Here is a 46384-nt window from a genome sequence, read left to right as displayed (position 1 = left end):
TAATAACTATTGGGAAGGGCCTGGAGGCGGAGGGACTGAAATCATGCGTATTCTAGGAGGGGGGAATGTCGGCATAGGCACTTCGAATCCTACCGTAAGACTAGATGTAAGAGATGATAACACAAATAATCGCAACATAAAACTTGCCCTAAAAAGAACAAACTCTGGAGATGTAGGTTTAAGTTTTCAACAAAATGGGCAAGCCGCATTTGGAATTATTAACCGCGCGGGAACAGTAGCAACAGGCTCGGACTTGGCATTTGTGCATGACTATTGGGAAGGAAGCTTTGGAACTGAGCGCATGCGTATTGTGGGTAACAGTGGGAATGTTGGCATCGGAACCACAAATCCTCAAACCAGATTAGATGTTAATGGAACAATAAGAATTGGTAATAGCGGCCAAGGCTGTAGCGCAACCACTGCAGGATCCGTAGTGTATTCAAGCAACAAACTATACTATTGCAATGGAACCCAATGGGTTGAAGCTGGTGGCTATCAACAAGGGGGATTTTACGGTTTTGCCAAAACAGAAATCAATGCTATTCATACAGACTGCAAATTTATTCAAGGCCCAATATATCCTATACAAAATATCAATTGTTGGAATTTGAAGTGCGCTGACGGATTTACATTTGTCAACTGGTATACTCGTCCGGATCACCTTGATACGCGTGAACACTGGGAATCCACCTGTATAAAAAATTAGTAAATTATTTTGCTTAAATAATCCATAAAAAATGACCGGGATTAATCCCGGTCATTTTTCTAAACAACTTATATTTAGCTTATTGGTTTTGACTTTAATAATTTTCGTGATATAATAGTTGCATGGAGAAGCAAAAAGAGGAAAAAAGACGGTTCCAGAGGATTGGTTTACACGCTCCTTTACGCTATCAAATCCGCGGTTCAACACATTTTGATAACGCCATAAGCGACAATATCAGCCTTGGAGGAATTGGTTTTATTAACAATTTGTTTATCGCTCCTTCAAACCTGATAATGTTAGAAATTGAAATTGCTGCTAAAATATTAAGACCTGTGGGTCGTGTAGTTTTTTCTTCCCCTATGCCTCATTCAAACAGAAACAGGCTGGGTATAGAATTTATTGAGATTGACCCAGCTGAGAAGAATTATTTATCGGAATACATAAACCTAAAATTAGGCAAAATCTAACGAAAGGAAAACAAAGAAATGGCTGAAACACCAACTAACGCACCAGCACAAGAAGAAAAACCAAAAGCAGAGAAGCAGACTAATTGCTTAAGCTGCAACAAACCGATTAAAAAAACAAAAAGATATTATCGTAACGGCAAATACTACTGCAGCAAAAAATGCTGGAGCGCTTTCCTGAAAAAAGGAAAAGAAGAGAAGAAATAAAAATGACAAAGATAAGAAAATCAGAACGAAGGGAACATCCTCGTTTATCGCACCGCTTGCCGATTAATCTAGCGGTTAATGGCTATGATTTTACAACTGACACTCAAAATGTCAGCTGTGTAGGCGCATATTGCCATATTAATAAATATATTCCTCCATTTACTAAAGTGGCTATTAAACTAACGCTCCCAGTCTCAACTGGTAAAGGCAGTAAGAGCTATTCGGTTGAATGCAAAGGTGTTTTAGTAAGAACCGAGGATAACTCAACCGGCGGATTTAACATAGCAATATTTTTTAACGAAATAAAAGAAGCACAAAAAAAGAAGATTTCGCAGTATATCAATCAATTCATTCCAAGTAATTAACAGTGTGAAGAACATAGGATATGGGGCCAGAATTATTCTAAATAAAAAATAATTCTGGCCCCGTTTTTTCGTATGGGTGAAATTAAAAAAATTACGCCGGTAAAATTAATATCCGGTTTCATCTTTAAAGACCTATCGCAGCTAACAAAGGCTGAAAAGATCTTAGAGAAGAAATTCGGCAGGATTGATTTTGAAAGTAAAGTCTTGCCTTTCAACTATACAAATTATTATGAAGAAGAATTCGGAAAACCCCTAAACAGAAAGTTTGTCAGTTTTAAAAAATTAATCCTTCCTAATGAGCTGCCTCAGATAAAAATCTACACTAATACAATAGAAGAGAAACTCTCTGAAAAAAACAAACGGTTAATTAATATTGACCCCGGATACCTTGACCTGCCTAAGCTTGTTTTAGCCACCACAAAAGATTATGCCCACCGCATCTACTTATCAAAGGGGATCTTTGCAGAAATAACTCTCTCCTATAAGAATGGCTCTTTTATCCCTTTAAAATGGACTTATGCAGACTACAGAACAAAAGAATACATTAATATCTTTAATCAAATAAGGGAAATTTATGCTGGCCAAATCAGCGTTTGATAACGGTTTATTGCAAAATATAACTGACAAGCTTTTTAACTCATTAAAATCCTGCAGTATCTGCCCGCGCAAATGTAAAGTTAATCGTTTAAAAAATGAAACTGGATTTTGTAAAACCGGGATTTTCCCAAGAGTATACAGCTTTATGGCTCATCACGGGGAAGAGCCGCCAATCTCAGGGACAAATGGCTCAGGAACAATCTTTTTTTCCGGATGCAATATGAATTGCGTGTATTGCCAAAATTATAAATTTAGCCAATCAGAACAAGGAAAAGAAACAAATTTTGAAGACCTAGCGCAAATCATGCTCCATTTACAAGAATTAAATTGCCACAACATTAATCTAGTAACCCCCACACATATTCTTCCACAAATTCTAAAGTCACTCATAATTGCGATAGATAAGGGACTAAAATTACCGATTGTTTACAACACTAGCGGATATGAATCTGTTAAAACAATAAAAGCGCTTAATGGAATTATTGATATTTATCTTGCGGACATGCGCTATCATGATCCTCAAATGTCTCTTAAATATTCTAACGCACCAGAATATCCAAAGCATAATCAGGAAGCAATAAAAGAAATGCACAACCAAGTAGGTGTTGCAAAATTTAACCAAGATGGAATAATGGAGAGGGGATTAATTATCCGGCATTTAGTCCTGCCTAATAATATTTCCGGGACAGAAGATATTATGAAATTTATCGCAAGTGAAATTTCTCCCGAAACTTACATAAGCCTCATGAGCCAATATACGCCTTATTACAAATCAAATGAATTTAAGGAGATTTCCCGGAAGATAACTTTAGAAGAATATAAAGAAGCTGAAATTTCAATGGAGAGATACGGCTTACATAATGGCTGGACCCAAGATTCCCATGGGTTAGAAAGTCTTGCCGGAGTAAATATCAAACCAAAAACTCTTAACAATAAAAAACCTTAAAGGAAGAAGATGCCAGAAAAAAATAAAATAAAAGTTTTCTTTAAAAAAGTTTATGAAAAATTATTTTTAATTAATGATACGCCTCAAAGAATAGCGCTTGGGTTTGGAATTGGAATCTTCGCGGGAATCCTTCCAGGCACAGGGCCTGTTGCTGCAATTTTTTTAGCATTAGCATTAAAAGCAAACAGGGCAAGTGCATTAATTGGAAGCCTGCTTACAAATACCTGGCTAAGCTTCGTAACTTTTTTGTCTGCAATAAAAGTAGGTTCATTTATTTTTAATACTGAATGGCACAAAATAAAAGAAGAGTGGTTTATCTTTTTAAAAGACTTCCACTGGGCAAACTTGTTTAAAATATCTCTATTAAAGATTGGCCTTCCTGTAATAGTAGGTTACGTCGTAATTGCTCTAGTCCTTGGCATAGCAAGCTACCTTGTCATCTTCCTAATTCTCTCCATATTCAGGCGCAAAAGATAAATAATTTCAATAGGTTACGATATTATTAGCATCTAATTAGAAAATGTTAATTTTTCTCTTGATGCCTTGTCTTGTTTCTCACTTAAAAGCTGTGTTTGTTTTATAGTTTTTGCTGAAGGCACATTAGAAGATTTTTGGCACAGCTATTAACATTAGTGCGCAAGAATTTACGAGGAGCGAAGGACGGCTCCCAAGAGAACGCTAAGCCGAAGCGACGTGGTAAATCGCAGCGCACGGCAAAAATATTCAGTGCCTGAAGCAAAAACTATAGAACAAGAGACTAATTTAGTAAACGACAAATAGAATATAATATAAATTAAATTATTAATAAAACTTCTTGCTAATTGTGATTCTTTTTACTATAATTAATTCAAGTTTAGAAGTGTCGTAATACTTTACGAATAAAGAGAATGCGACATAAAATAAATCTTACCCAAATAAAGGTTTCTTCTTCAAAAGATGAGCTACTTTAAAATACTCGGATTAGATAAAGAACCCTTCTCCACAAGCCCGGACCCAAATTTCTTTTATGAATCAAAAGAACATAAAGCCGCATTGATGCGCCTCATGATTGAGATACGTTTAAAGCGCGGGCTTAATGTTATCTTAGGTGATGTAGGAACCGGCAAGACTACGCTTTCAAGAAAAGTATTTCAAATGTTAAAAGAAAGAGAAGACATAATCTTTCACATGGTGCTTGATCCAACATTTGACACTGAACAAATTTTCCTTGATTCATTAATCAGGACTTTCAAGATTGACATCCTTTCACCAAATCCCACAATCCTTGATTACAAGGAAGCAATCAAAAAATATCTTTTCCAAAAAGGCGTTGAAGAAAAAAAGACAGTTGTCTTATTAATTGATGAAGCGCAGAAATTAAATACCGTTTCATTAGAAGCGCTGAGAGTCCTTTTAAATTATGAAACCAATGAATACAAATTACTCCAAGTAGTTTTACTTGCTCAAATGGAATTACTTCCCAGTATCCGCTCAATAAAAAATCTCTGGGACCGCATAAGCCTTAAATATGTTTTAAATCCACTTGATGAAGAAGAAACAAAAGAGATGATTGAGTTTCGCCTTAAAGCAGCAGGGGACACTCAGCCAGTTCCTTTGTTTACTGATGAGGCAATTTCAGAAATATTTTCTTATACCCAAGGTTACCCGCGCAGAATCGGAATGCTTTGTCACAACGCGCTTAAAACTCTTGTCATGGAAAATAAGCCGGTAGTTGATGCAGGGATAATCCAGGATTTAATTTCAAAAGAAGTTAAAGTAACCGCTTAAAAAATGCCAATAGAAAAAGACAATTCAACACCCGAAGAAAAACTTTTAAAAATAATTGAAAATCCTCAATCGACAGAAAAGAACATGGAGGTGCCACCTGAACGAGCAAAGAAACAATTTAACTTAAAAGACTTTGTTGCCGGATTAAAAACGCTTCAAGGCAACAAAAACCTATCTCAATTTATTAACTTAAGGACTGCGAATAAGATAATTATTGTTTTCTGCGGTATCCTGACAATATTCTTTATTCTGGATTTCATAAAGCTTGGGGCGAATTCAAAAAAGAGGCTTGAGCAAGTAAAAGCAGAAGCAGCGATTTACGAAACAAAAGATGATATGCTTAAAAAACAAGAAGCAAACATAACAGACACGATTGCCTTGGCAAAAAAACACAACATTTTTACTTATACGCCTTCTGCTCCTGTAGGCACTCCTCCAAAAATTGCTCCTGAAATGGGAGAAATAGTAAGTAGCCTTAAATTGGTAGGAATTCTTTGGTCAGATAAACCTCAAGCAATGATTGAAGATTCTAAAGACCAAAAAACATACCTTTTAAGCACAGGAGACCAGCTTAAGCAACTTTTTATAAAAAAGATTCTTAAGGAAAAGGTTATTTTAGGAAAAGACCAGTTAGAATGGGAGTTAAGATAAACATATGAACTTATTTAATAAAAAAACTACTGTATTAATTTTCATTTTATTACTGGGCTTAATTTCTTTAAAAAATGCTTTTACTCAGGATAATGCACAACAGGCTCAATCTGGCAGTACACAGCAACCAAGCAATCCTACAGCAAATACACCTCTCCCCAACAACTCTCCAATTCCTCAAACGAGTGAACAACAAAAAGACACCAGGGATCCTACTGATAACCCTTCAACAAATCCAGCTTTGCTGCCAATTTCTTCTTCTAGTACTACCAAAGTCGCTTCAGAAGAAGAAATTACAAAAGGCGTAAAAGTTGATGGAGAAGAAAGACTCTCTCTTGACTTAAAAGGGATTGATATCAACGAGCTTTTTAGGATTCTTTCTTTAAAAATGGGAGTCACAATTGTCCCAACTAAGAGTGTCGCTGGGAGAGTAAACATCTTCTTAAATAACCTTTCTTTTGAAGACGCTCTTGACGTAGTCTTAGTAAGCCAAGATTTAGCCGCGGATAGAAATAATGAAATAATAAACATAATGACTTCCTCCGAATACGAACGACTATATGGAAAAAAATACAATGAAAAAAGAAAATACAGAAGCCTTAAATTGAATTTTGCAAAGCCGGCAACCATATTTAATGCGCTTGGCCAAATTAAATCTGACATTGGTAAGATTATCGTTGACGAAGCAACCGGCACAATAATTATGTTGGATATCCCAGAAAAATTAGATCAGATGGAGAAAACTGTCAAAGACCTGGATCGATCTCCTCAAACCGAAATATTTGATATTAAATACGCAAAACCCGCTGATATAAAAACTCAAATAGCAAGCGCAATAACTACCGGCCCGGGTGAAGTTTTTGTTGATGAACGCTCAGGAAAACTTATCATTAGTGACCTGCCGGATAAAATGAAGAAATTAAAGCGCATGGTTAAGGCTATTGATGAAGAATCCCGACAGGTATTTATTGAAGCGGAAATCGTGCAAATCACCTTAAAAGATGAATACCAAAGAGGAATCAGCTGGGAAAAACTAATTCAAGATAAAAATATACACGGCATTGACTTAAAAGGTACGCTTCCTGCTTCGCCTTCATTTACACCTTCGCCATTATTAACAGCTGCAAATTATACCTTTACTTTCGGAACGCTTGCCGCAGACAGATTCACAACCACACTGCAATTCCTTAATACAATAGGAGCCACAAAAATACTTTCCAGGCCCCGCATTGCTGCAATTAATAACCAAGAGGCAAAAATTATGGTTGGCTCCCGCGAAGCCTATATTTCACAATCCCAAAGCCAATCTGACGTTACTACAATCACCTCAGAAAACGTCCAATTCATAGACGTCGGTGTTAAATTGAGCGTTGTTCCTACGATTAATAAAGATGGCTATATTACAATGAAAATCAAACCCGAAGTCAGTTCAGTCAGGGAAACAATTACTACTGCGCTAAAAAGCACTATCCCAATCGTAGAAACTTCTGAAGCTGAAACTGTAGTAAAAGTAAAAGACGGTACCATGATTATGATTGCAGGCTTAATGAAAAATGAAAGCAGAAGAGATAGGGTAGGACTTCCGTGGTTTTCAAAAATACCGCTTATTGGAGCTGCTTTTGGCTCTGACGCCCAGCAAAAAAAGAGAACAGAATTAATAGTATTTCTTACTCCACATCTAATCTCCGGAGAGAATTTATTCCAAGGCACCGAACCTGAAAGAATGATTCCCTATGATATCGTCGCAGAAGATACTAAAGAGGATATTATTGAAAGAAAGGTTGGAGAAATTAAGATGTCGCCAAAGAAAGAAGAGGCCGTCTTAGAAGCATTGCAAACTCCAAAAACTTCCGGTAGTTCAATTAAACCGGATACGAAACAAACTGAAGTGCAAGAGAAACTTAAAGGAATTAAAGAATTTTAATAAGGAAAGGGAAAATGAGAGAAAACGAAAAGAAAGCCTGGGTCACAATATTAGCAATATTGATAGCCTTAGGACTTCAAAGAGTTGCTTTTGCCCAAGCCAAAGAATCTCAACAGATTAATCCCGTATCCCAAAAAGATACCATCAACCTTATAAATGATGTTATAAAAGATAAGAATAAAGATAAAGTTAAAATATCCGTAAAAGAAAACAAACTACCGCAACAACCAACTCAGGTAAAAGTTGATAATCCTGGTATAAAAGCGGAAAGCAAAATTAAATCAATACAAACAAATGAAGAACGCTTAAGGAATCAACTTGAGGAGATAATCAAAGAATTGAACCTAAAAACCGATGAACTTAAGCAAAAGCAGGCGGAACTGACTAATTTTGAGAAACTTTCCAAAAATATGAATGACGAACGGCTGATTTTAAAGAAAACTCTAGAGAAAGAAAGAGAAAAGTCAAAAGAATCAATAGAAAAGTTACAAGATAAAGTTTATACATTATCTAACAAAAGAGACCTTGAAATGGCTCAATTATATGAAAAATTAGGGACTGCTTATGTTCAAGCTAAACTCTATGAAGATGCAATAACCGCCTACACTAAATCATTAAAAATCAACCGTAAAAACGCGCAAGTCCACTACGATTTAGGATTATTATACAAACATTCACTAAATAACAACTCTAAAGCGATCTATCATTTTAAACAATACTTATGGATTAAGCCTGATGCACCTAACAGGAAAGACATTGAATACCTGATAAATATGCTTGAATCAAGCAATCCTATATTACAAGAGCCATTCAGGTAAATATTTAAGGAGAATTTATATGGCAGAGAAGAAAAACTCCAAAAAAGTGCTTACAATAATTTTAGTTTTATTTGTAATTAGCTGGGTCGCTTTGGCAATATCTAGCATGCTTTTTATTAGCGTATTTATACAAAATCAAAAACTAAAAAATTCCGCTTCCATTCTGCAAAACCAAGTAAATTCATTGATAAAATCTCAATCTATTGAGCAGAAACTGTTTGAAGAAAGCTACCAAATAAAAAGAAGAGTAGCTAATTATTTAGAGTGGCAATATATCCTTAAAGATCAAGTGGCTAAAGCTAACCGGCTACTTAAGGAAAGAATATCAAAAGCTAAAGAGTTAAAGAATGACAAGGCTACTTTAAACCTGCTTTATTATAACCTTGGACTGAGCGAAACCCTTGCGGTCAATTTTGACCAAGCTAAAAAAGCTTTTGAAGAAGCCTTACAATACGTTCCTGATGACGCTGAAAGCTCTTATTTACTAGGAATGATCTGTTCAATAGACAAAAATGAAAGAACCAAAGCTATTAATTATTACAAGCAATCTCTTGGAATATCACCCAAAGGGACAAGAGCAGAACAAGCAAAACAAAGAATTAAAGAACTAGAAAGAATAAAATAATGTTTGATAAATTAATCCGCACGAAACCATTCATTTTTTCTCTAATTGGGCTAAGCATTATTGCCATTGCCTCAAGCATAGCATTACTCTTAAATAGTAAATCACTCAAAGGGCAATTAGATCAAACAAAACAACTTCTTGTAAAAGTTAACGAAGAAAAACAGCGCGTTGAAACTGAAAAAGAGGCTACCACAAAAGAAAACGAGAAACTGCAAGCCGACACATTAAATTATGTAAAATTAAATAACGATTTTCAAAAAGAAAAGGAAGCTCTGCAAAAAAAATTGGATGATGCCCAAAAAGTTTTAGAAAATAAAGAAGCTGAATTAGAACGGCAAAAAACTCAGTTAGCTCAAGATGAAAAAAAGTTAACCAAAGACCAGGCTGTGCTTCAGAGAAAATTATCTGATGAAAAGAAATCGCTTGAAAACAAATTAAAAGACCTTGAAACTACGCTAAAAAAAGAAAGAGCTTTATTCCATTACAATCTAGCTATAAGCTATTCAAAAGCTGGGATGAATGATGAGGCTATTGAAGAATACCGGAAATCTCTTACTTTTGATGAAAAGAACGCTGATGCTTATTACAACTTAGCTGTTCTTTACAAAGACATAAAAACAGACAACGCGAACGCTGTTTTTAATTACGAGAAATACCTTGAATTAAAGCCGGATGCGGATGATGCAGAAGAAGTAAAGAACACGATAAGCATTATAAAATCCAACTAAAACGTCCAATCTGGTTCCAATTGAGATTAAAATGTCCAATCTAAATATGCCAAAGCTAAAGTTTCTGCACTATTTTTATCTGATTTTATTCGTTGTATTTCTAATAATTGTAGCTATTTTTGTTATTGAAATGGCGCGTATCAAGGTGGAAATCAAGTCAGCTAGCTTAATAATAGAGAATGACTTCAAAGTAGCGCTTAATCAAGAAAAAGAGATCTTAACCAAGAAATTATCGGAAAAATACAATAATAGTAAACCTTCTTTAGAAAATACATATAAAGAGCTGGAAATTGAAAAAAAACGTATGGAAGAGCTAACAGAAAAAGCTAAAATCATACAACAAAAAAAAGCAAATTAACCCCTCAAAAAGATAAAATGCCACGCACCTTGAAAAGAAATCAAGCGTATGGTATACTTAATGTAGAAATTAATGCTCTTTATCCGAAAAGGCAAACCTTGAGTAATCAAGGGACGCAAAGTCGTGCATCCCGGGAAAATTCCGGGACAGGCAGATTACCGAAGATTGAAACTTAAGACAACCAATCCCAGGTAAAATGCCTGGGATTTTTTTTTAAAATTATTGCAAAGTACCACGCAATAAACCAACGTTGCAATAAAAATGCAACGCATTAAAAAGAAAAGGTGGCTTAAAATGATTAAAGTCCCTAAAAAATTTATTGAAGGCGCACTATACTACGTAACAAGCCGCGGTGATAATAATGAAGAAATTTTTAGAGATGTCCAAGATTATAAAACCTACGCTGAATTATTAAAGAAATATAAAGAACAATATGGTTTTAAATTATTCGCCTTCTGCCTGATCCCAAGCCATCTACATTTATTGATTGAATTAAAAGCTGGACTAACAATTTCTGATATTATGCATGACCTAAATGCAAACTATACAAAATATTTCAATTCAAAATATGAAAGAAAAGGCCATCTTTTCCAAGAAAGGTTTAAACTGGTTTTAGTTGAAAAAGAAACTCATCTTTTAGAGGTTGCTTCCTATATTCATCTTAATCCTAAAATCCTAAATATTGTTAAAGAGCCGGAACTTTATCCTTATTGTAGTTTCGCTAATTATTTAGGTAAACCAAGTTTAGACATTAATATCTCAAGTGAAATTGAAGAAACTAAAAAATATCTAAAAAATAAAGATCATCAAGAATTTATCAAAGAATTTTCTTTAGATAGAAGTGGTTTTATTAATAAAGAGCTCAATAAAAAGACAGTACTTGGCACAAACGGTTTTATAGAAAAAGTTGAACTTGAAGTTGAAAAATATAAATCTGAAATTGATAGCTCTATACCTGATGCGGAATTTAAAAGAAAAAAAAGGTTCTTTCTTGTTACTGGGGCTTTATCAGTAATAGCACTGATCTTTATATCTGTATACTTTTCTCAAGTCACTTTTAATCTTAAAAGAAATCTTCAAAAAGAGATGCTTAAGAAACAAGGTGAAATTAACCTTAAACTAGCACATGAAAACTCAGTTATAATAAAGAATTTGGATGAGAAATACCGCGCTGATAAAGTTTCTTTGGAAGCCATGCAAAGAAGGCTTGCGATTGAAAAAGAAAAAACAAAACAGCTTGAGGAAAAACTTAATGTGCCAAATAAATAATAGCGTGCTATTTACCTATATATTAACAGTAGTAGGGAGGACCTATTAAATGTTCAATAAAATCTTAAGAATAATTCTTGCAGAAGCTTTGATTTTTGGCCAAATCGGTATTTTCTCAGATGTCAAAGCTGCCACTGTAACACAATCATCCTGGCCTGCTGGAAGCTATTCTTCTAAAACCAGCAATATCTCAACAGGAAACAATGTTTCCCTTTTAGCTGACACATTTACTAAAACCGATACGAGCTCTGCTGATTTTAATGGAACTCTTAATAACGTTGAAAAGAATGGCGCAACCGGTTTAAAGCTTAAAATTGAGACTAAAGATGCATTTACGAATCTTGGAGACTGGTCAGCACTTCATTCTTTACCTCAACCGGGGCTGTATTCAGCTTATGTAAAACTTAACGAATACGTATATTGCATATTCGGAGAAAGTGATGGTAGATACTTTGGCAGATACAATATTGTTAACGGGAAATGGGAGATGCTTGAGCCTTTACCAGCTGCTGCGGGGCTTGGAGTAAGTATGGCCACTGATGGAACTAAAATTTTTGCCATCCGCGGAGGTGGTACATTTGAAACATATACCTATACACTACCAAATGGCGAACACCCCTTAGGCGAGTGGGTATTGTTAGCAAAATTATTAGCGCCTGCCGGCTGGGGGGCGAGTATTGTTTATGTTGAACAAAACCAATTCAATCCCACTCCTAAGCTATTTGCAACTATAGGTGGAGAAACCATTAAATTTATGAAATACGACCTCTCAGTAGGAGGCACTAACTGGTCCACCTCAACCTCACTTGATCTTAATGTAAATTACGGAGGAACATTATTATATCCTCAAGGAAGCCAGTATATTTACTGCACTCCAGGAAACGCAAATAAATCTATATATAAATTTAATTTAGTAGATAACTCATGGGGAACAGGAAAGACGCTGCCTTATCAAAATAACACTTTTGACAACGTAATATCAAGCTACTCTGGTTTCTATTATCCCGGCAGAGGAAAATATATCTATGTTAACAGCGCCTATAGAACTGCTACCCTCAGAGGGGACGGTGGTTATGATTACAATGTCACGAATTACAGAACCTTCTACAGGCTGGATTACACAAACAGCTCTGCTGATTGGGAACAGCTTCCAGAGCTTCCTGCAGATAAAAGCAATTATAAAGCAATCATGTACTATGCGGATACCTCAAATCAATCCGACTCAACAGGAGATGCTTTTTTCTTTTCCGGTTATAACTATATAAAACCATGGAGTTTTAATACTGCAACGGGTAGATGGAATACGCTCTGCGCGCCACCATATAAAACAGATTCAAGAAACCTAAACATGTTTTACCCGGGTTTTGGCGACTATATTTATTATGCCCCATCCGGAAATCAACGTAAATTTTATCGCTACAGCCTGTCTAATAATAAATGGGAAAATTTGGCCTCTACTCCTGCTACAGTAGCCGAATCAGGCAATAAAATGGCTTATTTAAGAGATAACAACACTGATTATATTTATCTTTTCCCGGGAAATAGTTCAAATGGTTTTTATCGTTATGCAATCGGACAAACACCGGGATCTGACGTATGGAATACTTTAGCCAATTTTCCTGAAGCACAAAGGCCTAATTATTCTGCAAGCGATGGCATAGATCCTGATATATTTTATGAAGAAGCGGGTTCTTGTATTGTTGGCGTTCCTGCATCTGTAGGCACACCAAATATGGATATTCCTTATATATATGCAACCCGAGGTACAAACTGGAGCACTCAATGGAGCTCTAATTCCCGAACAAGAGACTTTTATCGCTTTGATACTACTAATGGATGGGTTAACTTAGCACCGGCGAGCCCTCCAACAACTTGGCCGTATTTTACCCCGGGGACAAACTTAGTTTACCCGGGTAGTGGACAATATATTTACGCTACAAATGGAGATAGTTACATACTCTATAGATATGACATTACCACTAATACTTGGGAGAGATTGGCAGATTCTCCGGTTTATTTGGCCTGTTACTCAGGAGGAAACAGTTTAACCTACGTTGATTTAGGAACCAAAGGAAAATACATCTATGCTTTCTCCGGACATGCCGACGAACAACACGGCTTTACCTGGGCTAGATATTGCCTGGAAGCCGGCTCTCTTGGGGACATTCAAGGAACATGGAACGAACTAATCAAGACCTCTGCCGGGGCTACTCCATTTTCCCAATATCGCATGGGACTTTGCCATGTAGCAACAGGTGATTACAAAGGTTTGTATACACTTCCATACCCAGACCCATCATTCTATAAGTTTGATTTTGATTTTGTAAATTCCGGTGATCTATTCGCTTCTGCATGGAGCGACCCATTAATGGATTATACACCTATGGGAGGATATCGCACGGGGAATACAGCAATTGATAGCCAAAAAAATATTTATGTTTGTTATGGCCCTTACGCAACTAATACTCTTACAGATATAATTTGGGTGTATTCTGTTGCTAAGGGGCGCTGGGCAGATATTATCCGCACTCCTTTTAAAATTAATGGCTCCAAAATAGAGTATGTACCAAGCAGTACACAAGGAGATTTAGGCACAATCTATGCAACTGGAGGCAGGATCACAAATAAATTATATAAATATAATTTAAACACTAAAACATGGAGCCTTACTGCAAACAGCTGCCCGGAAACTTTTGCCCTTGGAACTCAAATTATATATTGCCCCGAAAGAAAATCATTGTTCTTTGCCGGAGTGGGCAACTTTAAAACAAATAGAAATAAATTCTACGAATTTGATACTGTTTCCGGAAACTGGTCTGAAATCATGACCTTACCTTTTACTCAAAATTTCTACAGAAGCAATGTTTTAACATATGGCCTTAACAAAGATGGTTTACCAAGGCTCTTCTTCGTTAACCCAGATAAAACTGACACAAATTTCTTTGAAATGAGTATGCCTAACCCAACTTCAAACATTTCTTCCCAGAGTATGATTTCCGTAGACAATGAAGCTGTGGTAGCAAACACTGGCGCAGTTCTCTTTTACTCAACATCGCCAGATGATGGACGATATCTTTATTGTATCCCAAGAGACCCTGCGTCTTATTTAATGCGTTATAACTTTAATGAAGCAGACACTTCAAAACAATGGGAAAACATAGCTAAACTACCCTTTAACAATACTGACTCTAATGGTTCAGCCCATTCAATCGTATCAGCAACAGTAGATGACGGACAGGGAGGAACAAAAGAAATGCTTTATGTTTACAATCCTCAATATGACCGTTTTTACTGCTATTCTCCAAATGATAACAAATGGAACGAACCTCAAGGGATTCCAGAACTATTAAGCTACAGAAGCGCTGCAATTGGTTACAAAGGATACGTCTTTGTATTAAACTATACAGGCTCGGGAACAAAACTTTTACGCTATAATACAGAAACGGATATATGGGATAATTTGGAAACCCCGAATTTTGACTTAAGCAACTGGTCACCTGTTATGACAATAGCAGAATTCCAAGGAAACGCTTATATATATGTTGCACAAGGAGTCAGTTCAACTGGTTTTTACCGTTATTCAATAGCAGATAATACATGGGAAAGCAAAAGATCTTCTCCGGTATCATGGAGTTATGGCGCTTCCTTAGTATGGAAAGACGACTCTATTTATGCATTGCCCAGCGGTAATACAACGGTATTAAAATACAACTTGATAAATGACAGCTGGCAGACATTATTTAGCACAACCCCAGATACAATAGGCTGGGGAGCTAGTATGGTTTATCCGGGCTCTGGTAATTACATATGGGTAATGCGAGGCGCAAATTCTCCAACGATATATAAATTTGACACTACAAAAGATAATCTTGCCGGGCCCGCTGCCTGGGGAGAATTCGCACTTGCTCCTGCGGTATTTTATAATAACAACAGTAAATTAATTTATCCGGGATTTGGAAATTACTTTTATGTCTTACAAGGCACAAACTATAACCAAGATTATTCTTCTTCTGTTGTATTAAGATACGATTTCGTGAATAATACCTGGTCAGAATTCTCTAATTTACCGGTTGGAATAAAAGCTCCCGGAACCCTGGCCTGCCCTGGAGGAAAATATTTCTATGCATTAAGAGGGCAAAGCAGATATGATTTCTTAAAACTATACGCCTTTTCATTTGGTGATTATATATCAAGCGTAAAAGAAATTGGAAAACATGCGGACTGGGGGCAATTTAGATGGTTTACAAATGGCCTGCAATCAATAAGCCCATCCATAAGGACAAGCGATAAATCTAACATGAGTAACGCGACTGCCTGGAGTAAAACTATAGACCTTAGGCAGATTTCGGCACCCCAAGTAGTTGATGGCATGACTAAATATACAGCTAATATAAATAGCGCTGCTTCTGCAAAATCAAAAGATAAATACGTCCAATATAAATTCAACTTTAGCAGCAACAACAGTACCGAAGTACCAATCTTGCACAAACTTGAACTAGACTACACACGATACCCGGTTGCCCAACAAGAGATTACTTCAAACACTTATAACTTAGGCTCAGATAATAGCAGAGCCTTAAAGGTAAACTGGGGCGAAAGCTTATTGCCCGGAACCGATGTTAGATTCCAATTAAGATCTTCTACTGATGGCATAAGCTGGGGAGAATGGAAAGGACCATCACTAACCAGCCAAATATTTAATTACGATTTTACTAATGTAGTTGACTATGCAATGGACAAAAACATCAATCTGGCCCCAACTGGAGGAGCAGTAATAACAAAACCTGCTTTTTACTGGAAGAATATTCAGATAAATAATACAGGAGATGAACTGGATAGTTATCAAGTCCGTGTAAATATCAACAGTTCTTTGTATAATTACTGGGATTACGCTCAGATCAAAGGAGATGACATCAAGTTTGTTGATGCAAACGGAGAAAGATTAGAATATTACATTGAATCATTTACATATGGAGGATATAGGCACCCTTCCAATAACGCAGTAATCTGGGTAAATATGCCGACGCTGCCTACAGGCATAACCAACATAAAAATGTATTATGGAAATAAAATTATAGACGCAGAAAGCAACTTTAGCCGCACAATGGATGTTCACAAAGATAGCGCTAATTTAATTGCTTATTGGGATTTTGAAGAAGGTGCGGGAAATACAATCATAGATGTAACAGGGAAGAATTCTGGAAGATTATATAATAACTCTCCTTGGGTTACGGGAAAAATTGGAAAAGCCTTAAGCTTTAATGGGATAAATCAATATGTTGATTGCGAAGGGTATGGAACAATTCTAAACCGCGATTGGGAAGACTTTGATTTTAACCAAAGCTTTAGCCTTGAAGCTTGGATCCAAACCTCTGCATTATATGGAACAATTGCAAGAAAATACGATTCAACCAAAGGATTTGTATTTGGTGTTGAACAAGGTAGGCCCGCACTTAAAATGTATGACGGAACTAATATAATCTCATCTATCGGCCCAAACAACATAAATGATGGCAATATGCATCACATCGCATTGGTAATCACAAGAGATGGCAGCACTAATACAGGAAGATTTTTCGTTGATGGCTTGCCAAACGGAGCTGCATTTAATTTAGTAAGCGGCAGCAACCCATTAGGAGATATTTCAAATAGTACCAATTTCTGGCTAAGCGCAGATACGGCGGGCAACCTCTGTTTTAACGGTATAATGGATGAAGTTCGGCTTTACGATAAAGCCTTAACTCAAATTGAAATTCAAGCTCACAAAGAATTCCATAAATATGTTTCACCAAACCCTACTTCCACAGTAGATACAAACTCTAATCAGATTTCCTTATTTACCAGCGGCTGGTCATACAGGCAACCGATTGAAATCTCATATTCATGTTTACAGGATAGAAAAGATTGGGTAGGATTAGTGAAAATGGACCTTTCAAGCAATCCGACTTTTTGGCAACGCGTTACTAATAATCAGGCTCGCCCGGATGGAGCAGACTTAAGATTTTCTGACGGATATCAAGAACTTAAATATAAGGTTATCAGTTTTGATTCCGTAAATAAAACCGCTTCTTTCTATCTCAAAATACCTTATTTGCTTTCTTTTAAGAATACACAACGAATATATCTTTATTATGGTAACCTTAGCGCTGCTTCACCTAATTTTTCATTGAATAACTTTATTAATGCTACTAATTTAATTGGATATTGGTCTTTTGAAGACGGACAGGGGAATTCAACATTAGTAAAAGATTCTTCTGAAGATACTCTAAATAACGGTAAAATATACACCGGCTCAACCGAAGGAATAGTAAATGGCTCATGGCTGCCGGGCAAGGTTGGCAACTGTTTAAACCTTAATGGAATCAATACGTATGGCTCAATACCCCAAGCAGATAACTTCGGTTCAATAGTATCTCCTCCAAACAGTGAACAAAACTTTAACACAGACTTTACAGTTGATTTATGGTTCTTGTTAAAAAGCAATAAACCGGGAGTTCTAATTGGAAAAGCCGATTATTATAACGACTTAAACGGCAGATACTGGGGATTCTTTGTAAGAAGCGCATATGGCTATTTATATTTCTACTTAGGTTGTAAAGATGGCACTGAATACACGATTAGCACAACTTTGCCTTCCTTAAACACTTGGCACCATTTGTCAGTGATTTATAACGGAAACACAGCCCAGGCTTTCCAACGCAATTCTAAAATGTATTTAGACGGCAGACTGGTTAATTCAAGATCTGGAGCAAAATACGCATTAAATACTAATGCTCCTCTAGGCCTGGGCTTTGCTAACGGCTACACTTCTGGTAATACTTTTGGCAGTTCGTGGGGCTATTTAAACGGAAGGCTTGATGAAGTTCGTTTTTATAACAGAGCTTTAACACAAGAGGAAGTCAGAAGTAATTATAACTTTGGAACTGCTACAGACATAATCCAATCTTTAACCTATATGAGCGAACAAGACTACTCAAATGTTAACTATGGATATTCCACTGATAACCCATGCATTCAACCGGTAATGGGCGTATACTACAATTATGATTTCAACTTAAATAAGGGAGTCAAGATTGATTCGTTTAATCCGGTAAAAGACATACCTTCGGGAACAGGCGATGAACTTGAAATTAAATACCAGATTTCCCGCGACGGATGGCAGTGGTATTACTGGACAGGGGCAGCTTGGCAATTAGCCACAACTGGCGGATATGCCCAAGCCAATCTCGCCACAGAAATCACTCCTGCAAGATTAACCGTATTCCAACGAGATATTGCGGGTTTTAATTCCGGAGATTTTTATTACCGCGCATTTTTACATTCTAGAGACGGAAAAGCTACTCCAAGATTAGCTTCAGCTAGTGTAACTCTCGGAGGAGACTTAACCTTCTATACCGATCAAACCGGCTCTACCCCAGTTAACCCAGCATACTCTAAGCTACCGGATTATTATACAATTATTAATTCAGCCCATACAGAAGCGCATAACACCAGATACCTTCAATACAAAGCAATACTGTATTCTGACGGCCAGGAAAAACCTGTATTAAATAACTTAGTTATTGAATATGTGAACCCTTATCTTACAGTTAATGCTGTAAAATTAAACTCTACCGGAGCAGCTGTATCTATTTTAAATATTGGCTCTACTTATGATCTAACCTGGAATTCTGATGGAATTAATGGAGCAACTAACACGGTTAAAATTCAACTTCATCGTCTAGATAAAAATGATTACTATACAATCGCCGAAAACGCACCCAACAATGGTTTATTGACATGGACAGTGCCTTCGGATGCGACAACTATTCCTTTAATTCTTTCAGAGCAATCTCGCATAAGAATAACTTCTAATGATTTTGACCACATTGTCGCGGATTCTCCAACAGACTTAAGAGTCCTGTCATTAAAATTAACCTCTCCGATAAACGGCGATATCTGGGAAGCAGGGAAAGAAAACTTCATTCTCTGGGATGTTTATGGATTACCGCCTTTACCTCCGGGAAAAGAAATACATCCTCTTTCAATATATTATAGATATAAAAACGCTCAAAACGTCTTTTCTACCTGGACATTTATTGGTGCAAACTTAGACGCTGCCAGCGGAAACAAAAGCTGGGCTATACCTGCAACAATATCCAATGAATGCCAGATTAAAATATTCTCACCTGTAGACGCGGGGAAATATTGGGATAGCGTAGGAGCAACCATAATTGATACCCTAAACGGATCATTTGCCATTGTTCCAGCCCCTAATATTACCGTAACTCTTCCGCAAGGCTTAACAGCAATAAGAGCAGGAGAGCCATTAGTAATTAACTGGGCAACGAACCAAAAAATGTTTGGGCCTAATGTTACTCTAAAATATCTAAAATATAACGCAGCTGAAGAAACCTCTTATGGAGATATTACTCCTACTCCTATTCCTATAGGTACTGTCGGACCTACTCCAAATTCTTCTACGATTGGAAGCTATACATGGACTGTTCCTTTAGATGCAATTCCTCCAAGAATAGACTTACCTGTCAGAGTTCAGGTTATTGGCACGGCATTGTCTAATAGAGTTGCTCAAAATGGGGCAAGAACAATTGAAAGTAATCCTTGTACCGGAGAATCTATTGATTTCTATGTAAACAAACCTACAATAAGCATAAGCTCACCATCTCCTTTTATTACAAAATGGGTTAAGGGAGACACCAATATTATTGAATGGAGCACAAGCGGAACAATAAGTAACTATCTAAAAATTGACTATTCTATTGATTCAACTAATGGAATTAACGGCACCTGGACAACTATCGATAGCGATGTTTCAAATGTAGAGCGAAAATATACATGGACAAATATTCCTCTTGAAGCTGTTGGTGAAAATGTTTGGTTAAGAATAACAGATGAAGGAGAAAACGGGAGCACAACCACCCTACAAGGAAAGCCTCAAACTTCTGTAGGGCCATTTGAAATCCTTAATCTGCCAAAATTAAACATCATTAGCCCGCCTGACCAAACTGACGGCGCAACCTTAACTATGGGTAAAATATATGAAATCAAATGGGAAACTTTCGGTAATAACTTTATTAAGATTGGAGGTACACCCGGGCCTGATTATTCAGGTAAAACATACATTTATTATTCAACAGCCGGAGAGAATGGGCCTTGGACTTGTCCTCTAGCAGCAATAGATAATACTGGTTCAACATATCTCCAAATTCCAACAACACAAACTTTTAATGCCTATATAAAAGTCGAAATTAAAGATTCTCCTACTTCTACACCAAAAGTATCTGGTTTATCCGGAAAACTAAGCTTCGGTACTCCACACATAGCTTTACAAGTTCCAAATGGCACAGAAACTTGGTATGCTCATGGAACCCATAATATTGTATGGCGCAATATCGGAGCCATCAAAAATGACTCTTTGGAATTCTATTACTCAACTAACGGTGGAGCCGCAGGCTCATGGATAAAAATAACTAACCTTAATAATGGGGATATTGTAAAAGTAGATGAGGTTGGTTATTCACAATGCACGCTTCCATGGCAAGTTCCAAGAGATATCGTTCCTGAAGGACAAAACTCCTTGCAGCAAGTTAAACTAAAAATTGTTGATACTTCTTGGCTACCCGAGGATGTATCCGATCCATCAAATAGCAACTTTACAATTACAAAACCAACGATAACTATTGTTTCTCCGACTACAAACGACTCATGGGTCGTCGGAACAACAGGCCATCCAATATCTTGGCAAACAACTGGAGGAGCACAAAAAGCAATTAAGAAACTGGTTTTTGAATGGAGAAATAGAACGAACAACGAATTCACTGCTATTCACAACCCCATTACAAGCTCCAGCATTCTAGATACAGACCAGGGGAGTTTTGACTGGATGGTCCCAACTGATGCTTTACCTAACGATCCTGATGATCAAAATGATAAAGCAACTATCAGAATTTATGACCCAATAGCAGATGGAGGTTCAGGCGCATCTAAAGAAATTAATTTCAGAGTTGGTAAGCCTGTGCTTGTTTTTATTAAACCGAATCCGGATGCTGCTTCTGAAACTCTATACATGGGTGATACTTACACAATTCAATGGACTACAGCAGGTTACATTCCAGATGGAGTTGTGCTAACTTATACTGATGGAACAAATTGGCATAACATTGATACTGGCGGGCCATTGAATTCTGAAGGTTCTTTTGACTGGACAGTAGGTGACACCTATTCTCCAGGAACCGCCTATATAGTAATTAAAAGGCCTATAGAATTGCCAAGCATACCAACGGAATACAAAAGAGAATCAAAGCTATTCTCTATCCTATACCCTGTAATAACAGTCTCCAGAATTGATGGCAACCAGCCATGGACAGTAACAGAAACTAGAACTATCAATTGGACTTCGCTTGGTAAATTAAGAGGACCTTTCATAGTCCAATGGTCAAAAGATAATTTTATAACTAGTCAAACTATTAATCCACCAGTCCCATATGATCCAGGTCATCCTGAATATTGGGGGCCAACAACTACCTCGATAAATTGGACTTTGCCACTTGAAGCTCAAGGGTTAGTAAAAGTAAGAGTTAACGATATTTATTGGGGATTAGGAGCAGGCACAAACTACAAAGTATTTGGAGACACTGAACAACCATTTATTGTGCTTCCTAAACCACAGTTATTCATAGACTCACCAAACCATGTACAAAGAGGCACAAACTGCCTACGCATAGGAAAACAATACCCTATTCTTTGGCATGATAATGGAGGAGTTACACACAACGACTTAAGAATTCAATATTCAGTTAATGGAGGGCCTTATGAAGATATTCTTAATAAAGACGGTTCACCTGTTGCTCTTCATTTAAGCAACACAGGGACTTTCCTTTGGGATATTCAGAAGAATACCATTCCATCTAATAATTGTAAAATCTTGATAACTGATAACGTTAAGTGGAAATCCGATGAACCTAACGCCTTTGGGGAAACAAGCAACGAAGAAATCTTTGAAATAGGTATTCCGCTTATAAATCTTACATATCCTTCTGGCACAGGAGTATATTGGGCAGTTGGAGAGAAGCCAACAATAACATGGACTACTGAAGGTTACATCAACCCTGACAGTATTGCTTTGCAATATACCGTTGATACTTCAGCGACCCCGCCGGACGGCTCATTTACTTCTATTGCCTTTGGTTTACCTAATGACAATGTGGCTGGTATGGGTTCATACACATGGGCCGGACCTGGAGGAACAGGAATACCTGATTTATTCTCTTTATTAGGCAGACAAGGCCAACCAGAAATTCCAATTCAGCTAATAGCTAAGGACGGCTTATCAAATTATGGCCCTCTAAACTTAAAGGTCAAGTCTGAACTAAAGAGCGTAATTATTCTTCCTAAGCCAGCTCTTGAACTAATTGCTCCTTTAGGAACAGAAGCAAAAACAGAATATGAGGTTGGAGAAATACTTCCTATTCAGTGGAGAACAAAAGGCTTATCCTTGAATAAAGTACGCCTTTCATATTTTGAATCAGATACTCCTGCAATCACATATCCTATTGCTACTATTGACTGTGCACCTAACCAAACTAATAGTTTCTCTTGGACGATTCCAAATGATGTATTAATTAGCCGCAAAATACGCATCAAAGTAACAATGATTGACCAAAATAACAACGAAAGGGCCGATATTACTGCTAGCTCAACAAATGATATAAGGTTTAAAGGTGCTTTCGTAATCACTAACTTAGATACCGAAGCTCAAAAGAGAAAGATCGTAGGAAAAACAGAGACGTTTACTTGGACTACAAAAGGCAGTATCTCACAGGTTATATTTGAATATTTTAATGGTACCTCATGGGATAATACTAAAACCGTAACAATCAATAATACTGGCGCTACAGCAGGCCAATGCAATATGACAATTCCGGAACCAAGGAGTGAACACTGTAGATTTAAAATAACCAATGCAAATGATCCTACAGTTTTTATTGAATCTCCTGAATTCAAAGCAGACTATTACCATATCACTTGGGACGTTGTTGACTACGATACACATGGACATTTGGACGAATTAGGAGTAAAAGAAGACCAAACCGGATGGTTAGTTGATATTACGAACATTAACGCTGTTCTTTTATCTTCACCTCAAACTAGGGACTACCCAGCTGGAAATTATATTACCAGATGGTCCAAAAAAGGCTACATTGCACGCGCAGCTGATTGGCGCGCTGATGGTGATACAATACAAACAGTTCTTCTTGAAAATGAAATAAGCGCTCAGGTTGAATGGCACGTTTTATTATCAACCAGCTATAATCCAGCTACAGACACACTAAGAGCTTCCACATGGTTAGAGAGAAGAGGAAAATTAATGGGGCCATCTGATTCTGACAGTGATACAATCAAACAACAAATTTTAAACGACCTCAAATCAGCTACCTTGGAAATCTATGATAATGGAACCTTAGTAAAAACATTATCTACTACTGAACCTGGAATGGGAAGCTTATATTATCGTGACAATAAAGGCATATTCTGGTTTAATTGGCAAGCTACCGGTTTAGCCACAGGAAAACATTATTTCGTAAAAGCAATTATTAACTACAGTGCAGGACAATATACTTCAGGAGCCTCAATAGATATTTCACAGGCTGTTGAACAAGCACAGCAAACTTCACAACTAACAAGCTTACAACAGTCAGCAACAACAATTGAAACAAAGGTTGATGACATTGCGGATAAAGTAGGTAAAGCTAAGAAGTCAATTGAAGATAAAATAGATACTCAAGTTGCCTCTGTCAAGAGTGATACTTCACAGATATTATCTACGACTACGAGCACAATCGTTCCAGCAGTACAAACGATTCAAAAAGAAGTAACTACAATTAAAAAATCTGAAATTCTTAATAGAGATAACACTATTCGTTCAACAAAAGATTTGGTTATCCGCTTCCGTTCATATACCGGCGTTCAGCCAACTATTCAAGTCTATGATGCAGAAAACAAATTAGTTTTAACCGGAAATATGAAACCGATAACTAGCAGTTCTACTTCTGAAGTAGCTATATACGAGTTCCCTGTCTTATTCGATGGTGGATGGGGCAAAGGAGACTTTACAATAGTTTGCTCTGAGGCTACTTACGGAACGGTGGATGCTATGATCATCTCAGTAATCAAAGCTGACCTTGAACAAATAGCCGGAAACGTTGCATCGGTCATGGGGGCTACTTCAAGCATCTCAACCTTAAGAGATGTTGCAGACAACTTAAAAACTCAGTTCTCCTTAATTGAAACAGCGCTCTCACAATTAGGCAAGAGCCTAGTAAAAGATGTTAAAGATGCAGCTGCATCTGCTAACGTGTTAGACTCAATTTACAGCCAGTTAAAGAGCGTATCAAAAGAAATCAAGCAGATTTCCGGAGATGCAGGAGTTAATCTAGAAAAACTATATCAGGTCACTGCTGAGAAAAAGAATGATATTGATTATTTAAAGAATAAGTCTCAAGAATTAAAAGCAACGCTTGAATTAAATAAGAAAATGGTGGATAATATTGCCAATAAACCAGTCACGCAGACTTGGTATGAGTATAAATAAAGAGGAGCAAAATGAGAAGATTTAAATTTTATATGGTAGGAGTTTTTTTATGCCTTTTTATTTCACTTTCTACCCAAGCTTATGCCAACATCGTTTTAAAGGTAATCGCTGTTAACCCATCCAAAGAACAAGTCCAAAGAGTCCCTGTAAAAGCATACCTGCCCAAAGAAGCTAAGCCTGAGAACGTAGTTGATAAAGGAGACCTTGAGATTGCCTACGACACTCAACAAGGCTCCTACTACATCTATGGTGAATATGAATTAAAACCGGGAGAAATTGTTGAAAGGGATATTGAAATCCGCGACATCTGGACTATTCCCGAAACTGAAATTACCCCTCTAAAGACAGAAATTAACAAACTTTATGATTTACTAAAAAATACTGAATTTTCCGATAGAATCTCTTTCCTAAAAAACAACATTGAATCAAAATTAAACCAAGTCCAGGAAAACCAACTAAGCTCTCCAGCTAATCCTGAACGCCATATCTCAGACTTTAGAGAAAACTTAAAAATCCTTGATTCGGTAAAATCCGACTTAGTCTTAGCGCGCAGCTTCATGAATCAAGTTAAGCTCTTTCCTTCATCTACAGTTTGGAAAATTATTATTATTATTGTTTTATTCTTAGGCATCCTAGGAGGGAGCTTCTACATGATCTGGCAGAAACAAATCAAAACCATTAAAGAAGAAGATACTTTCTTTAAACCTGCCAAAGAAGGAGAGGAAACTCCTGGAGAGCCCCTCGAGAAAGAAGAAGAGGGAGAGAAGGAATTTGAAGCGAAAGATATTGATAAGATATTAAACGAAGAAGAGAAGCCAAAAGAAGAACCAAAATCATAAATTCTCTTTTAGCCAACCAAAAGTGAAATCCATAGATTATAGTCTTAGATTACTTCGTCGTTCGCTTCGCTCACTTCTCGCAATGACTATAATTTTTCTCATCTCTTACTCCACCTGCCAGGCTGAAATCAAAACCTCTTTTTGGGAAACCAAAAAAAGCGAACATTTTGTTTTATACTTTCAGAATGCTTCATTAACATATGTTAATGAAATTCTTGACCACGCCGAAAACTATTATAAAAATATCGCTGAAGAACTAGGGTTCATCCGTTACAGTAAATTTTGGACTTGGGATAGCCGCGCTAAGATTTATTTATACAAAGATAAGGAAACCTATCAAAATGAAACGAATTACCCGGAATGGTCCACCGGTGGAGTGCACGCAACGAAACGTGAAATTTATTCCTATATGAATATGCAAGATTTCCTTGATACAATCCTGCCTCACGAATTAGGCCATATCATTTTCCGTGAATTTGTCGGATACAAAAAGAAAATACCCCTTTGGCTCGACGAGGGAGTTGCCTGTTTTTTAGAAAAGAAAAATAGACCAGACAGGCTTCTTGTCGCAAAATGGCTTATCAACAAAACCGGATTTTTGCCTTTGGAAGACCTTGGGAAAATGTCCCGCGGAGGAGTTTTAATGCCGGATATTTTTTATGCCGAATCAACTAGCATTATAGACTTTCTCATCAAAGTATACGGAAAAGATAAATTTGGCGATTGCTGCCGGGCGCTAAGAGAATTAGGGATTAACCAAGACTGGTTTAGCGCATTCAAGAAAACCTATGGCTTTAAATCTTTAGAAGAATTCAATTCTACCTGGAAAGACTATTTATCTGCTACCCTCTGGCATTAATAGATTTATAAATTTATCTTTACTCGCCCAACAAACAATATTATAATATAAAAAATGAATGTTTCGTTAATGGATACAAGAAAAATCATTTTTGAGGGAAATATAAAAGAAGCTGTCTTGCCCGGAGAAGACGGAGAGCTTACAGTTTTAGATTTCCATCAGCCTTTTTTATGCCGTCTAAGAAGCGGGTTTGTTACGCTAAGACTAGATCCTCTTAAAGAAAATCGTATAATGATAAAATATGGCGTTGCTAAAATGTCAAGAAACGATTTAACAATACTTGTGGAGGAATATGCGTAATTTCACGATTGCCTTAATCATGTTTTTAAGCACACTTGGGCCCGCGGCTGTAATTGGCATTATCGGTTATGCTGCAGTAAAAGCTGTAGGGAGAAACCCCTCAGCAGCCCCAAAAATCCTCATCTCAATGATTATCGCGTTTATTTTTGCTGAAGCAATTGCTATTATTGCACTTTTGGTTGTTTTTAACCTATTTAAATAACTATGATTATCCAATTAATTATCCTGCAAGTAGCTGCTGTTTTCGGATTGCTATTCTTACTTAGGATCCTCTATAAAAAACATCTTGGCTACGCGGAAACCCGGCTTAAAGAACTACAGGCTGAGCTATCGGCAAGAGAAGCTCAAGTAAAAAAAGAACTTGAAGAAGCAAGAAAATTAAAATTAGCGGAATTTGATAAAGCAAGGGCTGATTCCAAAAAAATCGTTGATGAAGCAAGGTTGCTTTGTGATTCTTTGCGCCAGAAAGCAGAAGAAGATGCAAAGCTTGAAAAACAAAAGTTACTTACTCAAGGGAATGATGAGATAGAACGAATCCGCAAAAATATAGCTTCCGACGTAAAGAACAAGGCCTTAGAGCTTTCAATGGAAATGTTAAAGCTTGCTTTTACCGGAAAAAATAATGAGCAATTGCAATATCAGCTAATTGATGAACTTATCCAAGAAGTAGAAAACCTTGACAAAACAAGAATAACCGTAAAATCAAATAAAATTAAAATCGTTTCATGTTTTAAATTAAACGAAAAGGAAATATCGCGTTTAAAAAATACCCTCTCAATTAAATTAGGCCAGGACATTACCATGGAAGAAAGTATAAATCCTGATTTGATTGCAGGGATTATCATCCAGATAGGCGAATTCATTATTGATGGCAGCCTTAAGAACAAATTACAAAAAACAATACCATACCTAAAAGGCTGTTAAACCTCTAATTATGAGTATAAACATACCAACATTAGACATAAAAGAGGTAGGAACAGTCAAAGAAGTAAAAAACGGCATCATAAAGATTGATGGTTTACCCTCCTGCGTCTACGGTCAATTAATTCAATTCCCCCAAGGCATCAAAGGAATGGTTATCGGCTTTACCCAAGAAGATGTTAATGTAATTATTTTTGGGCAAGAAAACAAAGTTTCAGTAGGAGAAATTGTTAGCTCGCTTGCCGAGATCATTAATGTCCCTGTTGGAGAAAAGTTTATCGGAAGGATTGTTAACAGCCTTTGCGAACCGATAGATAATAAAGGTGAAATTGCAGCAAGCGATTTTTACCCTGTTTTTAGGCAAGCTCCCGGAGTAATGGAAAGAGAACCGGTTACCGAATCTATGCTTACCGGAGTTAAAATTGTTGATTTCATCATCCCTGTTGGAAAAGGCCAAAGAGAGCTTATTATCGGGGATAGACAAAGCGGTAAATCAAGCATTGGGATAGACTCTATCATCAACCAGAAAGATAAAGATGTTATTTGTATTTATTGCTGGATAGGCGGTCCGGAGACAGCGTTAAAAAAAGTTATTTACTCTCTCTTGGATAAAGACGCTTTAAAATATACGATTGTCGTTTCTGCTTCCGCAGACACTCCTGCAGCCGAACAATACCTTGCCCCATACGTTGCATCCGCCTTGGGAGAATACTTTATGTATGCGGGAAAAAGTGTACTCGTTGTATTTGATGATCTAACAAAACATGCATGGATCTATCGGCAAATGTCATTACTCCTTGAGCGCTCACCCGGAAGAGAAGCTTACCCGGGAGATATTTTCTATCTGCATTCCCAGCTTCTTGAACGAGCGGCCAAGCTGAGAAAAGAATTAGGTGGCGGCTCAATGACATTCCTGCCTATTGCTGAAACATTACAAGGAGATATTACCGGGTACATTCAGACTAATCTTATCTCAATTACTGATGGCCAAATTTATATCAGCACCCCGCTATTCCGGGAAGGATTTAAGCCCGCAATTGACGTCGGGCTTTCAGTTTCCCGTATTGGAAGCAAAGTCCAGTATCCAGCGATTAAAGAGCTTGGAAGCGGGCTTAGGCTTGAGTATACCCAATACAGAGAAATGCTGCGCTTAACAAAACTTAGAACCCGGCTTTCTAAAGAAGCTTCGGAGAAACTACAACGCGGAGAAACCCTGCGGCAGATATTAATGCAGTCTAATAACAATCCTATCCCGTTAGAAGAAGAGATTGTGCTTTTTTACGCTTTTAAAAGAAAAATCCTAGAAGCAGTTCCTGTTGAGTTCTTGAAAAAGTATATAGAAGGCTTCTGTCCATATTTATACAAAGAAAGTCCGGAACTTATTAAACAAATTAAAGATAAAAAACAGCTTACCCCTGAAATAAAAATGGAGCTGGATAAAAAGATCGCCGATTTCTTTAAAGCTGTAAAAACGGAATTGTTAAATAAAAACACTTAAAAAAAATAAATGAGACCTTTAGTACAATTAAGGCAAGATTTTGAAGTTTCACGCACGCTAGGCGACATTATTGATGTCTTAAAGACTGCCGCAACTATACAATTCCGGACGCTTCAGCAAAAAGAAAAATTTAATGAAACATTCTCCAAAGAAATAAATCTTTGCATAAAAATTCTTCTGGAAAAGAAAGTAAAGCACCCGTATCTGCTTGAACGAAAAGAGTTAAAAAGCACAATCGTGGTAGTTACAAGTGATGAAGGATTTTTAGGAGGGCTTAATACCTTACTTATCAATAAAACAATGGATCAAAAACATTCTCCGAATGATGAGATAGTTGTGCTTGGGGAAAGAGGCGCCAGATACCTAGAAGACTTAAATCAAAAATTTATATTCTTCCCCGGAGTAACTGATCAGGTCAGATATGAAGAAGTTACTAAGGTTAGAGATTACCTATTAAATGGTTATCGGAAAAACATTGGCAGAATTATTATTGTCTATCCGGAATTCGTCAGCTTGACGCTACAAAGAGTAACAGCCATGAAATTCCTGCCCTGGACTCCCGAAGTACATTTAAATAATGACGATGTAGCACTGAAAGCGCAGTTTTCAAAAATATTTCTTGATGAAGTCTTAATTGAGCCTGATAATAGATGGGTATTGGAAGCTGTAATTGATTTATGGAGCGGATACAAGCTACAGGATATTTTCTGGTCGGCAAAACAATCGGAATTTGCCGCAAGAATCATGCATCTTGAAGGCAGTACTCAGGAATTAAACTTTTTAACGCATAAGCTTTCTTTAGAATATTTTCGCCAGATTCACGCATTAAAAGATAAGATTATCAGAGAGATTTCCGCCTCCAAAATTCTACTTGGAAGGCAAAAGGCAGAATGAGCGAAAAAAAAGGGAAAATAATCTCGGTTTCCGGTTCAGTTGTAGACGTACAATTTGATAAAGAATCTCTTCCTGCAATTTACGAAGTAATTAAAACAAAAACTTTTGATGATAAAGAAATTGTTTTAGAGGTAGTAGAACACAGGCAAGGGAATATCTGCAGATGTATTGCGCTTAATCCTACTTATGGCATCAAAAGAAACTCCGCGGGTATTGCTTCGGGTAAAAACCTAACTGTCCCTGTTGGAGACAGCCTTTATGGGAGAGTTTTAAATGTCTTAGGCCAGCCAATAGACAGGAAAGGGCCTCTTGAATGCAAAGACTTTATCGCAACTCATAACTTTAAAGATTCAAAAAGAAACATCGAGATTGACGAAAACAGCAAACTGGAATTTGAAATCATGGAAACCGGCATTAAAGCTATTGACTTGCTAACTCCTCTTGTCAAAGGTTCTAAAACCGGGATCTTAGGAGGTGCCGGCCTTGGCAAAACAATCCTGATTCTTGAAATTATCCATAATGTTATCACCAAACGCGAAGGAACCTGCGTTTTTAGCGGAGTTGGAGAACGTATCAGGGAAGGTAACGAGCTTTATTATGAATTTGAAAGGACAGAACTTCTTAGGCGTTCAATAATGGTTTTTGGCCAGATGGATGAATCTCCCGGCGCTCGTTTTGAAGCAGCGCATACCGGAGTTGCCATAGCAGAACACTATCTTGAAAAAGGAAATGAAGTTTTGTTTTTTATTGATAATGTCTTTCGTTTCGCACAGGCAGGAGCTGAGCTTTCAGCGCTCTTAGGAAGAATTCCCTCAGAAACAGGCTATCAACCAACGCTAACCAGCGAAATCAGTGAATTCCATGAAAGAATCAGATCTCAAGCAGGAGGCGCTTCCATTACTTCTGTTGAAGCAATCTATGTACCGGCAGATGACCTTACTGACCCTGCTGTTGTAGCAATCTTCTCCCACTTAGGTTCAACTGTTGTTCTTTCAAGAGATTATGTCCAACGCGGGCTTTATCCGGCAATTGACCCATTGCAGTCATCAAGCGGTTTTATTGATCCTGCTGTTGTAGGAAAAAGGCACTTTGAACTTGCTCAAGAAATAATGCGGCATTTCCAAAAATACCAGGACCTGCAAAGGATTGTTTCAATCATCGGCAAAGAAGAATTATCAAAGAACGAACGTATTATTTTTGACCGTGCCGGGAAGCTTCAAAATTTCCTTACTCAGCCGTTTTTTACAGGAGAATTATACACCGGCCAAAAAGGAGTTTATGTTACCCTGGAAGAAGCAATTAACGGGTGTGAACAGATAATCTCGGGAAGGGTAGACACAGTCCCAGATGATAAATTTTATATGATTGGCTCCATCGAAGATGCGAGGAAAGAAAAATGAAGATAGGAGAAATCTTAGTCCAAAAAGGATTAATTACAAAAGAACAGCTTGACTCAGCGCTTAAAGAAAGCAAGCGTAGCGGAGAAATTATTGGAAAAACGCTTATCCGTTTAAGCTACATAAGCCAGTCTCAATTATTAGAAGCACTCGCAGAACAACTTGGGCTAATCTTTTATCCAACATTAAAAGATACCAAAGTTCCTCCTGAAGTAATAAAAGCCGTTCCCGTTAAATTCGTTTGGCATTACAAATTTATGCCGCTTAAATTAAAAAATAATCTTCTAACTATAGCAATTTCTGATCCTTTGGCAGTCTGGCCAATGGAAGATTTAAAACTTCATCTTGGCTTTGACATAGAAAGAGTCCTTGTTTCAGAAAAAGAAATCCTTGATTCAATAAGGCGCTATTATGGATTGGGTGCTGAGACTATTGAAGAAATCTTGACTCAAGACAAGAGCGCAATGCAAGAGCAAAAAACCGCACAAGCAAAAGAAGAAGCTGTTGAAGAACTCGAAAAAACCGCACAGGACGCTTCAGTAATTAAACTTGTAAACCAAATATTATCTGAATCAATCTCAGCCCGCGCAAGCGACATTCATATTGAGCCTTTCCGCGATAAAGTAAGAGTTAGATACCGCATTGACGGCGTTCTTTACGATATGCGCATACCGGAACAACTAAAATACTTACAGACAGCGGTAGTCTCACGCATAAAGATACTTTCAAACTTAAATGTAGTAGAAAAAAGGCTTCCCCAAGACGGCCGGGCAATCGTAAAAGTCCAAGATAAACAGGTTGATTTAAGAATATCTATTATCCCTTCACTATACGGAGAAAATGTCGTCATAAGAATACTACCGGTGCATTTACTATTCAATATGGACGATCTTGGCCTTGAGCCAGAAGATCAAAATAAATTTGACATTTTGATGAAAAAACCGCATGGAATCATTTTTCTAACTGGGCCTACGGGAAGCGGAAAGACTACAACGCTCTACACCTGCCTTAGTAAACTTAACAAAGATGCCGTAAAAATTATTACTATTGAAGATCCTATTGAATACGAGCTTCCGGGAGTTATGCAGATTCAAGTCAGGCCAGAGATTGGCTTAACATTCGCAACCGCATTACGCAGTATCCTGCGGCATGACCCCGACATAATGATGGTTGGAGAGGTAAGAGACCTTGAAACAGCTGAGCTTTCAATCAGGACCTCTTTAACGGGGCATCTTATTTTCTCAACCCTGCATACCAATGATTCTGCAAGCGGGGCAACAAGGCTTTTGGACATTGGAATTGAACCTTACTTAGTAGCTTCATCAGTAAATGCTTTCATATCACAAAGGCTTGTACGAATTATTTGCCCATCCTGTAAAGAAGAATTCAAAGACCCCGGACCATTGCCTGATTTCTTAAAAGGAATTAAAATATTCCACGGAAAGGGATGTGAAAATTGCAATTTTATTGGGTTTAAAGGCAGGACAGCTATATATGAAATTTTTATGATGACTAACGAAATCCAGGAATTAATCATTAATAAAGCATCGGCTGCCCAGATTAAAAAGAAAGCAAAAGAGCTTGGGTTTAGAACCCTGCTTGATGCTGGTATTGAAAAAATTAAACAAGGGGTTACTACTCCTGAAGAAGTCTTAAGAATTGTAGAATCATAGAATAATGCCAAAATTTATCTATAAAGCAAAAAAGGGATTGCATCAAACTGTTGATGGACATATTGAAGCAATAAACAGGGATGATGCCGTAAATAAATTAACCTCCCAAGGGCTTTTCCCTATTTCAATTTCAGAACATACTACAGCAGCTGATGCAGGAACTTCAAAAACAAAAAAAGCGAAAGTCATCATCAACAAGAAAATTTCTTCTAAAGAAATCCTGCAATTTACCCTGAAGCTAACTACCCTGATAAGAGCCCGTGTTGAGTTACTTTCCAGCTTAAGGATTATTTATGAGCAAGCCGACAACCAACGTTTTAGAGAAGTAATCCATGAAATCTATAACGCAACAAAAGAAGGCAAAACTTTCTCCGATTCACTTGCAAAATTCCCCAATATATTTTCAACTCTTTTTATCAATCTAATAAGAGCAGGGGAGGCAAGTGGAAAGCTTGATTTCGCCCTTGAACAGATAAGCGATTTTCTAACAAGAGAGGACAACCTAAGGACTAAAATAAGAGTAGCTTTAGCGTATCCAATACTATTAATGCTGGTTGGGCTTTCCAGTATATTTATCCTTATAAACTTTGTCATACCAAAACTTAAACCGCTTTTTGAAGGGCTTGGGAAAGACCTGCCGCTCATTACAAAAATAATCCTTCAAATAAGCGCCTTCTCTAATAAAACCTGGTATATTATTGCCGGCATAATAGCCGCTGTAATATTGTATATCTATTTTAAAAAAGGAACTTCTACTTTTATTAACATATTAGTAAAGATAAGGACTAAGTTACCTATCATTAAAAGATTAAGCAGGAACCAAGACCTTGCATATTTTTCGCGTGCTTTCGGATTATTAATTAAAAGCGGAGTCCCTGCACTTAAATCATTAGAAGTATCAATCCCTACAATTTCAGACCCAGCCTTAAAGGATGAGCTTAAAAAAGTCTGTAAAGAGGTGGCTTCCGGACAAACGATTTCTAAAAGTGCCGAGAACTACACCAGCTTACCGAAATTCTTTACAAAGATGATTGCAGTAGGAGAAGAATCAGGGACGCTAAGTGACGTGCTTGATGAAATTTATAATTCCTATAATCGGGAAATTGAAGCCGATATCGCGCTTATTACTTCTCTAATTGAGCCTTTAATGATTCTGGTAATGGGGGTTATCCTAGGGACAATCGTTTTAGCCATATTACTTCCAACATTCCAAATTACGCAAATGGTGCACTAATATGAGCACATCTGTCGCAATAGAAATCAATAAACAGTACCTTAAAATCATTGCTACGAAATCATTGGCAACTCAAACCACTGTTACCAACTGCATCGTTGAATCTATAAGTGCCCTTACCGACGAACAGATAGCAAGCAGAATCTCAGGGATTATCAGGCAAGAAAAGATAAAAGCAAACACAGTCTCTATCGCTATTCCTCGCGATTTTGTAACCGTGAGAAATTTACACTTACCTTCTCAAAACCCTCAAGAGATATCTCAGATGATAGAGCTGCATATCGCAAGAGTCGTCCCTTACAAAAGAGAAGAAATAATTTTCTCTTACAAACTATCCGGCGTTGATGAAATGGGTTACTCAAAGGTGATTTTAGCAATAATCCAAATTGACGCTTTAAGGCGCCAAACCAATGTATTAGATAAAGCTGGGCTTTTCACTGATAATATAGCGCTTAGTTCCTATCAAAGCTTGCAATGGATTTTAGATAACCACAAGGCAGAAATAAATCAAACCGACTTCTACGCAATCCTTGATATTGATTCTGCATATACAGATTTCCTGGTTTTCTCGAAACAAGGCTTACTCTTCTCAAGAAATATACCCGTAGGAGCAAATCCAATCGCAGCAAAAGATGATATAGGGCTTATGAAACTCTTAGGAGAGATTAAACAATCGCTGCTTATATTCTATAATGAAGAGGCTAATAAGAAACCGGCTAAAATATTCTTAACCGGAGCAAGTATAATTAATGAACTGAACAAAGTAATTGAAAAAGAGATAGATATCCCGGTAAAATCTTCGCCTGTCCATTACTTTGAAGAACTCTCCAAAACAAAGAAAATCGAAATTCCTACAGATGTATCTATGACTTCCATATCAGAGGTTTGCATAGATAAGGGGATCCATGGGCTTACCTTCATCCTCCCTGAGATTCAAATCAAGAAAACCTTAAGAGAAAAAACAAAAGAAATGCTTGTTTTAGGCATAAGTTTAATTTACTTATTTAGCATAGTGTGCGCGATATTCTTAGGAAAAATCTATAACCAACAGACTTATCTTAATAGAATAGACGTACTTCTGGGAGTTATTGACAAAGAAGCCAAGGAATTAATAAATCAAGCCAAAAAAACAGAAGTTATCAAAAATTATCTATCTGAACGCAAGAAACCGTTATTCATAATGAACCAACTGCTAAAAGTAGTCCCCGAAGAAATCGCGCTTAATTTTATCGGGATTGATGACAAAAACACAATAACCCTACGAGGACAGGCGTTCCAATTATCCGACGTGTTCAGGTTTATCAACTTACTGGAAAAATCAAATTATTTTAGCGACGTACAGACTAAATACACCAGGAAGAGAAGGGTTAAAGACAAAGAAATAACGGATTTTGAAATTGCATTTAAACTACCTAACAAATGATTAAATTTAAAAAAAGAGAGAAAATAATATTTGGTTTCGTTGTTTGCCTATTGGCATTCTTTTTTATAGATAAAATCGTCCTATCAGGCTTTCGAACAAAGATTGCTGAATTAAATAAGAAAATTAAATTAGAAGAAGCGATAGCGAAAAAAGGAATAAGCATACAGAAAAATAAGGACAAAATTGCCCAGGAATACCAAACATATAGCAAGTATCTTACTTTTGAAACTCAGGAAAGGGATATAGTCGCGAAATTATTAAGAGAAATTGAAAAAATAACCCAAGAATCGGGAATCTCAGTTTTAAACCTTGCGCCACAAGATAAATTTGAACAGAATCCAGAATATAATAAATGTAGCGCCGACCTTCGGCTTGAAGGAAATACTGAACAACTGCTCGGATTCCTGAACAGAATTCAAAATAGCAATCTTCTTATAAAACTCGACAAATTGTCGATTTCTTCAAGAGACGAACAAGCAACAACCCTAAGGATTGATATTACCGTTAGCCTGATTATTCCAAATTAAAATTTTATGAAAAAAGCTTTTACATTGGTTGAGCTTATGGTAGCGACCTGCATATTGGCAATCGGCCTGGTAGGAATTGCGCGTTCATTACTAAGCGCTGTTTCCGCACTTGATTATTCTAATAGCATTGTTCAAAAAGTAGAATTCATTGACAATGTCCTCTCGGAAGTAGAAAAAAGGTCTCAGGCAAAAGACGGATTTGATTCCTCAGACCAGGATATACTTGGGCTCTTAACGGAAAAACAAACGCAAGCAAAAGACGAGGGCATTGGGGATTTAAACTGGAATGCTCAAGAACTGGAAGAAAATATAACTGATTTTCAAATCAGCGTTTCATGGGAACAAGGAAATAATAAAAAGGATGCTTCTTTAGGAACATACCTTTTAAGCAAAAAAGCGAGCAAATAATATGAGGCACAAAGGCTTCACTCTCGTTGAAACTTTAGTTGTAACAGTAATTTTCGCAATTATCGGAACAGGCATTGCGACAAGTTTTGTTTCAGGAGTAAAAATATGGAGGCGTGCGCAGGATTTAAGTAAAGACTATAATGAAGCAATCCTTGTTTTTGAAAAGATATCAAAAGAATTACAACAAAGCGTTGATATAAAAGAGATCGGTTTTGCTGTTAATCCTGAAACTCAAGACTCCGGAAGCATTAGCGGATTTTCATTCCCTTCAATTATAAATAATAAAATTGTCAAAATATTATATAGATTTGACGAAAATTCAAAAGCTCTAATGCGCAGCCAAATTGATTTAAAAGATATCAGTAAGGATAGCGAGAAAGAAGGCTTGGAAGAAAAAATCATGGACATGACAAGCTTTTCAGTAAGTTGTTTATCCTACGATAAGGCTAAAAAAACCTTCATCTGGTCAGAAAGCTGGAAGCCAGAAAATGGAATGTTTCTTGCGCTAAAAATTACCGCTAAATACAATGATAAAGAATTCACCAAAACAATCCCAATACCGATATCATAATTCGGGAAGCATCCTTGTTGTCTCAATCTGGGTACTAGCTTTCTTTCTAATACTATCTCTCGGATTATACAACATAATATCAACTCAGATCAGATTAGCGCGCCGCACAGAAGGCAGGATACTGCCGAGGCATCTTGCACTTGCTGCTTGCGTCTACATGGCAAATCACAAAGAAGCAAAAGGTGAAAAAACTCAGCATGCTTACGACAATCTGTACAATCTAAGAGAAGAAAAAGAGATAGCAATTGGCAAAGGAAAGTTAACTTATGTATTGGTTGACGAAGAAAGCAAAATTAATATGAATTCTGCCAGCCAAAACATAATTGAAAGGCTATTACAAAACACCTCTGATTTATCCGATGCGGCCAGCCAAAAGCTAGCTGAATCAATAATTGCCTACAGGTCAAAACAGCCATTAAGAGTGAAAGAAGAACTTTTGAATATTGAAGATTTCGAGGAAAAAGTTTTTGATTCCTGTAAGAATAGTATTACAATATATGGTAATGGAAAAGTTAACATCAACACTGCTGGCACAGAAGCATTAAAAGCCTTAGGGCTAAGCGATAGCTTGGCTAAAACAATAATTGAATTCCGTAATGGTCCAGATAACAAAGAGGCAACCAAAGACGACAATTTCTTTGAAAACACCTCTGAGGTAATTAGCAAATTAAATTCATTCAGCAGTCTCTCAACCGAAGAAGAACTTCTACTGGCAAGCTTGGTTGGAAACAGCACTATCGATGTAAAATCCAGTAGTTTTACCATTAAAGCAGATGGCAAGATCTTAGATAACTCAACAATGAAATACGAGATAACCCTTGATGATAAAGGAAAGATCAGGAATTGGATTGAATACTAAAGTGACAATGGAGGAAAAAATGTTAAAAAGAAAAGCTTTTACCCTGGTAGAGCTGATGTTAGTAGTCATTATTATAGGTGTTTTAGCAGCAATGGTCGTGCCGAGGTTAACAGGCAGATCCGAAGAAGCAAGAAAAGGAGTTGCCAAAGCTGATGTCGAGCTTAACATAGCTACTGCGCTTAAGATGTATGAACTAGATAACGGCGCTTTCCCAACCACAGAAGAGGGGCTTGAAGCTCTTATAACCGCGCCCTCTTCGGCAAAAAACTGGAAAGGCCCATATTTAGAGAAAAAGCCGCTTGACCCATGGGGTAATCCTTATCATTACAAAAGCCCGGGCACCAACAGAAAAGATTATGATTTATATTCATCAGGAAAAGATGCCACTGAAGGCAATGAAGACGATGTAAATAATTGGGAAAAATAACACCACTTATCCCCCCTGCACAGGAGGCTTTAAATGGAAACAAAAGAACTTATAAATAAGAAAAAAAATGAATTTACTACTTCAATATGCCTAACCGGCATAATACCGCTCTTGGTATGTGTTTATCTTCTTGTAAATAAGGTTGCATCATTTAAGATATTCTCCGGAGAAGTTGGGTACATAATGTTTACTACGGTAATAATCTTTATGCTGGGTATTTTTGTTGGAAAAAAACTATTCTGGTCCATGATGCAAGATGTGATAGAAAAGAATAAATTAACTACTGTAGTACAGACCACCCTGGCATTAAGCCATGAAATTAACAACCCGCTTTTTGTTATAAGAGGCAACCTTGAACTTTTAGAGCTTGACTTAGATAAAACTACCGAAGAAATAAAAACTAAGCTTACAGCCATAAAAGATAACTGTGAACGCATAAGGGGGGCTACCGAAAAACTAGCTACCCTGACATATCCGGCCTCCTCTACCATTCATGGCAAGGTAAAAATGATTGATTTAACTAAATCCAAGTAAAAAATACGGCAGGGGAGAGGGGTTATTATTTTAAGAAAACCCTTGACAGACCACACAAATGTGTGGTATATTCCTACCCATGGAAGAACTTACCCCTAAACAACAAAAAGTCCTAAACTTCATTCAACAAAGAATCCAGAAGCGCCTTCCGCCAACAATAAGGGAAATTGCCAAAGCCTTAGATTTTTCTTCAACCGGGACAGTAAGAGATTATTTAGCTGTTTTGGAAAACAAAGGCTACCTTAAACGCACAAATCTTAAATCACGCGGCATTGAATTAACTAATAGCAACTTTGGGAAAATTCCTATATTAGGCTCCATAGCTGCAGGTAAACCCAACGTAGCCTACGAAGATATACAAGGCTATATTGATCCAAACGATTTATTTCTTGGACGCTTAAGTTATGATGATGTTTTTGCCTTAAAAGTAACTGGCGACAGCATGATTGATGCAGGAATAATCCAAGGAGACTTTGCAATTATTAAAAAGAAACCTGATGCTGAAAATGGAGATATTATCGCAGCACTTTTAGAAAACAATGAAGTAACCCTAAAAAGGCTTATTAATAATACTAAAGGAATATACCTGGAACCTGCAAACAAAAATTACGAGCCCATACGCAAAGATTTTACTGTAATCGGGAAATTAATCACCGTAATAAGAAAATACTAGAGCTTGCGCCCATGGAAATACCATCCGGATTTAGCCCAAAGGCACGCTGGGATAGAAATATCCCGCAAACAGATTACAATACCAATACAGATGCTTTAGACGAAAAAATTGAAGTCTTAAGCTGGTTTAGAAACGCTAAAATTTATCCGCACACATTCATATGGAACAAAAAACAATATGAGATTGAAAAAACTAATTTCACCTGGCAGGAAAAATCCGGCAAAGAAACAATAATTTATTTTTCCGTAACCACAGCACTAGATACCTACCAAATTTCCTTCAACAATACCACATTCGGCTGGCGAATTAATAAAATATTACATTAAAAACATGATTATTCATATTGATATGGATGCTTTTTTTGCATCTATTGAGCAGGCAATTAATCCTAAATTAAAAAATAAACCCCTGATTGTAGGTTCGCGTGGAAACAAAATGCATACTGTAGTTTGCGCTGCAAGCTATGAAGCCAAAGCATACGGAATTTCTTCAGGAATGACCTCAGCTGAAGCTTTTAAAATATGCCCAAACTTAGAATTTGTAGCAGCAGACCAGTCAAAGTATATCTGGACATCCACGCAAATTTTAGAATTACTCAAAGAATATGGATTTGCAGTTAACTATGCCTCAATTGATGAATTTCAAATAGACATCCCTAACACACCTGATTTGAGAACCGTAGCCGAAGAAATTCAAGAAGAAATATTTAAGAACTTTAACATCACAGCTTCAATAGGTATAGCAAAAAACTGGATACTGGCAAAACTTGCCTCAAAAATAAAAAAACCAAAAGGCATAACTATACTAACCGAAGAAAATTTAAACCTTATCCTAGATAAAACTACAATTAATAAACTCTGCGGAATGGGAGGAAAAATTGGGCAAGCATTATATGAATCAGGCATTAAAACCTGCCTTGATTTATACCAGAAAAACCCAAGCTTCTTAAAAGAAAGATTGGGCCAATACGGCCTTAACATTTACGGATCACTGCACTCAAATGGGCATTTTGACTTAAGCAATGAGCCAAAACCTAAATCAATAAGCCATTCATATACGTTTCCCATGGCCTCACAAAACCCGGTATTTATAAAAGCTTGGATCAGGCTTTTATCCGAGATGGTTGCAGAGCGCTTAAGAAGCAGTAATCTAACAGCCTCAACTGTGCATCTTTGGCTAAATGGCCCAGAAATAGGCAATTTTGGGGCCCAAAAAACCTATCAAGAAGCTACCAATGATGGATGTGTAATCTGCGAAAGATGCCTAAAAATCATGGATAAAACAGCCCAAAATAAGCCAAAAATAAGAGCGATAGGGGTAAATTGCAGTAAGCTTCAAGAACAGAATTATACCTTTTTATTCAAAGAGGATCAAAGAAGGGAAGCGCTTATAAAAGCCGTTGATAAGATAAACAACCGCTATGGCGATAACTTAATCTATCCTGCAATAACCGCTTTCACCAGGAAAATGTAAGAGCACAAATCCAGAGTAAATCTAATTATATATTTTCATGTTTCTTCAGTAGAATGTAAGGCAAGAATATAATAAGTAAGCATAAGTAAATGGAAAACGGGTTTTCCACAGCTAAAAATCGGATTACCATAACCACATATAAGCAAAAGGGTTAAATTCAATCTTTCACCTATACTCAAGTTAACATAAGATATATTATAGGAAGTTGTTTTATATTCATTTCTGGTACCAATTCGGGTATTTAAGGATTAAGTACTTCTTACTTTGGTGGCTTTTTGGTGGGCTTCTTTACCTTGAATCATAATCTTTGAGTAAATCATCACGGGAACTAATTACATATTGGCCGCCTTGTATTTTAATTATAGTGCCGTTAATTAAAAAATTTGCGACTAATTTCCTTGCTTTTTTTAATACCCGGCTAAAGGTCTGCTGGGATATTCTCATGGACTTTGACGCCTCTTTTTGGCTAATTCCCATATAATCAGCAAGCCTTATTGCCTCAAACTCATCCATAGTCAAGTTAATCTCATCAGGCCTTCCCGGGCGGCCCCTTGGGCTAAATTGACTTATTCTTGGGTCCAATCTCACTATCCTATACTTCTTAGGCCTTCCTCGCTGCTGCATACTTATAATACCTTTCTTTTACTTAAATCTACTTACATTTAACGCCCTAGTTATTATGAGTACTTACCCAAAAATAGCCAATTTTAAAGGCCTGAAAAAAAATCAGGCCTTAAAAAAAATTAAATCTCAGTTTCTTTAACGAGCTTTCGGTAATACTCAACGCATTTGTGGCAGTTTTGACCGGTTTCTTTCCATTCAGGGTGATCGCGCCTAATCAACTCAATTAAATACTCTTCTGCCTTTGCATGAGCAATGCTTACAAAATCATCAATATCTCTTTCGCAAATTTGACACCTATATTTCATTATTTATCCTTTTTTTACGCTTAAGCTTTATTTTACGCAATCACTAATCCAACAGCAAGCTGTCTGGCTGCAACTTTTTTTAGCACTACCAAAACAATCAAAATTTCCTTCTTTTTTCTGGATAGCTTTAATTAAATCTTTCTTGGAGAGTTTACGGTAATCTTTTATGCCTAAATTACTTGCTTTCTTTTCAATCTCTGAAAGTCTCATTCTTCCCCCTCTCTTTTAAGAATAATGCTAAACTTTATAAACCAAATCTCCACTTCTGACTCTTGATTCAACCAAAAGGCCTATTTCATCGCCTTTTTTAGCTAATTGAATTGGTAAACGATCTATCTGCAAAGAAGATGCTACTTGCGTAAAATCTGTAGTATGCCCTTTTATTTTTATCGAATCTCCTGCAGCTAACTGAGCCTTCATCTTAACAACTGCAGCCCTTACATGCGGGAAATAATGCGTTATTACGCCAATCAAGCTGCCTTGCGAATTCTTCTTTTTAATTACAACCTTTGACTTCTTCAGCTTTGGTTTAACAGAAGGCTTCTTCTTAACAACTTTCTTAGCAAGTTTTGCCTTAGATGTTTTTCTTTTTGTAATTTTAACCTTTTTCTTTGTTTTCTTTTTTACTACCATTTCACACCTCCCGCAAAGCGCTTATCCTAAAGTACAATTTTCTCTGCAATATTTGAGACTAAAATTATGCGGTTACAGCGCCCCTTTAGAACTCCATAAATCCCCCATAAGGACATAAGCATAAAAATTGCAAAGCCAATACTACCTATGAGCCAATTAAAAATAGGTATAACTGAAAGGATAAAGCTTGCCACCTCAAGAACAAAAAGCGCCAATCCTTGTTTTGCATGAAAAAGAACAAATTTATTCTCTTTTTTTAATAGAAGGCTTATTACACACAAAAAACTCATGTATGAGATAATAGCAAAAAACCTTCCTTCTTTTAAATCTTTTTCTCTCTGGTTGTCAGAATCACCCATGCAAGACTAAACTCTATTTAATATTATTATTCGTAACCTCAATCAAAGAATCTTCGGTTCCGTATGGGTTAAGCTCTTTTAGTGGATTACTGGTATCTTCAATCCAAGCGCCATCAACTACAAAACGATAACGGTATTTACCTTTGCCCAAATTCAACTTTTTTCTCCAAGCACCGCCATCATTAACCATCTTGCTTTCTTCATCAATTTTCCAATTATTGAATTCTCCAACTATATGCACTTCTTTTGCTTCTGGGGCATTCACGGAAAACCCGACTTCAATCAAACTTGGAAGATTTTCTTTTAAAAGTTCGTTCATTTTCTTTTCTAGCACCAAAGAAACACTAGTAGCTTTCTCTTGAGTAATTATTTCCCTGCCCAAGCTAAAATAATCTTTTGCGCCTCTGCAATATTTATCATATTTAAAAATATGGGCACCGTCATTTTGAGCTTCCTTTAATTTTACGTTAACATGGACAATATTGCTAAAAAGTTTACCCTTAAATGCCACCTTAATCTTATCAAGCATTGTAAACGAATGGCGCAGCCTTGAGTCAAAATTAGTTACCAAAATCCTCGTTTTTACCTCATGAGAAAGCCTATCTCTGACCAAATCAACAATACTAGCCAACTGGTCAACTCCCTCTAACGAGAACCTACTTGCCTCAACCGGTATGATTATCTCTCCTGATGCACGAATTGCGTTTATTGTCAAGATTCCAAGGTTTGGAGGGCAATCAATTATAATATAATCATAATCAGTCTTAAGATTGTTTAAAGTCTCCCAAAGCCGTAACTCCCTTCCAATCTCGCCTGCTAATTCCTGCTCAAGCGTACTTAAGACAATATTTGAAGGAGCTATATCAAAATTATCATCAACTTTTTGAATGATATCATCAAGCTTAGCTTTTTTATTGGTAATCTTTGATAAAACATTATACATACTTAAATAAAATTTAATATTAAGCCCACAAGTAGCATGCGCCTGAGGATCGAGGTCCACCAATAAAACTTTTCTGTTATTAGCTGATAACGAAGCGGCTAAATTTATTGCCGTGGTAGTCTTACCACAACCACCTTTTTGATTTGCAACAGAAATAATGCGCATATCAAACCCTCCCTTGTTATTATTTCACGAATCTTACATTATCTATAAAAACAACACCTTTTTTTTCTAGAACATTCCATTCTTCCACACAAAAAGATAAATCGGACATCTCAGTCCAATCATTCACCCCTTTGAATTGAGCAAGATTAATCCTATATTCCTGCCACTTATGAGGAATCTCTTTAAAATAAATTTCCGATTTTTCTTTAAATGAATTTGAAAACTCAACCCTAAGAGAAATCTTATCACGATAATTTGTATTCTTAACTGAAAAAACTAAACTATTATAACGTGATAAATTTAACTTATTTAAACTAATGTTTAATACTTCTTTCTTGGCCGGATTGAAATGGAAATTGATTTTTGTCGCTTCTGGAAGCACAATTAAAGCAATTTCAGTTTTATTTGGTTTCTTTTTTAAGAAAAACTTGAGGGAAAATAAACTAGAAGCGAATACAATAACGACAACCACCACAATTATATGCGTAAAGAATTTTGGAAAGGTTTTTATTTTTTTCTTCTTCTTTGCGGAGGCGTCTAAATAGATTTTCGCTAAATGTTCGTATATCTCTTTCTTGTCCATTTTTAAAATTTATAACATAAAAGCCCTTGCATGTCAATAAGTTATTGGCCTTTAGCAATTAAATAGGATTGTTCAAATAATCAGGAATATTTTTCCCTATCAGCTTATAAAAATTAGATAAATGTACTCTGAATAACCTGTCAAACCCGCCATAAGGGTCTTCACCGTACCACCAAAACCAATCACTACCTTCACAAATATACATCTGCTTCCATGCTAAATCAGGGATATCCGTTCCATTCTCAATTAAGGTTTGCAATTCTTTTCTTGCTAAAGCTAAATATTCCCATGCTTTCACTTTATGAGGATTCCCTATCCATTTTCCAAATTCTCCGTAAATCCAAGAGCCAGCGGCAAGGCGCTTTATTTCATGTTCAGTCTTATGCGTTTTTAAATACTCCGAAACTGTGGTAGTCTTAACAAACTTTGATTCAGACAACCTCTGGTATAATAACTCTAAGAAATCATGCCCATCATTAGTAAAATATTCCCAAGCATTTTCTCCGTCCATTGCAATGCTAACTAAGATGTCATGCCCCTTAAATGCTTCAGAGATATTCTCCATATGTTTCATAAAATCATTTACAGCATCAACCGGTTTCCAAGCCTGATAGACAAAACCGATTAAATCTGAAAGGCATCTATCACGAAAAACAATATTAAGCTCGCCATCTTCTCTTTTTAAAAGATGCGGCTGATACAAAATATCGGTATCTCTTTTCTTTCTGTGAAGAGATTTAAAGAGTATCGCTTCATCTGCCACTATCCACTTGATTCCGGCATCAATCATAAAAGGCAATATATGCTCACTTACCGCTTCTTCTGAAGGCCACATGCCTTGTAGATTTTCTCCAAAGCGTAACTTAAAGAATCTTACTGCACTATCTATTTGCTCTCTTGCATCTTGCGGAAAAGAAAATTCCACTTTAGGTAAAATTGTTTTAAGATTTGCTTCTTTAGCTATATTTGTATTAAAAAGTAAAGGCAATATTGGATGGTAATACGGAGTAACGGTAACCTCTGCCTGCTTGCTTTCAATAAACTTTTTATAAGTAGGGATAATGTCTTCTAATATATAAATCTGCCTGTCTAAAACAGCATGCTTCTCTTCTTCTGTAAAAAAACGCCCCTTACTGACTATTTCACGCAATTCCGGGAAACTTTGCCTAAAGCTTGGGTCAATCCAAGCGAGATTAAACCAAACCTGCAAATCCAAATAATCCTGAGTACTAAATTCTAAATGCCT

At 36.8% G+C, this 46384-nt stretch carries 44 protein-coding genes and 1 riboswitch (1 of these 45 only partly in view); of the genes, 36 read left to right on the top strand and 8 right to left on the bottom strand.

Annotated features, from left to right (window positions below; all coding sequences use genetic code 11):
- From PHO70_01005 to PHO70_00830, 36 genes are all read left to right on the top strand, one after another.
- Window positions 1–706, top strand: a 706-nt coding sequence (locus tag PHO70_01005; GenBank protein MDD5431558.1) for a hypothetical protein, incomplete at its 5' end; no start/stop codon positions are given.
- 122 nt (window positions 707–828) lie between these two features.
- Window positions 829–1173 carry a PilZ domain-containing protein gene (locus PHO70_01000; protein MDD5431557.1) on the top strand — a complete coding sequence of 115 codons (345 nt, stop codon included), beginning with the start codon at window positions 829–831 and terminating at the stop codon, window positions 1171–1173.
- A gap of 18 nt (window positions 1174–1191) precedes the next feature.
- Window positions 1192–1377: a hypothetical protein gene (locus PHO70_00995; GenBank protein ID MDD5431556.1), complete on the top strand. Its 186-nt coding sequence runs from the start codon at window positions 1192–1194 to the stop codon at window positions 1375–1377.
- A 2-nt stretch (window positions 1378–1379) separates the two neighbouring features.
- Window positions 1380–1742, top strand: a complete 363-nt coding sequence (locus PHO70_00990; protein MDD5431555.1) for a PilZ domain-containing protein — start codon at window positions 1380–1382, stop codon at window positions 1740–1742.
- Window positions 1743–1814: 72 nt separating this feature from the next.
- Window positions 1815–2339, top strand: a complete 525-nt coding sequence (locus PHO70_00985; GenBank protein MDD5431554.1) for a DUF4416 family protein — start codon at window positions 1815–1817, stop codon at window positions 2337–2339.
- Window positions 2317–3285, top strand: coding sequence for a radical SAM protein (locus PHO70_00980; protein MDD5431553.1), 969 nt, complete (start codon window positions 2317–2319; stop codon window positions 3283–3285). Before PHO70_00985 ends, PHO70_00980 begins: the two co-directional genes overlap by 23 nt.
- A 9-nt stretch (window positions 3286–3294) precedes the next feature.
- Window positions 3295–3762, top strand: coding sequence for a DUF2062 domain-containing protein (locus tag PHO70_00975; GenBank protein ID MDD5431552.1), 468 nt, complete (start codon window positions 3295–3297; stop codon window positions 3760–3762).
- Window positions 3763–4221: 459 nt separating this feature from the next.
- Window positions 4222–5052 carry an AAA family ATPase gene (locus PHO70_00970; protein ID MDD5431551.1) on the top strand — a complete coding sequence of 277 codons (831 nt, stop codon included), beginning with the start codon at window positions 4222–4224 and terminating at the stop codon, window positions 5050–5052.
- A gap of 3 nt (window positions 5053–5055) precedes the next feature.
- Window positions 5056–5703, top strand: a complete 648-nt coding sequence (locus PHO70_00965) for a hypothetical protein (protein ID MDD5431550.1) — start codon at window positions 5056–5058, stop codon at window positions 5701–5703.
- A gap of 4 nt (window positions 5704–5707) precedes the next feature.
- Window positions 5708–7627 (top strand): secretin N-terminal domain-containing protein, encoded by a 1920-nt coding sequence (locus PHO70_00960; GenBank protein MDD5431549.1) that lies wholly within the window; start codon window positions 5708–5710, stop codon window positions 7625–7627.
- A gap of 14 nt (window positions 7628–7641) precedes the next feature.
- Window positions 7642–8445: a tetratricopeptide repeat protein gene (locus tag PHO70_00955; protein MDD5431548.1), complete on the top strand. Its 804-nt coding sequence runs from the start codon at window positions 7642–7644 to the stop codon at window positions 8443–8445.
- A 19-nt stretch (window positions 8446–8464) separates the two neighbouring features.
- Window positions 8465–9070 carry a hypothetical protein gene (locus PHO70_00950; protein MDD5431547.1) on the top strand — a complete coding sequence of 202 codons (606 nt, stop codon included), beginning with the start codon at window positions 8465–8467 and terminating at the stop codon, window positions 9068–9070.
- Window positions 9070–9798, top strand: a complete 729-nt coding sequence (locus PHO70_00945) for a tetratricopeptide repeat protein (protein MDD5431546.1) — start codon at window positions 9070–9072, stop codon at window positions 9796–9798. Before PHO70_00950 ends, PHO70_00945 begins: the two co-directional genes overlap by 1 nt.
- 46 nt (window positions 9799–9844) lie before the next feature.
- On the top strand, window positions 9845–10156 hold the full coding sequence (locus PHO70_00940; GenBank protein MDD5431545.1) for a hypothetical protein: 312 nt from the start codon (window positions 9845–9847) through the stop codon (window positions 10154–10156).
- 80 nt (window positions 10157–10236) lie between these two features.
- Window positions 10237–10319, top strand: a riboswitch (cyclic di-GMP riboswitch).
- A gap of 131 nt (window positions 10320–10450) precedes the next feature.
- Window positions 10451–11425, top strand: a complete 975-nt coding sequence (locus tag PHO70_00935; GenBank protein ID MDD5431544.1) for a transposase — start codon at window positions 10451–10453, stop codon at window positions 11423–11425.
- Window positions 11426–11474: 49 nt separating this feature from the next.
- Window positions 11475–25016, top strand: coding sequence for a DUF2341 domain-containing protein (locus PHO70_00930; protein ID MDD5431543.1), 13542 nt, complete (start codon window positions 11475–11477; stop codon window positions 25014–25016).
- Between the two features lie 11 nt (window positions 25017–25027).
- The gene (locus tag PHO70_00925) at window positions 25028–25855 is read left to right on the top strand and encodes a hypothetical protein (protein MDD5431542.1); all 828 of its coding nucleotides are present in this window, start codon (window positions 25028–25030) and stop codon (window positions 25853–25855) included.
- Between the two features lie 82 nt (window positions 25856–25937).
- Window positions 25938–26714: a peptidase MA family metallohydrolase gene (locus tag PHO70_00920; GenBank protein ID MDD5431541.1), complete on the top strand. Its 777-nt coding sequence runs from the start codon at window positions 25938–25940 to the stop codon at window positions 26712–26714.
- Window positions 26715–26768: 54 nt separating this feature from the next.
- Complete coding sequence (locus PHO70_00915) at window positions 26769–27014, top strand: hypothetical protein (GenBank protein MDD5431540.1); 246 nt, start codon at window positions 26769–26771, stop codon at window positions 27012–27014.
- Entirely contained in the window at window positions 27007–27216 is a 210-nt protein-coding gene (locus PHO70_00910) for a hypothetical protein (protein ID MDD5431539.1), read from the top strand. Before PHO70_00915 ends, PHO70_00910 begins: the two co-directional genes overlap by 8 nt.
- A gap of 2 nt (window positions 27217–27218) precedes the next feature.
- Window positions 27219–27938: a F0F1 ATP synthase subunit delta gene (locus tag PHO70_00905; protein ID MDD5431538.1), complete on the top strand. Its 720-nt coding sequence runs from the start codon at window positions 27219–27221 to the stop codon at window positions 27936–27938.
- A 10-nt stretch (window positions 27939–27948) separates the two neighbouring features.
- Window positions 27949–29433 carry a F0F1 ATP synthase subunit alpha gene (locus PHO70_00900; GenBank protein ID MDD5431537.1) on the top strand — a complete coding sequence of 495 codons (1485 nt, stop codon included), beginning with the start codon at window positions 27949–27951 and terminating at the stop codon, window positions 29431–29433.
- A 9-nt stretch (window positions 29434–29442) separates the two neighbouring features.
- Window positions 29443–30327 (top strand): F0F1 ATP synthase subunit gamma, encoded by an 885-nt coding sequence (locus PHO70_00895; protein MDD5431536.1) that lies wholly within the window; start codon window positions 29443–29445, stop codon window positions 30325–30327.
- Window positions 30324–31727, top strand: a complete 1404-nt coding sequence (gene atpD / locus PHO70_00890) for a F0F1 ATP synthase subunit beta (protein MDD5431535.1) — start codon at window positions 30324–30326, stop codon at window positions 31725–31727. Before PHO70_00895 ends, atpD begins: the two co-directional genes overlap by 4 nt.
- Complete coding sequence (locus PHO70_00885) at window positions 31724–33397, top strand: GspE/PulE family protein (protein MDD5431534.1); 1674 nt, start codon at window positions 31724–31726, stop codon at window positions 33395–33397. Before atpD ends, PHO70_00885 begins: the two co-directional genes overlap by 4 nt.
- A 4-nt stretch (window positions 33398–33401) precedes the next feature.
- Window positions 33402–34631: a type II secretion system F family protein gene (locus PHO70_00880; protein ID MDD5431533.1), complete on the top strand. Its 1230-nt coding sequence runs from the start codon at window positions 33402–33404 to the stop codon at window positions 34629–34631.
- A 1-nt stretch (window position 34632) separates the two neighbouring features.
- Window positions 34633–36054 carry a pilus assembly protein PilM gene (gene pilM, locus PHO70_00875; protein ID MDD5431532.1) on the top strand — a complete coding sequence of 474 codons (1422 nt, stop codon included), beginning with the start codon at window positions 34633–34635 and terminating at the stop codon, window positions 36052–36054.
- The gene (gene pilO, locus PHO70_00870) at window positions 36051–36581 is read left to right on the top strand and encodes a type 4a pilus biogenesis protein PilO (GenBank protein MDD5431531.1); all 531 of its coding nucleotides are present in this window, start codon (window positions 36051–36053) and stop codon (window positions 36579–36581) included. The genes pilM and pilO overlap by 4 nt, the downstream gene beginning before the upstream one ends.
- Window positions 36582–36587: 6 nt before the next feature.
- On the top strand, window positions 36588–36989 hold the full coding sequence (locus PHO70_00865) for a prepilin-type N-terminal cleavage/methylation domain-containing protein (protein MDD5431530.1): 402 nt from the start codon (window positions 36588–36590) through the stop codon (window positions 36987–36989).
- A 1-nt stretch (window position 36990) separates the two neighbouring features.
- Window positions 36991–37560 carry a type II secretion system protein gene (locus tag PHO70_00860; protein ID MDD5431529.1) on the top strand — a complete coding sequence of 190 codons (570 nt, stop codon included), beginning with the start codon at window positions 36991–36993 and terminating at the stop codon, window positions 37558–37560.
- Between the two features lie 157 nt (window positions 37561–37717).
- A complete protein-coding gene (locus PHO70_00855; protein ID MDD5431528.1) occupies window positions 37718–38419 on the top strand; it encodes a helix-hairpin-helix domain-containing protein in 702 nt (233 codons plus the stop codon).
- 19 nt (window positions 38420–38438) lie between these two features.
- Window positions 38439–38846 (top strand): type II secretion system major pseudopilin GspG, encoded by a 408-nt coding sequence (gene gspG / locus PHO70_00850; protein ID MDD5431527.1) that lies wholly within the window; start codon window positions 38439–38441, stop codon window positions 38844–38846.
- 33 nt (window positions 38847–38879) lie between these two features.
- Window positions 38880–39380: a histidine kinase dimerization/phospho-acceptor domain-containing protein gene (locus tag PHO70_00845; GenBank protein ID MDD5431526.1), complete on the top strand. Its 501-nt coding sequence runs from the start codon at window positions 38880–38882 to the stop codon at window positions 39378–39380.
- A gap of 79 nt (window positions 39381–39459) precedes the next feature.
- Complete coding sequence (gene lexA / locus PHO70_00840) at window positions 39460–40053, top strand: transcriptional repressor LexA (GenBank protein ID MDD5431525.1); 594 nt, start codon at window positions 39460–39462, stop codon at window positions 40051–40053.
- Window positions 40054–40064: 11 nt separating this feature from the next.
- On the top strand, window positions 40065–40379 hold the full coding sequence (locus PHO70_00835; protein ID MDD5431524.1) for a hypothetical protein: 315 nt from the start codon (window positions 40065–40067) through the stop codon (window positions 40377–40379).
- A 4-nt stretch (window positions 40380–40383) separates the two neighbouring features.
- Window positions 40384–41526: a DNA polymerase IV gene (locus PHO70_00830; GenBank protein MDD5431523.1), complete on the top strand. Its 1143-nt coding sequence runs from the start codon at window positions 40384–40386 to the stop codon at window positions 41524–41526.
- Window positions 41527–41814: 288 nt separating this feature from the next.
- Here PHO70_00830 and PHO70_00825 read toward each other — a convergent pair whose 3' ends face one another.
- The 8 genes from PHO70_00825 to PHO70_00790 form a co-directional block, all read right to left on the bottom strand.
- Complete coding sequence (locus tag PHO70_00825) at window positions 41815–42150, bottom strand: DUF134 domain-containing protein (protein MDD5431522.1); 336 nt, start codon at window positions 42148–42150, stop codon at window positions 41815–41817.
- A 119-nt stretch (window positions 42151–42269) separates the two neighbouring features.
- Window positions 42270–42455: a hypothetical protein gene (locus PHO70_00820; GenBank protein ID MDD5431521.1), complete on the bottom strand. Its 186-nt coding sequence runs from the start codon at window positions 42453–42455 to the stop codon at window positions 42270–42272.
- A gap of 27 nt (window positions 42456–42482) precedes the next feature.
- A complete protein-coding gene (locus PHO70_00815; protein MDD5431520.1) occupies window positions 42483–42665 on the bottom strand; it encodes a Rho termination factor N-terminal domain-containing protein in 183 nt (60 codons plus the stop codon).
- A 27-nt stretch (window positions 42666–42692) separates the two neighbouring features.
- Complete coding sequence (locus tag PHO70_00810; GenBank protein MDD5431519.1) at window positions 42693–43088, bottom strand: hypothetical protein; 396 nt, start codon at window positions 43086–43088, stop codon at window positions 42693–42695.
- Window positions 43089–43114: 26 nt separating this feature from the next.
- Complete coding sequence (locus PHO70_00805) at window positions 43115–43447, bottom strand: hypothetical protein (GenBank protein MDD5431518.1); 333 nt, start codon at window positions 43445–43447, stop codon at window positions 43115–43117.
- Window positions 43448–43460: 13 nt separating this feature from the next.
- The gene (locus PHO70_00800; GenBank protein MDD5431517.1) at window positions 43461–44555 is read right to left on the bottom strand and encodes an AAA family ATPase; all 1095 of its coding nucleotides are present in this window, start codon (window positions 44553–44555) and stop codon (window positions 43461–43463) included.
- Between the two features lie 19 nt (window positions 44556–44574).
- Window positions 44575–45138 carry a hypothetical protein gene (locus PHO70_00795; protein ID MDD5431516.1) on the bottom strand — a complete coding sequence of 188 codons (564 nt, stop codon included), beginning with the start codon at window positions 45136–45138 and terminating at the stop codon, window positions 44575–44577.
- A gap of 58 nt (window positions 45139–45196) precedes the next feature.
- Window positions 45197–46384, bottom strand: partial view of a glycoside hydrolase family 57 protein gene (locus tag PHO70_00790; GenBank protein MDD5431515.1) — the 3' portion only. The gene runs 363 nt beyond the window's last position; 1188 of the gene's 1551 nt are visible here — the last part of the coding sequence; its start codon lies beyond the right edge, outside the window; its stop codon occupies window positions 45197–45199.

The organism is Candidatus Omnitrophota bacterium, from assembly GCA_028715415.1.
GTDB lineage: Bacteria > Omnitrophota > Gorgyraeia > Gygaellales > Profunditerraquicolaceae > JAQURX01.
Note: the sequence above shows the minus strand (reverse complement) of the source record. Positions and strands in the feature narration are given on the sequence as shown.

Coding starts and splice junctions, on each gene's coding strand:
- PHO70_01000 (MDD5431557.1), top strand. CDS start 829: ATGGAGAAGCAAAAAGAGGAAAAAAGACGGTTCCAGAGGATTGGTTTA.
- PHO70_00995 (MDD5431556.1), top strand. CDS start 1,192: ATGGCTGAAACACCAACTAACGCACCAGCACAAGAAGAAAAACCAAAA.
- PHO70_00990 (MDD5431555.1), top strand. CDS start 1,380: ATGACAAAGATAAGAAAATCAGAACGAAGGGAACATCCTCGTTTATCG.
- PHO70_00985 (MDD5431554.1), top strand. CDS start 1,815: ATGGGTGAAATTAAAAAAATTACGCCGGTAAAATTAATATCCGGTTTC.
- PHO70_00980 (MDD5431553.1), top strand. CDS start 2,317: ATGCTGGCCAAATCAGCGTTTGATAACGGTTTATTGCAAAATATAACT.
- PHO70_00975 (MDD5431552.1), top strand. CDS start 3,295: ATGCCAGAAAAAAATAAAATAAAAGTTTTCTTTAAAAAAGTTTATGAA.
- PHO70_00970 (MDD5431551.1), top strand. CDS start 4,222: ATGAGCTACTTTAAAATACTCGGATTAGATAAAGAACCCTTCTCCACA.
- PHO70_00965 (MDD5431550.1), top strand. CDS start 5,056: ATGCCAATAGAAAAAGACAATTCAACACCCGAAGAAAAACTTTTAAAA.
- PHO70_00960 (MDD5431549.1), top strand. CDS start 5,708: ATGAACTTATTTAATAAAAAAACTACTGTATTAATTTTCATTTTATTA.
- PHO70_00955 (MDD5431548.1), top strand. CDS start 7,642: ATGAGAGAAAACGAAAAGAAAGCCTGGGTCACAATATTAGCAATATTG.
- PHO70_00950 (MDD5431547.1), top strand. CDS start 8,465: ATGGCAGAGAAGAAAAACTCCAAAAAAGTGCTTACAATAATTTTAGTT.
- PHO70_00945 (MDD5431546.1), top strand. CDS start 9,070: ATGTTTGATAAATTAATCCGCACGAAACCATTCATTTTTTCTCTAATT.
- PHO70_00940 (MDD5431545.1), top strand. CDS start 9,845: ATGCCAAAGCTAAAGTTTCTGCACTATTTTTATCTGATTTTATTCGTT.
- PHO70_00935 (MDD5431544.1), top strand. CDS start 10,451: ATGATTAAAGTCCCTAAAAAATTTATTGAAGGCGCACTATACTACGTA.
- PHO70_00930 (MDD5431543.1), top strand. CDS start 11,475: ATGTTCAATAAAATCTTAAGAATAATTCTTGCAGAAGCTTTGATTTTT.
- PHO70_00925 (MDD5431542.1), top strand. CDS start 25,028: ATGAGAAGATTTAAATTTTATATGGTAGGAGTTTTTTTATGCCTTTTT.
- PHO70_00920 (MDD5431541.1), top strand. CDS start 25,938: ATGACTATAATTTTTCTCATCTCTTACTCCACCTGCCAGGCTGAAATC.
- PHO70_00915 (MDD5431540.1), top strand. CDS start 26,769: ATGAATGTTTCGTTAATGGATACAAGAAAAATCATTTTTGAGGGAAAT.
- PHO70_00910 (MDD5431539.1), top strand. CDS start 27,007: ATGCGTAATTTCACGATTGCCTTAATCATGTTTTTAAGCACACTTGGG.
- PHO70_00905 (MDD5431538.1), top strand. CDS start 27,219: ATGATTATCCAATTAATTATCCTGCAAGTAGCTGCTGTTTTCGGATTG.
- PHO70_00900 (MDD5431537.1), top strand. CDS start 27,949: ATGAGTATAAACATACCAACATTAGACATAAAAGAGGTAGGAACAGTC.
- PHO70_00895 (MDD5431536.1), top strand. CDS start 29,443: ATGAGACCTTTAGTACAATTAAGGCAAGATTTTGAAGTTTCACGCACG.
- atpD (MDD5431535.1), top strand. CDS start 30,324: ATGAGCGAAAAAAAAGGGAAAATAATCTCGGTTTCCGGTTCAGTTGTA.
- PHO70_00885 (MDD5431534.1), top strand. CDS start 31,724: ATGAAGATAGGAGAAATCTTAGTCCAAAAAGGATTAATTACAAAAGAA.
- PHO70_00880 (MDD5431533.1), top strand. CDS start 33,402: ATGCCAAAATTTATCTATAAAGCAAAAAAGGGATTGCATCAAACTGTT.
- pilM (MDD5431532.1), top strand. CDS start 34,633: ATGAGCACATCTGTCGCAATAGAAATCAATAAACAGTACCTTAAAATC.
- pilO (MDD5431531.1), top strand. CDS start 36,051: ATGATTAAATTTAAAAAAAGAGAGAAAATAATATTTGGTTTCGTTGTT.
- PHO70_00865 (MDD5431530.1), top strand. CDS start 36,588: ATGAAAAAAGCTTTTACATTGGTTGAGCTTATGGTAGCGACCTGCATA.
- PHO70_00860 (MDD5431529.1), top strand. CDS start 36,991: ATGAGGCACAAAGGCTTCACTCTCGTTGAAACTTTAGTTGTAACAGTA.
- PHO70_00855 (MDD5431528.1), top strand. CDS start 37,718: ATGGCAAATCACAAAGAAGCAAAAGGTGAAAAAACTCAGCATGCTTAC.
- gspG (MDD5431527.1), top strand. CDS start 38,439: ATGTTAAAAAGAAAAGCTTTTACCCTGGTAGAGCTGATGTTAGTAGTC.
- PHO70_00845 (MDD5431526.1), top strand. CDS start 38,880: ATGGAAACAAAAGAACTTATAAATAAGAAAAAAAATGAATTTACTACT.
- lexA (MDD5431525.1), top strand. CDS start 39,460: ATGGAAGAACTTACCCCTAAACAACAAAAAGTCCTAAACTTCATTCAA.
- PHO70_00835 (MDD5431524.1), top strand. CDS start 40,065: ATGGAAATACCATCCGGATTTAGCCCAAAGGCACGCTGGGATAGAAAT.
- PHO70_00830 (MDD5431523.1), top strand. CDS start 40,384: ATGATTATTCATATTGATATGGATGCTTTTTTTGCATCTATTGAGCAG.
- PHO70_00825 (MDD5431522.1), bottom strand. CDS start 42,150: ATGCAGCAGCGAGGAAGGCCTAAGAAGTATAGGATAGTGAGATTGGAC.
- PHO70_00820 (MDD5431521.1), bottom strand. CDS start 42,455: ATGAAATATAGGTGTCAAATTTGCGAAAGAGATATTGATGATTTTGTA.
- PHO70_00815 (MDD5431520.1), bottom strand. CDS start 42,665: ATGAGACTTTCAGAGATTGAAAAGAAAGCAAGTAATTTAGGCATAAAA.
- PHO70_00810 (MDD5431519.1), bottom strand. CDS start 43,088: ATGGTAGTAAAAAAGAAAACAAAGAAAAAGGTTAAAATTACAAAAAGA.
- PHO70_00805 (MDD5431518.1), bottom strand. CDS start 43,447: ATGGGTGATTCTGACAACCAGAGAGAAAAAGATTTAAAAGAAGGAAGG.
- PHO70_00800 (MDD5431517.1), bottom strand. CDS start 44,555: ATGCGCATTATTTCTGTTGCAAATCAAAAAGGTGGTTGTGGTAAGACT.
- PHO70_00795 (MDD5431516.1), bottom strand. CDS start 45,138: ATGGACAAGAAAGAGATATACGAACATTTAGCGAAAATCTATTTAGAC.